52 protein-coding genes and 3 tRNA genes (1 of these 55 cut by a window edge) are annotated in these 56260 nt (G+C 68.7%); 31 read left to right on the forward strand and 24 right to left on the reverse strand.

Going from position 1 to position 56260, the window contains the following annotated elements; all coding sequences use genetic code 11:
* A partial coding sequence (locus tag CQ047_RS18860) for a glycosyl transferase (protein ID WP_105674903.1) occupies window positions 1–1751 on the forward strand: 1751 nt, incomplete at its 5' end.
* Complete coding sequence (locus tag CQ047_RS10325) at window positions 1748–2686, forward strand: tetratricopeptide repeat protein (RefSeq protein ID WP_105674905.1); 939 nt, start codon at window positions 1748–1750, stop codon at window positions 2684–2686. The genes CQ047_RS18860 and CQ047_RS10325, both read left to right, overlap by 4 nt.
* Before the next feature lie 39 nt (window positions 2687–2725).
* On the opposite strand, the gene glgB is transcribed toward CQ047_RS10325, so the two are convergent.
* From glgB to glgX, 3 genes are all read right to left on the reverse strand, one after another.
* The gene (gene glgB, locus CQ047_RS10330; RefSeq protein WP_105674907.1) at window positions 2726–4930 is read right to left on the reverse strand and encodes a 1,4-alpha-glucan branching protein GlgB; all 2205 of its coding nucleotides are present in this window, start codon (window positions 4928–4930) and stop codon (window positions 2726–2728) included.
* Entirely contained in the window at window positions 4927–6999 is a 2073-nt protein-coding gene (locus tag CQ047_RS10335) for an alpha-1,4-glucan--maltose-1-phosphate maltosyltransferase (RefSeq protein WP_105674909.1), read from the reverse strand. The genes glgB and CQ047_RS10335 overlap by 4 nt, the downstream gene beginning before the upstream one ends.
* A gap of 65 nt (window positions 7000–7064) precedes the next feature.
* Window positions 7065–9137, reverse strand: a complete 2073-nt coding sequence (gene glgX, locus CQ047_RS10340; protein ID WP_105674911.1) for a glycogen debranching protein GlgX — start codon at window positions 9135–9137, stop codon at window positions 7065–7067.
* A gap of 92 nt (window positions 9138–9229) precedes the next feature.
* Here glgX and CQ047_RS10345 point away from each other — a divergent pair, with 92 nt between their 5' ends.
* The 4 genes from CQ047_RS10345 to CQ047_RS10360 are packed head-to-tail and all read left to right on the forward strand — an operon-like array spanning window position 9230 to window position 14395.
* Entirely contained in the window at window positions 9230–10390 is a 1161-nt protein-coding gene (locus tag CQ047_RS10345; RefSeq protein ID WP_105674913.1) for a cysteine desulfurase family protein, read from the forward strand.
* A gap of 44 nt (window positions 10391–10434) precedes the next feature.
* Entirely contained in the window at window positions 10435–11532 is a 1098-nt protein-coding gene (gene mnmA / locus CQ047_RS10350; RefSeq protein ID WP_105674915.1) for a tRNA 2-thiouridine(34) synthase MnmA, read from the forward strand.
* A gap of 38 nt (window positions 11533–11570) precedes the next feature.
* Window positions 11571–13937 carry an NAD-dependent DNA ligase LigA gene (ligA, locus tag CQ047_RS10355; protein ID WP_105674917.1) on the forward strand — a complete coding sequence of 789 codons (2367 nt, stop codon included), beginning with the start codon at window positions 11571–11573 and terminating at the stop codon, window positions 13935–13937.
* The gene (locus CQ047_RS10360; protein ID WP_105674919.1) at window positions 13934–14395 is read left to right on the forward strand and encodes a hypothetical protein; all 462 of its coding nucleotides are present in this window, start codon (window positions 13934–13936) and stop codon (window positions 14393–14395) included. Before ligA ends, CQ047_RS10360 begins: the two co-directional genes overlap by 4 nt.
* Window positions 14396–14445: 50 nt before the next feature.
* On the opposite strand, the gene CQ047_RS10365 is transcribed toward CQ047_RS10360, so the two are convergent.
* On the reverse strand, window positions 14446–16275 hold the full coding sequence (locus CQ047_RS10365) for a DEAD/DEAH box helicase (RefSeq protein WP_181155903.1): 1830 nt from the start codon (window positions 16273–16275) through the stop codon (window positions 14446–14448).
* A 45-nt stretch (window positions 16276–16320) separates the two neighbouring features.
* On the reverse strand, window positions 16321–18021 hold the full coding sequence (locus CQ047_RS10370; RefSeq protein WP_105674923.1) for a long-chain-fatty-acid--CoA ligase: 1701 nt from the start codon (window positions 18019–18021) through the stop codon (window positions 16321–16323).
* A gap of 67 nt (window positions 18022–18088) precedes the next feature.
* On the opposite strand from CQ047_RS10370, the gene gatC reads away from it, so the two are divergent.
* From gatC to CQ047_RS10400, 6 genes are read left to right on the forward strand one after another with little or no spacing between them, the layout of a single operon-like run.
* Window positions 18089–18388 (forward strand): Asp-tRNA(Asn)/Glu-tRNA(Gln) amidotransferase subunit GatC, encoded by a 300-nt coding sequence (gene gatC / locus CQ047_RS10375; RefSeq protein WP_105674925.1) that lies wholly within the window; start codon window positions 18089–18091, stop codon window positions 18386–18388.
* The gene (gatA, locus tag CQ047_RS10380; RefSeq protein WP_105674927.1) at window positions 18385–19902 is read left to right on the forward strand and encodes an Asp-tRNA(Asn)/Glu-tRNA(Gln) amidotransferase subunit GatA; all 1518 of its coding nucleotides are present in this window, start codon (window positions 18385–18387) and stop codon (window positions 19900–19902) included. The genes gatC and gatA overlap by 4 nt, the downstream gene beginning before the upstream one ends.
* Complete coding sequence (gatB, locus tag CQ047_RS10385; protein WP_105674929.1) at window positions 19902–21416, forward strand: Asp-tRNA(Asn)/Glu-tRNA(Gln) amidotransferase subunit GatB; 1515 nt, start codon at window positions 19902–19904, stop codon at window positions 21414–21416. The genes gatA and gatB overlap by 1 nt, the downstream gene beginning before the upstream one ends.
* A gap of 51 nt (window positions 21417–21467) precedes the next feature.
* Window positions 21468–22724 (forward strand): DNA polymerase IV, encoded by a 1257-nt coding sequence (gene dinB / locus CQ047_RS10390; protein WP_105674931.1) that lies wholly within the window; start codon window positions 21468–21470, stop codon window positions 22722–22724.
* A 36-nt stretch (window positions 22725–22760) separates the two neighbouring features.
* Entirely contained in the window at window positions 22761–23078 is a 318-nt protein-coding gene (locus tag CQ047_RS10395) for a hypothetical protein (RefSeq protein ID WP_105674933.1), read from the forward strand.
* A complete protein-coding gene (locus CQ047_RS10400; RefSeq protein ID WP_105674935.1) occupies window positions 23062–23643 on the forward strand; it encodes a hypothetical protein in 582 nt (193 codons plus the stop codon). Before CQ047_RS10395 ends, CQ047_RS10400 begins: the two co-directional genes overlap by 17 nt.
* A gap of 4 nt (window positions 23644–23647) precedes the next feature.
* Here CQ047_RS10400 and CQ047_RS10405 read toward each other — a convergent pair whose 3' ends face one another.
* Genes CQ047_RS10405 through CQ047_RS10415 form a run of 3 tightly spaced genes read right to left on the reverse strand, consistent with a single transcriptional unit; the run spans window position 23648 to window position 24779 of the window.
* Complete coding sequence (locus CQ047_RS10405; RefSeq protein ID WP_258132587.1) at window positions 23648–24142, reverse strand: DUF2017 domain-containing protein; 495 nt, start codon at window positions 24140–24142, stop codon at window positions 23648–23650.
* Window positions 24139–24435, reverse strand: coding sequence for an ATP-dependent Clp protease adapter ClpS (gene clpS / locus CQ047_RS10410; protein WP_105675060.1), 297 nt, complete (start codon window positions 24433–24435; stop codon window positions 24139–24141). The genes CQ047_RS10405 and clpS overlap by 4 nt, the downstream gene beginning before the upstream one ends.
* Window positions 24432–24779, reverse strand: a complete 348-nt coding sequence (locus CQ047_RS10415) for a metallopeptidase family protein (protein WP_105674937.1) — start codon at window positions 24777–24779, stop codon at window positions 24432–24434. Before CQ047_RS10415 ends, clpS begins: the two co-directional genes overlap by 4 nt.
* A 99-nt stretch (window positions 24780–24878) precedes the next feature.
* Here CQ047_RS10415 and CQ047_RS10420 point away from each other — a divergent pair, with 99 nt between their 5' ends.
* The 3 genes from CQ047_RS10420 to CQ047_RS10430 are packed head-to-tail and all read left to right on the forward strand — an operon-like array spanning window position 24879 to window position 27656.
* Window positions 24879–26417, forward strand: a complete 1539-nt coding sequence (locus CQ047_RS10420) for a glycosyltransferase family 39 protein (protein ID WP_181155904.1) — start codon at window positions 24879–24881, stop codon at window positions 26415–26417.
* Window positions 26414–27172 (forward strand): polyprenol monophosphomannose synthase, encoded by a 759-nt coding sequence (locus tag CQ047_RS10425; RefSeq protein ID WP_105674941.1) that lies wholly within the window; start codon window positions 26414–26416, stop codon window positions 27170–27172. Before CQ047_RS10420 ends, CQ047_RS10425 begins: the two co-directional genes overlap by 4 nt.
* Complete coding sequence (locus CQ047_RS10430; protein ID WP_258132588.1) at window positions 27165–27656, forward strand: GtrA family protein; 492 nt, start codon at window positions 27165–27167, stop codon at window positions 27654–27656. Before CQ047_RS10425 ends, CQ047_RS10430 begins: the two co-directional genes overlap by 8 nt.
* Here CQ047_RS10430 and CQ047_RS10435 read toward each other — a convergent pair.
* The 4 genes from CQ047_RS10435 to CQ047_RS10450 are packed head-to-tail and all read right to left on the reverse strand — an operon-like array spanning window position 27605 to window position 32484.
* Window positions 27605–28963, reverse strand: coding sequence for a HAMP domain-containing sensor histidine kinase (locus CQ047_RS10435; protein ID WP_105674943.1), 1359 nt, complete (start codon window positions 28961–28963; stop codon window positions 27605–27607). The two genes, CQ047_RS10430 and CQ047_RS10435, sit on opposite strands and share 52 nt — an antisense overlap.
* A complete protein-coding gene (locus CQ047_RS10440; protein WP_105674945.1) occupies window positions 28960–29640 on the reverse strand; it encodes a response regulator transcription factor in 681 nt (226 codons plus the stop codon). The genes CQ047_RS10435 and CQ047_RS10440 overlap by 4 nt, the downstream gene beginning before the upstream one ends.
* A gap of 23 nt (window positions 29641–29663) precedes the next feature.
* A complete protein-coding gene (locus CQ047_RS10445) occupies window positions 29664–30296 on the reverse strand; it encodes a LysE family transporter (RefSeq protein WP_105674947.1) in 633 nt (210 codons plus the stop codon).
* A 37-nt stretch (window positions 30297–30333) separates the two neighbouring features.
* Window positions 30334–32484 carry a heavy metal translocating P-type ATPase gene (locus tag CQ047_RS10450; protein WP_105674949.1) on the reverse strand — a complete coding sequence of 717 codons (2151 nt, stop codon included), beginning with the start codon at window positions 32482–32484 and terminating at the stop codon, window positions 30334–30336.
* Window positions 32485–32549: 65 nt separating this feature from the next.
* Between CQ047_RS10450 and arr the strand changes: the two genes are divergently transcribed.
* Window positions 32550–32966 (forward strand): NAD(+)--rifampin ADP-ribosyltransferase, encoded by a 417-nt coding sequence (gene arr / locus CQ047_RS10455; RefSeq protein WP_105674951.1) that lies wholly within the window; start codon window positions 32550–32552, stop codon window positions 32964–32966.
* A 61-nt stretch (window positions 32967–33027) separates the two neighbouring features.
* Here the strand turns inward: arr and CQ047_RS10460 are convergent.
* Both CQ047_RS10460 and orn read right to left on the reverse strand, forming a co-directional pair.
* Window positions 33028–33103: transfer RNA gene (locus CQ047_RS10460), tRNA-His, on the reverse strand.
* Window positions 33104–33139: 36 nt separating this feature from the next.
* Window positions 33140–33766 carry an oligoribonuclease gene (orn, locus tag CQ047_RS10465; RefSeq protein WP_105674953.1) on the reverse strand — a complete coding sequence of 209 codons (627 nt, stop codon included), beginning with the start codon at window positions 33764–33766 and terminating at the stop codon, window positions 33140–33142.
* Window positions 33767–33826: 60 nt separating this feature from the next.
* Between orn and CQ047_RS10470 the strand changes: the two genes are divergently transcribed.
* Window positions 33827–33899, forward strand: a tRNA-Arg gene (locus CQ047_RS10470).
* A 9-nt stretch (window positions 33900–33908) separates the two neighbouring features.
* On the opposite strand, the gene CQ047_RS10475 is transcribed toward CQ047_RS10470, so the two are convergent.
* Window positions 33909–34178, reverse strand: a complete 270-nt coding sequence (locus CQ047_RS10475; RefSeq protein WP_105674955.1) for a hypothetical protein — start codon at window positions 34176–34178, stop codon at window positions 33909–33911.
* Between the two features lie 217 nt (window positions 34179–34395).
* Here CQ047_RS10475 and CQ047_RS10480 point away from each other — a divergent pair, with 217 nt between their 5' ends.
* The 4 genes from CQ047_RS10480 to CQ047_RS10495 all read left to right on the forward strand — a co-directional run bounded on the left by CQ047_RS10480 (window position 34396) and on the right by CQ047_RS10495 (window position 37747).
* Complete coding sequence (locus tag CQ047_RS10480; protein WP_105674957.1) at window positions 34396–34923, forward strand: single-stranded DNA-binding protein; 528 nt, start codon at window positions 34396–34398, stop codon at window positions 34921–34923.
* Between the two features lie 66 nt (window positions 34924–34989).
* Window positions 34990–35484 (forward strand): DUF6993 domain-containing protein, encoded by a 495-nt coding sequence (locus tag CQ047_RS18865; protein ID WP_181155905.1) that lies wholly within the window; start codon window positions 34990–34992, stop codon window positions 35482–35484.
* Between the two features lie 87 nt (window positions 35485–35571).
* Window positions 35572–37251, forward strand: a complete 1680-nt coding sequence (gene ettA, locus CQ047_RS10490) for an energy-dependent translational throttle protein EttA (RefSeq protein WP_105674959.1) — start codon at window positions 35572–35574, stop codon at window positions 37249–37251.
* A gap of 7 nt (window positions 37252–37258) precedes the next feature.
* Window positions 37259–37747, forward strand: a complete 489-nt coding sequence (locus tag CQ047_RS10495) for a thioesterase family protein (protein ID WP_105674961.1) — start codon at window positions 37259–37261, stop codon at window positions 37745–37747.
* Between the two features lie 397 nt (window positions 37748–38144).
* Here CQ047_RS10495 and CQ047_RS10500 read toward each other — a convergent pair whose 3' ends face one another.
* Complete coding sequence (locus tag CQ047_RS10500; RefSeq protein ID WP_105674963.1) at window positions 38145–39035, reverse strand: acyl-CoA thioesterase II; 891 nt, start codon at window positions 39033–39035, stop codon at window positions 38145–38147.
* Between the two features lie 50 nt (window positions 39036–39085).
* Here CQ047_RS10500 and CQ047_RS10505 point away from each other — a divergent pair, with 50 nt between their 5' ends.
* On the forward strand, window positions 39086–39754 hold the full coding sequence (locus CQ047_RS10505; RefSeq protein ID WP_105674965.1) for a hypothetical protein: 669 nt from the start codon (window positions 39086–39088) through the stop codon (window positions 39752–39754).
* A gap of 113 nt (window positions 39755–39867) precedes the next feature.
* Here CQ047_RS10505 and CQ047_RS10510 read toward each other — a convergent pair whose 3' ends face one another.
* The 4 genes from CQ047_RS10510 to pepN form a co-directional block, all read right to left on the reverse strand.
* On the reverse strand, window positions 39868–41526 hold the full coding sequence (locus CQ047_RS10510) for an FAD-binding dehydrogenase (RefSeq protein WP_105674967.1): 1659 nt from the start codon (window positions 41524–41526) through the stop codon (window positions 39868–39870).
* Complete coding sequence (locus CQ047_RS10515) at window positions 41523–41972, reverse strand: globin (protein WP_105674969.1); 450 nt, start codon at window positions 41970–41972, stop codon at window positions 41523–41525. The genes CQ047_RS10510 and CQ047_RS10515 overlap by 4 nt, the downstream gene beginning before the upstream one ends.
* Complete coding sequence (locus CQ047_RS10520) at window positions 41969–43081, reverse strand: mechanosensitive ion channel family protein (RefSeq protein ID WP_105674971.1); 1113 nt, start codon at window positions 43079–43081, stop codon at window positions 41969–41971. Before CQ047_RS10520 ends, CQ047_RS10515 begins: the two co-directional genes overlap by 4 nt.
* An 84-nt stretch (window positions 43082–43165) precedes the next feature.
* Window positions 43166–45718, reverse strand: coding sequence for an aminopeptidase N (gene pepN, locus CQ047_RS10525; protein ID WP_105674973.1), 2553 nt, complete (start codon window positions 45716–45718; stop codon window positions 43166–43168).
* A gap of 138 nt (window positions 45719–45856) precedes the next feature.
* On the opposite strand from pepN, the gene CQ047_RS10530 reads away from it, so the two are divergent.
* Genes CQ047_RS10530 through CQ047_RS10550 form a run of 5 tightly spaced genes read left to right on the forward strand, consistent with a single transcriptional unit; the run spans window position 45857 to window position 50722 of the window.
* Window positions 45857–47041: a ferrochelatase gene (locus tag CQ047_RS10530; protein ID WP_105674975.1), complete on the forward strand. Its 1185-nt coding sequence runs from the start codon at window positions 45857–45859 to the stop codon at window positions 47039–47041.
* Window positions 47042–47081: 40 nt separating this feature from the next.
* Window positions 47082–47567, forward strand: coding sequence for a ribose-5-phosphate isomerase (locus CQ047_RS10535; RefSeq protein ID WP_105674977.1), 486 nt, complete (start codon window positions 47082–47084; stop codon window positions 47565–47567).
* 1 nt (window position 47568) lies between these two features.
* On the forward strand, window positions 47569–48567 hold the full coding sequence (locus CQ047_RS10540; RefSeq protein WP_105674979.1) for an Fpg/Nei family DNA glycosylase: 999 nt from the start codon (window positions 47569–47571) through the stop codon (window positions 48565–48567).
* A 50-nt stretch (window positions 48568–48617) separates the two neighbouring features.
* Window positions 48618–49259 (forward strand): FMN-binding negative transcriptional regulator, encoded by a 642-nt coding sequence (locus CQ047_RS10545; protein WP_105674981.1) that lies wholly within the window; start codon window positions 48618–48620, stop codon window positions 49257–49259.
* Window positions 49256–50722, forward strand: coding sequence for an amidohydrolase (locus tag CQ047_RS10550; RefSeq protein ID WP_105674983.1), 1467 nt, complete (start codon window positions 49256–49258; stop codon window positions 50720–50722). The genes CQ047_RS10545 and CQ047_RS10550 overlap by 4 nt, the downstream gene beginning before the upstream one ends.
* Before the next feature lie 57 nt (window positions 50723–50779).
* Here the strand turns inward: CQ047_RS10550 and CQ047_RS10555 are convergent, their stop codons facing one another.
* Complete coding sequence (locus CQ047_RS10555; RefSeq protein WP_105675066.1) at window positions 50780–51265, reverse strand: Dps family protein; 486 nt, start codon at window positions 51263–51265, stop codon at window positions 50780–50782.
* Window positions 51266–51407: 142 nt separating this feature from the next.
* Between CQ047_RS10555 and CQ047_RS10560 the strand changes: the two genes are divergently transcribed.
* Window positions 51408–51944, forward strand: coding sequence for a gamma carbonic anhydrase family protein (locus CQ047_RS10560; RefSeq protein WP_105674985.1), 537 nt, complete (start codon window positions 51408–51410; stop codon window positions 51942–51944).
* Between the two features lie 30 nt (window positions 51945–51974).
* Window positions 51975–52049: transfer RNA gene (locus CQ047_RS10565), tRNA-Ile, on the forward strand.
* Here CQ047_RS10565 and CQ047_RS10570 read toward each other — a convergent pair.
* A complete protein-coding gene (locus CQ047_RS10570; protein WP_146114318.1) occupies window positions 52047–52844 on the reverse strand; it encodes a hypothetical protein in 798 nt (265 codons plus the stop codon). The two genes, CQ047_RS10565 and CQ047_RS10570, sit on opposite strands and share 3 nt — an antisense overlap.
* A 300-nt stretch (window positions 52845–53144) precedes the next feature.
* The gene (locus CQ047_RS10575) at window positions 53145–53855 is read right to left on the reverse strand and encodes a 3'-5' exonuclease (RefSeq protein WP_181155906.1); all 711 of its coding nucleotides are present in this window, start codon (window positions 53853–53855) and stop codon (window positions 53145–53147) included.
* Window positions 53856–53922: 67 nt separating this feature from the next.
* On the opposite strand from CQ047_RS10575, the gene CQ047_RS10580 reads away from it, so the two are divergent.
* The gene (locus CQ047_RS10580) at window positions 53923–54822 is read left to right on the forward strand and encodes an alpha/beta fold hydrolase (RefSeq protein ID WP_105674991.1); all 900 of its coding nucleotides are present in this window, start codon (window positions 53923–53925) and stop codon (window positions 54820–54822) included.
* Here the strand turns inward: CQ047_RS10580 and CQ047_RS10585 are convergent.
* Window positions 54794–55267, reverse strand: a complete 474-nt coding sequence (locus tag CQ047_RS10585) for an Lrp/AsnC family transcriptional regulator (protein ID WP_105674993.1) — start codon at window positions 55265–55267, stop codon at window positions 54794–54796. The two genes, CQ047_RS10580 and CQ047_RS10585, sit on opposite strands and share 29 nt — an antisense overlap.
* A 170-nt stretch (window positions 55268–55437) precedes the next feature.
* Between CQ047_RS10585 and pdhA the strand changes: the two genes are divergently transcribed.
* On the forward strand, window positions 55438–56260 hold the 5' portion of the coding sequence (gene pdhA / locus CQ047_RS10590) for a pyruvate dehydrogenase (acetyl-transferring) E1 component subunit alpha (RefSeq protein WP_105675067.1). It continues 293 nt past the right edge of the window; 823 of the gene's 1116 nt are visible here — the first part of the coding sequence; it begins with the start codon at window positions 55438–55440; its stop codon lies off the right edge, out of view.

Consider the following 56260-nt stretch of genomic DNA (forward strand, 5'->3'; position numbering starts at 1 on the left):
ACATCTTCGCCGCGTACGGTCGTACGGCCGACATGAAGGCCTGGCTCGCCGACACCTCGTACAACCACGTCACCGTCGGGAAGAGCGGCGCGTTAAACGTGAAGCTCGTCGAGGCAAAGAAGTCGGATGCTGCGGATCCCGGAACCGGCGACGGCTCGACGCCGGCACCCACCGAGACGCCGGCCGCCGATGACGGATCGACCGATGCGACGACCGGCGGGCACAACCCCGCCGGATCCGACCTCTGGCTCGACTCCTTCACCGACGCCGACACCCTGATCGCCGACAAGATGCAGCTGCCCGACGGGGTCAGCATGCTGATCGCCTACGACGGCACGAAGAACGCACCCGACGACATCAAGGTCTCCTGGCCGCTGGACACCTCCACGCCGCTCGCCGGCCCCCTCGTCGCCGCCGGTGTGCTCGTCCTACTCGTCGGCCTCGTCCTCTACATCCTCGCGATCCGTCACCAGCGCCGCGGACGCGGCCCGCGCCGCAAGGGCCCTGGCCCGCTCCCGGTGACCGAGCCCATCGACGTGGCCGCGCTGCCGGCAGCCGAACGCGCAGTGATCGAATCCTCGGCCACGCCCGCCGCCGCAGACGCCGCTGAGACGCCGGAGGCGCCGACGGAGAACGATCCGGACGCCACGCTGCCGAAGGCCGAGATGCGGAGCGCGCGACCGGCTCGCCGCCGTTGGGCGCTCGCCCTTCCCGCTCTCGCGGTCACGGCCGTCCTGACGACCGGGTGCACGGCCGACTCGTGGCCGCAGCTCGGGGCATCCTCGCCCACCCCCACTCCGACGCCGACCGTCATCGCCCCGGAGAACCAGAAGCCGCCGGCTGTCACGGAGGCGCAGGCGAAGCGGATCCTCGAGAGCATCTCGTCGACCGTGGCGGATGCCGACTCCGCGATGGACATCGAGCTCGCGAAGACCCGTCTCGACGGCGCCGCGCTGGCGACGCGCGCGACGGACTACGCACTGCGCGCCGCGATCCCCGAGACTCCCGTCCCGGCGGTCATCCCCACCGATGACGTCGAGGTCGTGCTCCCCGAGGCGACCGATCGCTGGCCGCGCACTGTGCTCCTGCTGTCGAAGAGCAAGGGCGACGAGACCGTGCCGCCCGTCATCCTCACCATGACGCAGCAGGACCCGTGGTCGAACTACAAGGTCACCAACATCGCGGAGATGTCTGCGGACTCGGTGTTCCCCGAGGTCGTCGCCCCGTGGCTCGGCACCTCGCTCGTCCCGGACGATTCCGCGTTCCTCAGTCTGGCTCCGGGCAAGCTCGCCGCAGCGTTCGCCGACGTGGTCGATGCGAACGAGCAGAGCGCGTCCTACGGCGCATTCGACGAACTGGCGCTCAAGTACGCGACCTCGATCCGCGACAGCCGGCAGGCCGTGGTGGACAACCTCGCCGCCAACAACGCCGCCGAGACCTCGCAGACCGCCTTCGACATCGTCCCGTCGGATTCGCCCCCGGTCTCGATGACGACCCTCGACAGCGGAGCGATCGTCGCGGTCTCCCTGATCGACACGCAGACGGTCACTCCGACGTCGGCGGAGGCCGTGATCCGGTTCGAGAAGAACCCCGAGGCGAAGGCCCTGACCGGAGTCACCGAGTCCGCCAAGGGCGTGGCAACGAAGTACGAGTTCCAGCTGTTCTTCGCCGTTCCGGCGCAGGGGTCGACGGAGCAGATCCGTCTCCTCGCCGTGCGGCAGGACCTTCTCTCCGTCGAGGTGATCAAGTGAGCGAGATCTCGCCCGCAGCCCTTCGCGGCGCCGTCGACCTGTCGACGCTCCGCAACCGCCCCGCTGCCCCCGCGCAGGGAGCCCCCGCGCAGGGAGCACCCGCGCCCGGCGTGACCGACGTCGTCGTCGACGCCACCGACGAGTCCTTCGGCGAGATCCTCGAGATCTCTCGCACCGTCCCCGTCGTCGTTGACCTCTGGGCGGAGTGGTGCGGTCCCTGCAAGCAGCTCAGCCCGATCATCGAGAAGGTGACCCGCGAGCTGAACGGCCGCGTGCTGCTCGCCAAGGTCGATGTCGACGCGAACCCCCAGCTTGCGCAGGGGTTCCGCGCGCAGTCGATCCCCATGGTCGTGGCGGTCATCGCCGGTCAGCCCGTGCCGATGTTCACCGGTGCGGTGCCGGAGCAGCAGGTGCGGGACGTGTTCGCCCAGCTGCTGCAGCTCGCCGCACAGAACGGCGTCACCGGCACGCTCACGGTGGGAGAGGGCGCGGAGCCCGCTGCCGAGCCCGAAGAGCCGCCGCTGCCCCCGCTGCATGCCGAGGCCTACGCCGCGATCGAGGCGGGCGACTACGCCGCCGCCATCGTGGCCTACGAGAAGGCGCTCGCGGAGAACCCTCGCGATGAGGAGGCGATCGCCGGCCTCGGCCAGGTGCGTCTTCTCGATCGCGTGCAGTCTCTCGACCTCCAGGCTGCTCGTGCGGCCGCGGCCGCAGGTCCGCTCGACGTGCAGGCGCAGTTCGATGTCGCCGATCTCGATCTCGCAGGCGGACACATCGACGACGCGTTCGGGCGACTGCTCGATCTCTTCGAGAAGCTGCCGTCCGACGAGCGCACCGCCGTGAGGGAGCGCCTCGTCGAGCTCTTCGGTCTCATCGGGGCCGCTGATCCCCGCGTCGGCGCTGCACGCAACCGGCTGACCTCGCTGCTGTTCTGATCGATGCGCCGTGGGCCCGTCACGGGCCCACGGCAGCGATCAGCCGTGGTTGATGGTCGGCACGTGCGGCTCGCCCTGATAGCGCAGCCAGATCGTCGACAGCGCGGGAAGGGTGATCGTCGCCGTCGGCGCCTCCGCCCCGTCGGGTCTTGCGACCACGACGCCGAGGTTCCCCGAACCACGGCCGCCGTACTCCGCCGCATCCGTGTTGAGGATCTCGTTCCAGACGCCCTCCCGCGGAAGGCTCAGCCGGTATCCGGTGCGCTCGACGCCGGCGAAGTTGCTCACCACGACCAGGCGTCCGCCGTGTCCGTCGCGTCGCTCGAAGGCGATCACCGTCGGGTCCCAGCTCGGCGCGCCGAGGCGTGAGAAGGACGATCCGTCGTTGTCGCGCTCCCAGAGCGGAGCCTGTGCGCGATAGGTGCGGTTCATCGTGCCGACGAAATCCTGCAGCTGCGCGTGCGACGGCTGCTCGAGCAGCCACCAGTCGAGTTCACGCGACTCGGACCACTCGGCCAGCTGACCGAACTCCTGCCCCATGAAGAGCAGCTTCTTTCCGGGATGCCCCCACATGTAGGCGAGGTAGGCGCGCATGTTCGCGAGCTTGTGCCAGTGGTCGCCGGGCATCTTTGCCAGCAGGCTGCCCTTGCCGTGGACGACCTCGTCGTGGCTGATGGGCAGCAGATAGTTCTCCCCGAAGGCGTAGACGAAGGAGAACGTCATCTCGCCCTCGTGGTGGGCGCGGTACATGGGATCGCGCTCGATGTACTGGAGCGAATCGTTCATCCAGCCCATGTTCCACTTGAATCCGAACCCGAGGCCGGCGTGGTCGGTGGGCGCGGTCACGCCGGGGAAGGCCGTCGACTCCTCGGCGATCATCAGGATGCCGGGGTGCAGACGGTACGCGGTCGCGTTGACCTCCTGGAGGAAGCGGATGGCCTCGAGGTTCTCCCGCCCGCCGTGGACGTTCGGTTCCCACTCGCCGTCCTTGCGCGAGTAGTCGAGGTACAGCATCGAGGCCACGGCATCCACCCGCAGTCCGTCGACGTGGAACTCGCTCAGCCAGAACAGGGCGTTCGCCACGAGGAAACCGCGGACCTCCGGGCGACCGTAGTCGAAGATCAGGGTGCCCCAGTCCTGGTGCTCGCCACGACGAGGGTCCGGATGCTCGTAGAGCGCCTGGCCGTCGAACTTCGCGAGAGCGAAGGCGTCCTTCGGGAAGTGCCCGGGCACCCAGTCCATGATCACGCCGATGCCGGCCTGGTGGAGGCGGTCGATCAGATACCGCAGGTCGTCCGGCGACCCGAAACGGCTGGTCGCCGCGTAGTAGCCGGAGACCTGATAGCCCCAGGAGCCGCCGAACGGATGCTCGGCGAGCGGCATGAACTCGACGTGCGTGAAGCCGGCGTTCGTGACGTGCTCGATGAGGGGCTCCGCCGCGTCCCGGTAGCCGAGGCCGCCGCGCCACGACCCGAGGTGCACCTCGTACACGGAGAGCGGCTGCGCCACAGCGTGCGTGGCGGCTCTGCGCGTCATCCAGGCGCCGTCGGACCAGGTGTGCGAGGACTCCGTGACGACAGACGCCGTCTCCGGGGGCACCTGTGCGGCCTGGGCCATCGGGTCCGCCTTGAGGATCCAGTCGCCCGACCGCGTGCGGATCTCGTACTTGTACCTGGCGCCGAGATCGAGGTCGGGGATGAAGAGTTCCCAGACGCCGCTGACGCCCATCGAGCGCATCGCATGCGCCTCGCCGTTCCAGCCGTTGTGGTCGCCGACCACCCGCACGGCGGTGGCGTTGGGGGCCCACACCGCGAACGCGACGCCGGTGTCGCCGTCGAGGGTGCGGGGATGCGCGCCGAGCACCTTCCAGAGCCGCTCGTGACGTCCTTCGGCGATGAGGTGCAGGTCGATGTCGCCGAGTGTGGGAACGTGGCGGTAGGGGTCGCCCACGATGGTCTCCGGATCGTCGTTGTACGCGGTCGCGACGCGATAGGCCACCGGAGCGCCGTCGTGCTGGCCCTCCCAGATCCCGTGGGCGATGTGGGTGAGGTCGAGGCGGGTGCCGTCGGAGAAGACGGCCGCGACCGATGAGGCGAGCGGTCGACGGACGCGGATGAGCGTCATCGTGCGATCCGCCGCATCCTTGAACGGATGAGCGCCGAGCACGGAGTGCGGATCGTGATGAGACGCTCCAGCGACGGTGGCCCAGTCTGCGGATGCCGTCACGTCTTCGACGTAGCTCATGCTCGTTCCCTCACCTTCAGGATGTGCACCGGCTCGCTGAACGAGTCGAGGCGCACGTAGTTGTGGTCTGCCCAGGTCCAGACAGCCCCCGTGACGAGGTCTTCGACCTCGAAGCTCTCACCGAGCGGCACGCCCCACACGGTCGTGTCGAGGTGCACCGTGGTCTCTCGTACCGAGTGCGGGTCGACGTTGGCGACGACGATGATCGTGTCGGACGCCCCCGTGCCGGTGAACTCGGCGTCGAGATGCTTGCTGTAGACGAGCACGGCGTCATCGTCGCTCCAGTGGACCGACAGGTTGCGGAGCTGACGGAGTGCAGGGTGCTCTCGACGGATGCCGTTGAGGCGGCGGAGGAGCGGAGCCAGGGAGTCCCCGGCGGCCTCGGCTCCCTCCCAGTCCCGCAGCTTGAACTCGTACTTCTCGTTGTCGATGTTCTCTTCCGACCCGGGGCGGGCCACGTTCTCGAACAGCTCGTAGCCCGCGTACACGCCGTAGACGGGGGCGGCGGTCGCCGCGATGCACGCGCGGATCCGGTACGCGGCGCGTCCGCCGAACTGCAGGTACTCGGTGAGGATGTCGTGCGTGTTCACGAACAGGTTCGGACGCATGTAGTCGCTCGTCTCGTGGGAGACGGAGGTCAGGAACTCCTCGAGCTCCGCCTTGGTGTTGCGCCAGGTGAAGTAGCTGTAGCTCTGCTGGAATCCGACAGCGGCGAGTGCCCGCATCACCGCAGGGCGGGTGAACGCCTCGGCGAGGAAGATCACGTCGGGGTCTGCCGCGTTCACGGTGGAGATCAGCCACTCCCAGAACTGCAGAGGCTTGGTGTGGGGGTTGTCGACGCGGAAGATCTTCACGCCCTGCGAGACCCAGTGCTGCACGACGCGCAGCATCTCCTGGTAGATGCCCTCAGGATCGTTGTCGAAGTTCAGGGGATAGATGTCCTGGTACTTCTTCGGAGGGTTCTCCGCGTACGCGATCGTGCCGTCGGGGAGGGTCGTGAACCACTCGGGGTGCTCGACCACCCACGGGTGGTCGGGGGATGCCTGGAGCGCCAGGTCGAGGGCGACCTCGAGCCCTTCGGCCTGCGCCGCCCGGACGAACGCTCGGAAGTCGGCGGGCTTGCCGAGGTCGGGGTGGATCGCATTGTGACCGCCCTCTGCCGCTCCGATGGCATAGGGGGAGCCAGGGTCTCCCGGCTCGGTGGTGAGGGTGTTGTTGCGGCCCTTGCGGTTGGTGGTGCCGATCGGGTGGATCGGCACCAGGTAGATCACGTCGAACCCCATGGCGGCGACCGCGGGGAGCCGCTTGGCGGCCGTGCGGAACGTGCCGCTCTTGATGGTGCCGTCCTTCAGGCGCTTCGCACCCTCCGACCGCGGGAAGAACTCGTACCAGGCGCCGACGCCCGCGGCCGTGCGCTCCACGAGGAGCGTCTGCGGGGCGGTCGCGGAGCGAAGGGTGGTCAGCGGGCGATCGTGGAAGATCTGCGCCAGCTCGGCATCCGTCGACGCGGCGAGAGCGAGGTCGGCATCCCCGTCGGCGAGGGATGCGGCGACGGCGGCGAGGTGCTTGCGCTGCGGAGCGGGGCGGTCCTTCTCCGCCGCGGCGCGGAGGAGGAGGTCCGCGCCGAGCGCGGCCATCACCGGCACGTCGACGCCGGCCGCGATCTTCAGCTCCGCGGCGTGCGCCCAGGTCGCGAAGTCGTCGGAGAAGGCCTCGAACACGAAGGTCCATGCCCCCTGGACGTCGACGGCGAGCTCGGCGGCCCAGGCGTCGGTGCCGTCCTTCCGAGGGCGGAGACGGTGGAGTGACTCCTCGCCCTCGGGGGAGACCAGCCGCAGCTGGACGCCGATGATGTCGTGCCCCTCTCGGAACGCGACGACGCTGAACGGCACCACTTCTCCGACGAAGGCCTTGGGGGCGAACCCGCCGGGCACCCGGGGGGCGCCGTTCAGCAGCGGGATGCGCGTCGTGCGCAGATCCTCGCCGTCCGAATGGGCGCCGAGGGGGCGCAGGGGGATCTGAGAGGGGCTTCGAAGAGCCGTGGTCCGGGTACTCGCGCGTGCTGCCACACCCTGAATGTACCGCTACCCGAGCAACGCGGGTAGCGAGGTGACAGGGCGGGTCGCGCTACGATTCACTCGACCCGGAAGAGGCGCATAGACGTGCCCGGAATGGGCAGCACGTCGCCGGGTGCGAACACCTCCGCGGCATCCGACGGACGCTCATCGGCGCTCGACCAGAGCTCGACGAAGCGCGTCGCTCCCTCGATCTCTTCGGGCAGCCGCACGTCGATCGGCGCCTCGGTGCCGTGCACGATCAGGAGGATCCTGTTGGCGGCCTCTGTGTCGGGGGTCGAGGCGGCGACGTACTGGATCGTCCGGTTCCCCGGGTCCGTCCACTGCTCGCTCTCCATCGTCTCGCCGTTCTGGTCGAACCAGTCCATGACGCTCGCGTTGGGGATGTGCTCGCCGAGCCGCGCGTACTTGCTCGGGCGCAAGGCGGGGTTCTCGGAGCGGAGCGAGATGAGACGAGCCACGTGCGCGCGGAGGTCCTCCTGCCACGGCTCCTCATCCCAGCCGAGCCACGTCATCGCCGAGTCCTGCGCGTAGGCGTTGTTGTTGCCGCGCTGCGTGCGTCCCACCTCGTCGCCGGCGGTGAGCATGGGGATGCCGGCCGAGAGCAGCAGAGTGCCCAGCAGGTTGCGCATCGCCTTGCGCCGTGCGGCGAGGATGGCCGGGTCGTCTGTGGGGCCCTCGATGCCGTGGTTGAACGAGCGGTTCATGTCGGCGCCGTCGCGGTTCTGCTCGCCGTTGGCCTCGTTGTGCTTCACGTCGTAGGAGACGAGATCGTGCAGGGTGAAGCCGTCGTGCGCGGTGACGAAGTTGATGCTGGCCAGGGGGCCGCGCTCATCGGCGAAGGTGTTGGACGATCCGGCGAGCCTGGTCGCGAACCCGCCGATGCCGACGGGGGCCGACGCGCGTCGTGCGTAGTCGATGTCGCTGAGCCAGAAGTTGCGGACGCGATCGCGGTAGCGGTCGTTCCACTCGTGCCAGCCCGCCGGGAAGTTCCCGGTCTGCCAGCCGCCGAGGCCCACGTCCCAGGGCTCGGCGATGAGCTTCGTGTCCTTGAGGACCGGGTCGTTCGAGATCGCGGTGAGCAGCGGGTGCTCGGGGGTGTAGGTGTGCGCGGCGTCCCGGGCGATCGCGGTCGCGAGATCGAAGCGGAACCCGTCGATCTGCATCTCCTCGGCCCAGTAGCGCAGCGAATCGAGGACGAGTCGGGCGCCGGCATCCGTCGATGTGTTGACGGTGTTGCCGCATCCGGTCGTGTCGATGTACGCGCCGTTCGCGTCCTGTCGGTAGTAGCTGGCGTTGTCGATGCCGCGCATGCTCCACCGGGGACCGCCGAGACCTTCCTCGGCGGTGTGGTTGTAGACGACGTCGAGGATGACCTCGAGACCTGCCTCGTGGAGGAGCCGGACCATGCCCTTGAACTCGGCGAGGACGGCTTCGGGGCCGCCCTTGCGGGACTCCTCCGTCGCGTAGGCGGTGTGCGGAGTGAAGAAGTTCAGGGTGTTGTAGCCCCAGTAGTTCGTCAGTCCGCGTTCGAGCAGCCGAGGCTCCGGCACGAACGCGTGCACGGGCAGCAGCTCGATGGACGTGATGCCCAGAGAGCGGAAGTACTCGATCATCGCGGGGTGGGCGAGGCCCGCGTAGGTGCCGTGGAGCGCCGGAGGCACATCGGGCTGGCGCTTGGTGAGCCCCTTCAGGTGTCCTTCGTAGATCACGGTGCGGTCGAGCGGCACTCGGGGCTTCTGCGACTGGCCCCAGTCGAAGCCGTCGACGATGACGACGGAGCGCCATTCCTCGTAGCCGTCGCCCTGGGCGAGTCCGCGGGCGTAGGGGTCGAGGAGAAGGGTCTCCGGGTTGAACGTGTTGCCCGGGCCGTGCGGTCCACCGACGCGCAGGGCGTAGCGGACTCCGGGCTGGAGGAGCGGGGTCGTGACCTCCCAGACGCCTCCCGGGAGACGCTCGAGGTCGGCCTGGTCGGTCACCCAGTCCAGGTCGGTGGCGTCGAAGACGACGAGCTCGACGGAGGAGGCGTTCTGAGACCAGACGCGCAGGGTGCCGACGCCGTCGTGCAGACGGACGCCGAGGTTGTCGAGTGCTGGACCGCCGGGCACGGTGAAGTCTCGGTTCGCGGGCATAGGTACACATTAGGGGGCGGGGCTCGGGTCTCACGACAGGGCGTACTCAGTTCCGTGTGCCAAGGTGCTGGAAATAGGGGAGAGTTGTAGGGATGCGCCACTACCTCGACCATGCAGCGACCACGCCCCTCCGTGCGGAGGCGCGCGAGGCCTGGTTGGCGGCGACCGACGTGGTGGGAAACGCGTCGTCCACGCACGGAGCGGGGCAGGACGCCCGCCGTCTGCTCGAGGAATCGCGCGAGCGTGCGGCCGCAGTGCTCGGATGCGAGCCCATCGAGGTCGTGTTCACCTCGGGCGGGACGGAGTCGATCAACCTCGCCCTGCAGGGCCTGTGGAGCGCGAGGGCGGAGGGCGCCGACGCGATCGTCATACCGGATGCCGAGCACCACGCGACGATGGACACCGTCGCCTCGTTGGTCGCCGGGGGCGCCGTGCTGCGTCCTGTCGCGGTCACCGCGGAGGCGCGCATCCCTGTCTTCGGCTTCGCCCAGGCTCTGCCCGGTGCTGCGCTCGCGACCGCGCTGGTCGCGAACAACGAGGTCGGAACCGTCAACGACGCGCGTGCACTGAGCGCGGCCGCTGCAGATGCCGGAGTGCCGCTGCACCTCGACGCCGTGTCCGCCCTCGGTCATCTCCCGCTCTCGTTCCGTGCTCTCCGCGGCGATGCGTCAGGCGGGAGCGGTCTCGTCGCCCTGAGCGTCGCCGGGCACAAGATCGGGGCCCCCGTCGGAGTAGGGGCGCTCGTCGTCGCCCGCACGGCGCGGATCGCCGCTCTCCTGCACGGCGGAGCGCAGCAGCGCGGTCTTCGGGCGGGTACGCAGGACGTGCCGGGCGCCGCCGCGTTCGCTGCCGCCCTCGAACTGGCTTCCACCGAGCTCGACGCGGAGGCGGAGCGGCTGATCCTGCTCCGCGACCGGCTGGTCGACGGCATCCGTTCGCTCGTCCCCGCGGCGGTGCTGCTGGGCGACCCGGTGGACCGCCTGCCGGGCAACGCGCACCTGCTGTTCCCCGGAGCCGTCGGTGAGAGCCTGCTGTTCCTTCTGGACATGGCAGGGGTCGCAGCATCCACGGGGTCGGCCTGCCAGGCGGGCGTCGCCGAACCGTCGCACGTCGTCATGGCGATGGGGCGCAGCGAGCAGGACGCGCGCAGCGTGTTGAGGTTCTCGCTCGGGCGCACCTCGACCGACGCCGACGTCGACGCGGTGCTCTCCGTCATCGCGGATGCGTACGCGAGGGCGTCCGCGGCGCGTTGAACGCACTCGGAGCCCGTCCAGCCGTGCCCTCGTAGACTGGACGGATGCGAATTCTTGCGGCGATGAGCGGGGGAGTGGACTCCGCGGTCGCTGCGGCGCGCGCTGTCGACGCCGGGCACGAGGTCGTCGGCGTCCACCTGGCGCTGTCTCGCGCCGGCGGCACGCTGCGCACAGGCAGTCGCGGCTGCTGCACGATCGAGGACGCCCTCGACGCTCGCAGAGCAGCGGACCTGCTCGGAATCCCGTTCTACGTGTGGGACTTCTCGGAGCGCTTCCGCGACGACGTGATCGACGACTTCATCGCCGAGTACCAGGCTGGTCGCACGCCCAACCCGTGCATGCGCTGCAACGAGAAGATCAAGTTCGCCGCTCTTCTCGAAAGAGCGCTGGAGCTGGGCTTCGACGCGGTCTGCACCGGGCACTACGCCAACCTCGTCCCCACCGACTCGGGGCTCGAGCTGCATCGTGCCGCCGATGACGCGAAGGATCAGTCCTACGTGCTCGGCGTGCTCACCGCAGAGCAGCTCGCCCACACGTACTTCCCGCTCGGAGAGACGCCGTCGAAGGCGCTCGTCCGCGCGGAGGCGGAGGAGCGGGGCCTGAGCGTGGCGCAGAAGCCCGACAGCCACGACATCTGCTTCATCCCCGATGGGGACACGCGCGGCTGGCTCGCCGAGAAGGTCGGCACGGCCACCGGTGACATCGTCGATCGCGCGGGAGCCGTCGTCGGCTCGCACGAGGGAGCGCACGCGTACACGGTCGGCCAGCGTCGGGGGCTCAAGCTCGGGGTGCCGGCGGCCGACGGCAAGCCACGGTTCGTCCTGGAGGTGCGGCCCGTCTCGAACACCGTGGTCGTCGGCCCCAAGGAGGCTCTCGCGACGGCGGAGATCTCGGGTCGGCGCTTCAGCTGGGCCGGTGCGGGGCCCGATGAGCGATCCTTCGCCTGCGAGGTGCAGATCCGCGCCCACGCCGAGCCGGTGCCCGCGCAGGCCTTCGTGGAGCCGGACGGACTGCGGGTGGTGCCCGAGGTACCGCTCGACGGCGTTGCGCCGGGGCAGACGGCCGTGCTGTACGTCGGAACCAGGGTCCTCGGGCAGTTCACGATCGACCGCACCGTGTCGGCGGTGCCCGCCGGGGTCTAGAGCCGTGCGATGTCGGCCCCCGATCGTAGACTGACGGGGTGCCGGAGAACATCTCGCTGGAAGACGCCCGTACCGAGGCCGAACAGCTGACCACGCTCATACTCGAGGCGAAAGACGCGTACTACGGACGCGACACCTCGGTGGTCGACGACTTCACCTACGACGGCTGGATGCACCGCCTCGAAGAGCTGGAGCGGCTGCATCCGGAGCTGCAGGGGCAGGACTCGCCCACGCAGATGGTCGGCGCCGCCGAGTCGACGGGACTCGACACGATCGAGCACGCCGAACGGATGCTGAGCCTCGACAACGTCTTCTCCATCGAGGAGCTCCGCGAATGGGCCGCGAAGACGCGGGCCGCCGCGGGGCGCGATGTGAACTGGCTCACGGAGCTCAAGATCGACGGACTCGCGATCAACCTGCGATACGAGGACGGCGTGCTCACGTCCGCGGCGACACGCGGAGACGGCCGTGTCGGCGAGATCGTCACCGAGAACGCCCTGCGCCTGCCTGAGATCCCCGAACGGCTGAGCGGCACGGGGCATCCGTCGATCGTGGAGGTACGCGGCGAGGTGTTCATCCCCGTGGCCGCCTTCGAGCGCCTCAACGCCGCGCAGGCATCCTTCCGCGAGCGCGCCTACGCCGATGCCCTCGCGCGCTGGGAGTCCCGCAGCGGAGCGAAGAAGCCCTTCGACGAGGAGAAGGCGAGCGCGGCCGCCGCCCGTCGTTTCCCGGCGTTCGCCAATCCCCGCAACGCCGCGAGCGGAGGCCTCCGCCAGCAGATCGACAAGAAGGACGGGCTCGAACTCGAGGCCGGCCTGCTGCGGATCGAGTCGCTCGCGATGTACGTGCACGGCATCGGCGCGTGGGAGAACCCTCCGGTCTCCGCGCAGAGCGAGGTCTACGAACTGCTCGCGGGCTGGGGCCTGCCGACGAGCCCTCATGCGAAGGTCTGCACGAGCATCGACGAGGTCATCGGGTTCGTCGAGCACTTCGGCGAGCACCGTCATGACATCGAGCACGAGCTCGACGGCATCGTCGTGAAGGTCGATGAACTCGCGCTGCACGACGAGCTCGGCATGACCAGTCGCGCCCCGCGCTGGGCGATCGCCTACAAGTACCCGCCGGAGGAGGTCCAGACGACGCTCCTCGACATCGTGGTGTCCGTCGGACGCACCGGCAGGGCGACGCCGTTCGCCGTGATGGCCCCTGCGCACGTCGCCGGTTCCGTGGTGCGCCAGGCGACCCTCCACAATAAGGACGTCGTGAAGGCCAAGGGCGTGCTGATCGGCGACACGGTCGTCCTGCGCAAGGCGGGTGACGTGATCCCCGAGGTGCTCGGACCCGTGGTGGAGAAGCGCGACGGCACCGAACGGGAGTTCGTCATGCCGGCGGACTGCCCGGAGTGCGGAACCCCGCTTCGTCCGATGAAGGAGGGCGACATCGACCTCCGCTGCCCGAACGCGCGCTCCTGTCCTGCACAGGTCCGCGGTCGCGTCGAGCACATCGGCTCTCGCGGCGCGCTCGACGTCGAGGTGCTCGGCGAGGTCACCGCCGCCGCCCTCACGCAGGCGGAGCCGCCGGCGGTCGCGCCTCTCGACACGGAGGCGGGGCTGTTCTCCCTCGCGCTCGGCGATCTGGTGCCGATCTCCGTGGTCGTGCGCGACTCCGAGACGGGCGAGCCCAAGGTCGACGAGGAGACCGGTGAGCTCGTGCGTCGGGCGCCGTTCCAGAAGCTCGGCCCTGCGCAGTACCCGCCGGGCACGGAGGCGATGGATGCCGCGGAGCGCCGCCGCCTCGGAGTCAGGAAGGACTATCGCGAGGTGCTGCCGTCAGAGGCCGCCACGAAGCTCCTCGCCGAGCTCGAGAAGGCGAAGACGAAGGAGCTCTGGCGCCTCCTCGTGTCGCTCAACATCCGCCACGTCGGACCGGTCGCGGCACGCGCCCTGGCGCAGTGGTTCGGGTCCCTCGATGCGATCCGTGCGGCATCGCGTGAAGATCTGGCGGCTGTCGAGGGCGTGGGGGGCATCATCGCCGACTCCCTCCTCGCCTGGTTCGAGGTCGATTGGCATCAGGACATCGTCCGGAGCTGGGCGGACGCGGGCGTGCAGTGGTCGACTCCGGGGCATCCGGGTCCTGGAGCCGCAGTCGTCGAAGGAGGCGTGCTCGACGGTCTCACGGTCGTCGCCACCGGCTCTCTCGACGGGTACACGCGTGACGGCGCGCAGGAGGCGATCCTCAAGGCGGGAGGCAAGGCCGCCTCGAGCGTCTCGAAGAAGACCGACTTCGTCGCCGCAGGCCCCGGCGCCGGATCCAAGCTCGCGAAGGCGGAGGAGCTCGGCATCCGCATCCTGGACGCGGCGCAGTTCCACCTGCTGGTGACCGAGGGCCCGTCGGCACTCGAGTGAAGCGCTACGGTCCACTGATCGCTGTCACCGATGCTCTCGCCGTCGGAGACCCGGGTCGTCATCATCTGCGGCTGACGCCCGATGCGGTGCTTCTCCGCGAGGGGATGGAGAACCGCGGCATCCTCACCTGGGATGCGGTGGAGCGCATAGAGATTGCCGTTCCGACGACGAGGTTCCGACTGCCAGGACTCGCGAGCACGCTCCTGCTCGGCGCTCTCGCAGCACTGATGCTGTCGGATCCCGGTGTGGATCCCGACGACGGCCAGGTCGAGGTGATCGTCGACGGCGAAGCGATCGAGATGCCCCTCAGCCGCCACCATGTCGGCGGCTACTGGAGCCCGACCGTCGTCGGGGCGCACCGACTGCTGCAGCATCTCATCGACAACCCGCAGCAGCGACGGCTGCTCGCCCACCCCGAGGCGCTCATCGATCTCGCCGCCCGGCTCGCACGAGGCTGATGCAGCGCGACCGGGCGCTCAGGACTCCCTGAGCGCCCTGTCGGCGCCGATCAGGCCTTGTGGCGCGGCTTGCGGAAAGGCTTGTCCTCGCGGGCTGGGCGATCGTCACGGAACGAGCGCTCTCCGCGGTCCTGTCGCGGACCGCGGTCGCCGTAGGACGGGCGGTCGCCGTCTCGGCGTGCACCGCCGCGCGGACCGCGGTCGGGCTTGATCTCGATGAGACGGCCGGAGATGCGCGTGTCGCGGAGCTTCTCCAGCACGGAGGCGTCCATGTTCGCCGGAAGCTCGACGATCGAGAAGTCGGGACGGATGTTGATGACACCGAAGTCGTCGCGGCCGAGACCGCCCTCGTTGGCCAGCGCGCCCACGATCTGGCGCGGCTCGACGCGGTGACGGCGGCCCACCTCGATGCGGTAGGCAGCGTAGTCGCCGCGTCCTCGACGCTCTGTGCGGGGCTCGCGCGCGTCACGCGCTCCGCGCTCGCGGGGAGGACGGTTGTCGGCCTCGACGGCCTTGGAGAGCGGGTCGTTCGACGGGTCGAGCAGCAGCGGCGTCTCGCCCTGTGCGACGATCGCGAGAGCGGCGGCGACATCGGACTCCGGCACGTCGTTGTTGCGCACGTAATGGGCGATGATGTCGCGGAACTTCTCGATGCGTGCCGTCTCACTCAGCGCCGCGGTGATCGCGTCGTCGAAGCGTGCGAGACGCGTGGTGTTCACGTCATCGGTGCTCGGCAGCTGCATCTGCGTCGGCTCCTGGCGCGTCGCGCGCTCGATCGACTTGAGTAGGTAGCGCTCACGAGGCGTGATGAAGCTGATCGCGTCGCCCTTGCGCCCGGCGCGTCCGGTGCGGCCGATGCGGTGCACGTACGACTCGGTGTCGGTGGGGATGTCGAAGTTGACGACGTGGCTGATGCGCTCGACGTCGAGACCGCGCGCCGCGACGTCGGTCGCGACGAGGATGTCGAGCTTGCCGTCCTTGAGCTGGTTGACGCTGCGCTCGCGCTGCACCTGCGCCACGTCGCCGTTGATGGCGGCGGCGGAGTAGCCGCGGGCGCGGAGCTTCTCGGCGAGGGTCTCGGTCTCGTTCTTCGTGCGGACGAAGACGATCATTCCGTCGAAGTTCTCGACCTCGAGGATGCGGGTGAGTGCATCGACCTTCTGCGCGTACGAGACCACGAGGTAGCGCTGGGTGATGTTCGTGCCCGTCGCGGTCTTCGACTTGATGCTGATCTCTTCGGGGTCGCGCAGGTACTGCTGCGCGAGCCGGCGGATCTGCGGAGGCATCGTCGCGGAGAACAGGGCGACCTGCTTCTCCTCGGGCGTCTGCGCGAGGATCTGCTCGACGTCCTCGGCGAAGCCCATCTTGAGCATCTCGTCGGCCTCGTCGAGCACGAGGTACTGCAGCTCCGACAGGTCGAGCGTGCCCTTGGCGAGATGGTCCATGATGCGACCGGGGGTGCCGACGACCACGTGCACGCCGCGACGCAGCGCAGACAGCTGGACGCCGTAGCCCTGACCGCCGTAGACGGGCAGCACGTGCACGCCCTTCATCTTCGACGCGTAGGACTCGAACGCCTCGCACACCTGGAGCGCGAGCTCGCGGGTGGGAGCGAGCACGAGCGCCTGCGGGGTCTTCTGCGAGATGTCGAGGCGCTCCAGCACGGGCAGGGCGAACGCGGCGGTCTTGCCGGTTCCGGTCTGCGCCATGCCGACGACGTCGCGGCCGGCCAGCAGGGTGGGGATCGTCGCCGCCTGGATGGGCGAGGGGGTCTCGTAGCCGAGGTCCTTGATGGCTTTGAGGACGGGCCCGGTGATGCCGAGCTCCTCGAATCCGGGGGTCGAGGGGGCGTCGGTGGGCACAGCGTCTTCTTCAGTCACTGACCAAGGGTAGCGTCTCCGACCCCATCGCGCCTGGGCGCGCGGTCAGGAACCGCTGGTCAGCGCCAGCAGCTTCTCCTTGACCTGGCGGCGGAGGACCTTGCCGATCAGTGATTTCGGCAGCTCGTCGACGACGAAGATGCGGCGCGGCACCTTGTACGGGGTCAGGATGCCGCGGGCGAACTCGCGGATGGCCTCGACATCCACGTCCTTCGCTCCGTCGACGACGATCGCGGCGACAACCTCCTCGCCGGAGTGATCGCTCGGAAGGCCGACGACGGCGGCATCCGACACATCGGGATGCTGGCGCAGGGCGTTCTCGACCTCGGTCGGCGCGACGTTGAAGCCGCCGGTGATGATGAGCTCCTTGATGCGGTCGACGATGCGGATGAAGCCGGCGTCGTCCACGGTGACGATGTCGCCGGTGCGGAACCAGCCGTCGACGAACACGGCCTCGGTCTCCTCCGGCTTGCCGTAGTAGCCGGAGAACACCTGCGGTCCGCGCACGATCAGCTCGCCGGGCGAGCCCTCAGGCACGTCCTGCGTCGGGTTCTCGGGATCGACGACGCGGCACTCCGTGCCGGGGAGCGGCAGTCCGACGGTTCCGGGGACCCGGTTCTCGGCGACCGGGTTCGCCATCAGCACGGGGGAGCACTCGCTCAGTCCGTAGCCCTCCACCAGATACCCGCGCGTCGCCTTCTCGAAAGGAACGACGAGCTCGTGCGGCAGCGCCATCGCGCCGGAGATCGCGACCTCGATGCCCTCCAGGGAGACGCCCTGAGCGTTCGCGGCAGAGAGCAGCCGGTCCGCGATCGGCGGGACGAGCGGGAGGAACGTCGCCGGATGCTTCTTCATGACGTCCAGCACGAGGTCGGGATCGAACTTCGGGAACAGCACGAGGCGCGCGCCCATCGACATCGCGAAGGTGAGGCACAGGGTCAGACCGTAGGCGTGGAACATCGGGAGCACGGCGTAGACGACGCAGCCCTTGCCGCGCTGGATCGACGGCACCCAGGCCTGGGCCTGCGCCGCGTTCGACAGCAGGTTCCGGTGCGTGAGTGCAGCCCCCTTCGGGGTGCCCGTGGTGCCGGACGTGTACTGGATGATCGCGAGGTCGTCGGTCTGCGGCCTGGCGTGCGACGCCGGGATCGGGGATGAGCCGACCAGTGTGTCCCACGTGATCGTGCCGCGCACGCTCTCCGTGAGGGCCGCGCGGGACTCGCGCGCCTTCGCGACGGGCAGACGCAGGGCGACGCGCGTGAGGAACGGCATGGCCCGCGTGACGTCGACGGAGATCAGGTTGGCTACGGCCAGATCGGCCGGGAACTCCTGCACGGTCGAGACGACCTTGTTCCAGACGATGGCGTGCTTCGCGCCGTGGTCCTCGAACTGCTTGCGCAGCTCCCGCGGCGTGTACAGCGGGTTGTGCTCGACGACCACCGCGCCCAGCCGGAGCACGGCGTAGAACGCCACGATGTGCTGGGGGCAGTTGGGAAGCACGATCGCCACGGGGTCGCCGGCCTTGACGCCGAGGTCGCGCAGCCCCGCGGCGGCGCGGTCGATCGCATCCTGCAGCTGCGCGTAGCTCGTCTCCCTGCCGAAGAACTGCAGCGCCGGGGCATCCGGGTAGTCCCTGGCGGATGCCGCGACGATGTCGATCAGCGAACCCTCGACGGGAGCGAGGTCTTCAGGGACGCCGGCTGCGTAGCTGGCGACCCACGGGCGAGGAGGCTGGAACGTGCTCACGTGCTCAGCATATGCCGGGGCCGCAGACAGGCGCGGGAGCGGCGAGTGCGCTGACTAGACTTGAGGCGTGTCTGAAATCACCCCTGATCTTGTGCGCCATCTCGGCGTGCTCGCGCGCATCCAGCTGAACGACGACGAGGTGACGCGGCTCACGGGCCAGCTCGACGCCATCGTCGACAACATCGCGAAGGTGTCGGAGGTCGCCACCGCCGACGTCGTGGCGACGAGCCACCCGATCCCGCTGAGCAATGTCTTCCGCCCCGACGTCGTCGGGCAGACCCTCACGCACGAGCAGGTGCTCCAGAACGCACCCGACGAGGCCGACGGCCGTTTCCGTGTGACCGCGATCCTGGGAGAAGAGCAGTGAGCGACATCATCCGCCTGACCGCGGCGGAGCTCGCCGACAAGCTCGCCGCCCGCGAGGTGTCCAGCGTCGAGGCGACGCAGGCGCACCTGGACCGCATCGCGGCCGTGGACGGCGACGTGCACGCGTTCCTGCATGTGAACGAGGGCGCTCTCGCCGCCGCCGCCGAGCTCGACGCCCGCCGCGCCGCGGGGGAGGACCTCGGCCCCCTCGCTGGAGTGCCGCTCGCGATCAAGGACGTGCTGGTCACCACCGACCAGCCGACCACGAGCGGCTCGCGCATCCTCGAGGGCTACCGGTCCCCGTACGACGCGACCGTCGTCGCGCGTTCTCGCGCAGCGGGCCTCATCCCGCTCGGCAAGACGAACATGGACGAGTTCGCCATGGGCTCGTCGACCGAGCACTCGGCGTACGGCCCGACGCGCAACCCGTGGGATCTCGACCGCATCCCCGGCGGCTCCGGCGGAGGCTCCGCCGCTGCGGTGGCCGCCTTCGAGGCCCCGCTGGCGCTGGGCTCGGACACCGGCGGCTCGATCCGACAGCCGGCGCACGTCACCGGCACGGTCGGAGTGAAGCCCACATACGGCGGCGTGAGCCGCTACGGTGCGATCGCACTCGCGTCGAGCCTCGACCAGGTCGGACCCGTGTCCCGCACGGTGCTCGACTCCGGTCTGCTCCACGATGCGATCGGCGGACACGACCCCAAGGACTCCACCTCGCTGCGTGACCAGTGGCCGTCCTTCGCGGCAGCCGCTCGTGAGGGAGCCAGGGGCGACGTGCTCAAGGGTCTCAAGGTGGGTGTCATCCGCGAGCTGCCGGACAGCGGCTTCCAGACGGGTGTCGCCGAGTCCTTCCGTGCGTCGCTGGCGCTCATGGAGGCGCAGGGAGCCGAGATCGTCGAGATCGGAGCCCCGCACTTCGAGTACGGCGTCGCCGCGTACTACCTGATCCTTCCCGCGGAGGCGTCGAGCAACCTCGCGAAGTTCGACTCGGTGCGCTTCGGTCTGCGGGTCACCCCCGAGGGCAACCCGACGGTCGAGGACGTGATGTCCGCGACCCGTGATGCCGGTTTCGGCGACGAGGTCAAGCGCCGCATCATCCTCGGCACCTACGCGCTGTCGGCGGGCTACTACGACGCCTACTACGGCAGCGCGCAGAAGGTCCGCACCCTCATCCAGCAGGACTTCGCGAACGCCTTCGCGGAGGTCGACGTGATCGCCACGCCGTCGGCGCCGACCACGGCGTTCAAGCTCGGCGAGAAGATCGACGACCCGCTGCAGATGTACCTCAACGACATCACGACGATCCCGGTGAACCTCGCCGGGGTCCCCGGGATCTCGATCCCCAGCGGCCTCGCCGCCGAGGACGGCCTGCCCGTCGGCATCCAGTTCATCGCTCCGGCGCGTGAGGACGCCCGTCTGTACAAGGTCGGTGCGGCTCTCGAGGCCGTGCTGCTCGACTCGTGGGGTGCCCCGCTGCTCAGCCGTGCACCGCAGCTCGTGGGAGGGACCCGCTGATGGCCGCCGCCAAGCTCATGGACTTCGACAAGGCGCTGGAACTGTTCGAGCCGGTACTGGGCTTCGAGGTGCATGTCGAGCTCAACACCAACACGAAGATGTTCTCGGACGCGCCGAACCCGGCGAACGAGGCCTATCACGCGGCCGAGCCGAACACGCTCATCGCGCCGGTGGACCTCGGCCTGCCCGGATCCCTCCCGGTGGTGAACGAGACGGCCATCCGCTCGTCGATCAGCCTCGGTCTCGCGCTCGGCTGCTCGATCGCCGAGTCCAGCCGGTTCGCGCGGAAGAACTACTTCTACCCCGACCTCGGCAAGAACTACCAGATCTCGCAGTACGACGAGCCGATCGCGTACGAGGGGTCCGTCGAGGTGGAGCTCGAGGACGGGACCATCGTCCAGATCCCGATCGAGCGCGCGCACATGGAGGAGGACGCAGGCAAGCTGACCCACATGGGCGGCGCGACCGGACGCATCCAGGGCGCGGAGTACTCGCTCGTCGACTACAACCGTGCGGGCGTGCCGCTGGTCGAGATCGTCACCAAGACGATCTTCGGCGCCGAGCACCGTGCACCGGAGGTCGCCAAGGCGTACGTCCAGACCATCCGCGACATCGTCCGCAGCCTCGGCATCTCGGAGGCTCGGCTCGAGCGGGGCAACCTCCGCTGCGACGCGAACGTCTCGCTGCGCCCCCGTGGCCAGGAGAAGCTCGGCACGCGCACCGAGACCAAGAACGTCAACTCGATGCGCTCGGTCGAGCGCGCGGTCCGCTACGAGATCCAGCGCCAGGCGCAGATCCTCGCCGACGGCGGGACGATCACGCAGGAGACGCGTCACTGGCACGAGGACACCGGCACGACCTCGCCCGGCCGTCCCAAGTCGGACGCCGACGACTACCGCTACTTCCCGGAGCCCGATCTGCTGCCCGTCGAGCCCGCCGCCGAACTGATCGAGGAGCTGCGCGCCGCGCTCCCCGAGCAGCCGGTGGCACGTCGTCGTCGTCTGATGGCGGAGTGGGGCTTCACGGACCTGGAGTTCCAGGACGTCCGCAACGGCGGCCTGCTCGAGGTCGTCGAGGCGACGATCGCCGCGGGCGCGACGCCCGCCACCGCGCGCAAGTGGTGGACAGGCGAGATCACCCGCCTCGCGAATGCGCAGGAGAAGGATGCGTCCGACCTGATCAGCCCGGAGAACGTCGCCGCGCTCCAGAAGCTGGTCGACGCGGGCACGCTCACCGACAAGCTGGCCCGTCAGGTGCTCGAGGGCGTCATCGCCGGCGAAGGCACCCCGCAGGAGGTCGTGGACGGACGCGGACTCGCCGTGGTGTCGGACGACGGCGCGCTGATCGCCGCGATCGACGAGGCACTGGCCGCACAGCCCGACGTCCTCGCCAAGATCAAGGACGGCAAGGTCCAGGCCGCCGGGGCCGTGATCGGCGCGGTCATGAAGGCCATGAAGGGCCAGGCCGACGCCGCCCGCGTGCGCGAACTGGTCCTGGAGCGCGCGGCGCAGTAGTCGTCATCGTCTCCCGGGCCCGATGTCAGAGGCCCGGGAGACAATGGACTCATGGGACACGGCGACGGCAGAGGGCGCATCGTCTCGCCCGACGGCGCCGACGATACGGGCACGCGGATCCTCCACGTCGACATGGACGCGTTCTACGCCGGCGTCGAGGTTCTCGACGACCCGAGTCTTCGCGGTCTGCCGCTGATCATCGGGGCGCCGGACGGACGTTCGGTCGTCTCCAGCGCCTCCTACGAAGCCCGCAGGTACGGCGTCCGCGCCGCGATGCCCGTGTCGCAGGCGATCAGGCTCTGCCCGTCCGCACGCATCGTCCTGCCGCACTTCCACCGGTATCAGGAGGTGTCGAAGCAGGTGATGGCGATCTTCGAATCGTTCACACCGCTGGTCGAACCGCTGTCGGTGGACGAGGCCTTCCTCGACGTGCACGGCGTCAGAAGGCTCTGGGGGAGTCCCGCTCGCATCGCGCAGCTCGTGCGCGAACGCGTGCAGGACGAGGTGGGGATCACCTGCAGCGTCGGGGTCGCCGCGACCAAGCACGTCGCGAAGATGGCGTCGACGATGGCGAAGCCCGACGGACTGCTCGTGGTCGCCGCGGCCGACACCATCGACTTCCTCGCGCCGCGGCCGGTCCGGGCGATGTGGGGCGTGGGGCCGAAAGCGGCCGAGGCGCTGGAGGGGCGCGGCATCCGGACCATCCGCGACATCCGCGAGAGCTCTCAGGACATGCTGGACCGTGCTGTGGGGCCGGCGCTCGGCATCCGTCTCGCGCAGCTCGCTCGGGGCGAAGACGCGCGCATGGTCGAGACCGAGCGCATCGAGAAGAGCATCGGGCATGAAGAGACCTTCGAGACGGACGTGACCGATCGCGTGTTCCTGCGCGCGGAGCTGCTCCGACTCGCCGACCGCGTCGCCGCTCGCCTGCGACGCGCGGAGTGGGAGACCGGGACGGTGGCGATCAAGGTGCGCTTCGACGACTTCCGCACCCTGAGCAGATCGCAGACCCTCGCGGAGCCGACAGCGGTCGGTCAGCGCATCGGCGAGGCAGCGCAGACGCTGTTCGAGCAGATCGAGAGCCGGGATCCGGTCCGTCTCGTGGGGGTCCGCGCCGAGAAGCTGCGCCCCGCGGGCGGCGGAGGCATCGGCCTCTGGGACGACGACGAGGATTGGCGCAGGGTCGAGGGCGCCATGGACGACGCCGTCGCGAGGTTCGGCACGGCGACCATCACCCGCGCGCGCCACATCGGACGGGGAGAGGGTCGAGGAGCCGCGCGGCATCCGAAGGATCACGGCCTGGATTGAGGCCCATCTGTCCGGTGCGTCGGCTAGCGTGGACACATGCCCCACATTGCACTGGAACTCGGTAAGCAGGCCGCCTCGTTCGGCGTGAAGAGCGCGTACGGCGAGCCCCAGGATGTCGACGGCGCGAGCATCACGCCCGTCGCCCTGGCCATCACCGGGTTCGCCGGCGGCAGTGCCGAGGCGGGAGAGGGCGGGACGGGCGGCGGCATCGCGGTGCCCGTCGGCGTCTACATCCGCCGCGAAGAGGGCCTCCGGTTCGAGCCGAACATCATCACCCTCCTCGTCGTCGCCGGTCCGTTCGTCTGGATCGCCGGTCGTGCGATCACCCGCATCATCCGTGCCCTCAAGAAGTGACGATCCGGTAGCCGCTGCGCTCGACCGTGCCGCCGGGCTCATCGAGGCCGACATCCGCGCCCTCGCGGCAGCGAACCCCGTCGTCCTGATCGACGGCCGCAGTGGCGCGGGCAAGACCTCGCTTGCGCGTCGCGTCGCGTCGCGCTGGCCCGTCGCGGGGCCGGTGCAGCTGATCGCCCTGGACTCGATCTACCCGGGGTGGGATGGCCTCGACGCGGGCGCGGAACGCGCACTCGAACGGATCCTGCGGCCGCACGGGCGGGGATACCACAGCACCTGGAACCGCTGGGACTGGGAGCGGGGCGCAGAGGCCGAGAGCTACGCGGTCAACCCGGCACTCGGGCTGATCATCGAGGGAAGTGGCATCCTCACCGCGGCGAGCGCGGCGATCGCCGATGTGCGCGTGTGGGTGGAGTCCGCCGAGACCGGTCGCAAGGCCAGGGCGCTCGCGCGTGATGGTGAGACCTACCGTCCGCACTGGGAGAGATGGGCGGCTCAGGAGTCGCGGCACATCGAGAGGGATGCTCCACGCGAGCTGGCCACGCGGATCATCGACGTTCCCTAGTCGTTCAGTCGAGAGACTCGTCCGCGGCCTCGATGAGCAGCTCGAGTCGATAGCCCAGCCAGTCGTAGACGTGGAACCGTCGGTCCTCCGGGTCGTGATGCTCATCGTCCACGATGCCGAGTCGGGTGGCGACGACGAGCCTCACCGCCGTGAGCGTCCGCAGCCACGCGTCGACGTCGCTCGCCTCGATGGCGAGATCGTGTTCGGCGAACGCCTGTTCCTCTGTGAGATCGGCGAACTCGGAGCGCAGCGGCTCCAGCGCGGCGCGGACGGTCGCGGTGTCCGCCGAGCGCCTGTCGAGCAGCTCGTCTCGTGTCGCCGCCGCGAACTCGTCAGCGGCATCTGCGTCGTCAGGGTAGGCGCTCGGGGTCAACCGTGCGACGGCGGGGTCGCTGAGGTCGCGCTGACCGCCGACCAGATCGGCGAACTCGCCCAGGATCTCCGCGAGCTGGACCGCCTCGATCGGCGCCATGCTGATCCGCACCGTCCCCGAGTTCATGCGGGCGTCTTCCGGACCGTGGCCCAGAGCCCGAAGTCGTGCATCGCCTGCGCGTGCACCTCCATGGTCTCGCGAGGCCCGGTCGCGACGATCGCGTGCCCGTCGTGGTGCACGGCGAGCATGAGCTGGGTGGCGCGGTCGAGGGAGTAGCCGAAGTACGTGCGGAAGACGCGCACGACGTAGCTCATCAGGTTCACGGGGTCGTTCCAGACGACGACCTGCCAGGGCTCCAGCGGAGCCGCGGACAGATCGAGCTGCTCATCGAGCTCGGGGGAGGCTGCAGGAGCGCTCATGCCCACCCCAGCTCGTGCAGCTGCTCGTCATCGATGCCGTAGAAATGCGCGATCTCGTGGACGAGGGTCGTGTGCACCTCGTCGCGGAGCTCATCCAGGTCATCGCACTCGGCGAGATGCGGCTCACGGTACACGACGATGCGATCCGGCAGCTCTCCCATGCCGTACTGGCCGCGCTCGGTGATCGCGAGTCCGTCGTACAACCCGAGAAGGTCGAGGGTGCCGTCCTCAGGGCGGTCCTCGACGACGAACACGACGTTGTCGAGCCCGTCGACCATGTCGTCGGGCAGGCGATCGAGCTCGTCGATCACGAGCTCCTCGAAGGCGTCCGCATCCATCTCCATCCCGTCCAGCCTATTCGGCCGGAGGCGGATGTGAGTTCTCTCACGAACGGCGGCCTCTTTTCGGAGCGGATGGAGAAGCGCGGGGCGGAAGCTCGGTGCATGGTCGTTCTGGAGCGCGCAGCAGATGAGGTCCCGCGGATCGGCGATGCCGTCCGCGGTCCCCGTGCGCGGTGGCGCACGCCACTGGTGATCGGCGTCGGCGTCACGCTCGTCACGTATCTGGGCGCCGGGGTGCCGTCCTACTGGGGAGACGAGGCCGCCAGCGTGCTGTCGGCCGAGCGCTCATGGCCGAGCCTCTTCGCCGAGCTGAGCACGGTGGATGCCGTGCACGGTCTCTACTACTCGCTGCTCCACCTGTGGATCGGCGTGTTCGGCAGCACCGAATGGTCGACGCGGGCGCTCAGCGCGCTCGGCATCGGTGTCCTCGCGGCCGGAGTCGTCGTCCTGGGCGAGCGCTGGTTCGATCGCCGTATCGGCGTGCTCGCGGGCATCCTGATCGCGGTGATCCCCCGGGCGGGGGTTCTCGCCATCGAGACGCGAGGGTACGCGATCGCCGCGGCCGCCGCCGTGTGGGTCACGATCCTCTTCGTCCGGCTCGTGGATCGAGACGGACGACGGCGCGGCTGGATCCTCTACGGCGTCGCCGTCGCCGTGAGCGCCACGTTCTTCCTCTATCTGCTCCTCATGCCCCTGGTGCACCTCACCGTCCTCCTCGTCGACCGCGCGTGGACGCGCCATCCTCGGGTCCTCCGCCGCTGGCTGGTGTCGATGGTGCTCGCCGCCGTCCTCGCGCTGCCGATCATGATGAGTGCCCAGCAGCAGAAGGGGCAGGTGGAGTTCCTCGCCCGCCGCGGGTACATGACGCCGACGGGCTGGTTCGTGACGCCGTGGTTCGGCCACGTCGGAGCAGCGGCGCTGCTGATCCCCGTGCTCCTGATCGGCATCATCGCCGTCGTGCTGCGGAGGCCGCGGAGGGAGGGCGCCGCCCCCGTCATCGTCTGGCTTCTCGCCCCCGGCATCGTGCTGGTGCTCATCGACGTCCTGTTCTCTCCGACCTTCAACCCCCGCTATCTCTCCTTCAGCCTCGGAGCCGTCGCGATGCTCCTCGCCTCAGGGGTCTGGGCGATCCTCGATCTGGCGCGTGGGGTGGCAGGCAGACGGGGCCTCCTGGGCTCGTCCGCAGTGTTGATCATCCTCGGAGCGCTCCTGCTCGCGCCCGAGTTCGTGCACGAGCGCGGTGTGTATGCGAAGGACGGCGGCGCCGACGGCAGGGCCGCCGCCGCGCAGGTCGCATCGATCGGGCGACCGGGTGACACGGTCCTGTTCGGCACGGGCACCAGGCCCTCGCGTGCACCACGGCTCGTCTACCGCCTGTATCCGGAGGCGTTCCAGGGCATGAGCGACCCGCAGCTGATCACCGCCGCAGAGGACACGGACGGGCTCTGGGATCGCCTGGCCACCGTCGAGTCCGTCGCTCCTGAACTCTCCGCCGGGACCGTGTGGCTCCTGGAGACCGGATCGACCGGGTCCGCCGACGCGGACGTCGCAGCTCTCCAGCGGGCGGGATTCACCGAGGTCTCGCGTACGGACATCAATCGCACCGTCGTCTACGAGTTCCGGAAGGGAACACAATCATGAGCCAGCGCACCGTGGTCGTCCTGCCCACGTACAACGAGATCGAATCCCTTCCCGAGGTCGTCGGGCGGCTGCGTGCGGAAGCGCCCGACGTCGACGTGCTCATCGTCGATGACGCCTCTCCCGACGGCACCGGGGAACTGGCCGACCTGCTCGCGTCTCGCATGCCGCAGGTGAGGGTGCTGCATCGAGCGGAGAAGCAGGGCCTCGGCCCGGCATACATCGCCGGTTTCGCCGAGGCGGCCGCGCTCGGGTACGAGGTGATCGTCCAGTCGGATGCCGACGGCTCCCATCGCCCGGAGGACCTCCCTGCGATGCTCTCCGCGCTGGACTCGGCGGATGTGGTCATCGGATCGCGCTGGGCCGCCGGCGGCGCGGTGGAGCGCTGGTCCGCAGGACGGTATCTCCTCTCTCGAGCGGGGAGCCTCTACGCCGGCCTCCTCCTCCGCATTCCGAACAAGGACATCACGGGCGGCTATCGCGCATTCCGCACCGAGGCTCTCCGCCGCATCGCACCGGAACAGGTGACGAGCCGGGGCTACTGCTTCCAGATCGAGATGCTCGACCGTGCCGTGCGCACCGGATGCCGCATCGCCGAGGTTCCCATCACCTTCGACGACCGCCTGCACGGCGAGTCGAAGATGTCGGGTCGCATCGTGTTCGAAGCGCTGCGCCAGGTCACCCGCTGGGGCATCGAGAGGAGGTTCGGCAAGGGTGACCGCGCCGACGCGACGCATGCGGAGGTGGCCCGTGTCTGAACTCCGTCGGCCACGTCTCGGGGGACTGGCCGAGCAGATCGTGAAGTTCGCTGCCGTCGGCGGAGTCGGACTGATCGTCGACGTCGCCGTGTTCAACCTGCTCCTGCTGCATCCGTTACCGGTCGCGGCCTGGCCGATGGTCGCGAAGGTCGTGTCCACGGCCCTCGCGATCGTCGTGAACTGGGTCGGCAACAGGCTCTGGACCTTCCGGGATCGCCGCAGAGCGGATGCCGCGCGCGAAGCGGTCGAGTTCTTGATCGCCAGCCTCATCGGAAGCGGGGTCTCGCTGCTGTGCCTCGGTGTGTCGCACTACCTCCTGAACCTCACGACGACCGTCGATGACAACGTGTCTGCGAACGTGATCGGACTGCTCGCCGGCTCGGCCGTCCGCTTCGCGGCCTATCGTTGGTGGGTCTTCGCGGAGCGCGGGGATCAGACCCGGGAGGCGGTGAAGGTCACGACGACGGTCGCGCCGACTCCCTGACGGTTCTCGACGCGAGCACCCCCTCCCGCCTTCTGGGCGAGTCGGGCGACGATCGCGAGGCCCAGGCCGCTTCCGGGGTAGGTCGGTGCGCTACCGCGAACGAACCGCTCGAAAGCGCGCTGTGCGACCTCGGGGTCGAATCCTCCCGCGTCATCGCCCACGGAGAGCTCGATCGCGGCGGGAGACTGCGTGAGGGTGACGGTGACGCTCACCGGGCCGTCCGCCGCGCCGATCGAGTTGTCGACGAGGTTCTCCACGATCCTCCCGAAGTCGTCTGCAGAGATCGGGACGACGGCGGACTCCGCATCGACCACGACGTGGAAGTCGAGATCGAGCTCATGCCCAGGGCCGAGCTCCGAGGAGCGCAGACGCAGTCGGTCGATGCTGTCGGTCAGGGTCGAGGAGAGTTGCGACACGGTGGCCGAACCGGTGCCGTCGATGGAGTCGATCCGTGACAGCTGCAGAAGCGCATCGGCGGTTCTCGTCAGACGAGTGAGAGTCGCGCGGGCGTCGTCGAGGACGGCGGCGTCGGCATCGGCATCGAACCCGTCGACGAGCTGGAGCTGCGCCTGCAGGACGGCGAGCGGGTTGCGGAGCTCATGGCTCGCGTCGGACACCATCTGGCGCTCCCGGTCGCTGGCCGCACGCATGCGTTCGAGGAGGTCGTTCAGAGTGCGGGCGAGATCGGCGAGCTCGTCGCGCGATGCTCCGACAGGAAGCAGCTCGCCGCGACGCGACACGGCGAGGGACTCCGCACTGCGCCGCATCCTCTCCACCGGGCGGAGCGCGGCGCCCGTGACGAACCACGAGCCGAGAGCGAACACGAGCGCTCCGACGAGCAGGATGCCGGTCAGCAGGAGGATGACCTCGGAGAGCACGTCGTCGGCGATGTCCGCGTCCCGCGTCGCGAGCACGTACCAGGTGCCGCCTGCCGTCTCCACGGGGTCTACGTAGACGTAGAAGCCCTCCTGTGGCGTGCTGACGCTGTGCAGGCGGGGACCGTCGGCGATGAACTCGGCGACGCGGTCCGCGACGCCCTCGGGGAGCGTGTTCATCCGCTCGACGCCGTCCGGGGCGACGATCGCAACGTGCTGGTTCGCACCGGGCTTTTCGAAACGCGCATCCGGATTGTCCTGGATCACCCCGCGGTAGACCTCGGTGATGCCGTGGAGCACCGCCTTCTCCTTCTGCTCGACGATGCCCGTCAACTGCGCGAACACGATGGCCGAGGCGATGGCGAGCACGAGCACCGCGGCGACGGTCGAGCCGATCGTGACCCTGGCGCGCAGGGAGAGACGGCGTCTCATCGATCGTCCTCTGCGAGCAGACGGAAACCGACTCCGCGCTCGGTCACGATCTGCGCACCGGACCCCGCGGCTTCCAGCTTCCGGCGCACGTAGCCCACGTACTGATCGACCACGTTCGATTGGAAGTGCTCTGAGCCCCAGACCTCCGCGAGCAGCTCCGATCGAGCCACCGTCGACCCGAGCCGCTGGACCAGCGTCTTCAGCAGGTCGAACTCGCGCCTGCTCAGGAGCACCTCCTCGCCACCCACGGCGACCGTCCCCCGGTCGACGGCGAGCGTGAGATCGCCGGCCGTGAGGCGGAGCCGGAGGGAAGCGTCGCGGCGGGTCAGCACGCGGAGTCTCGCGAACAGCTCGGCGAAGTCGAACGGCTTGATCAGGTAGTCGTCGGCGCCGGAATCGAGGCCGTGCACGCGGTCGTCGATCGCGTTGCGCGCCGTCAGCATGAGGACCTTGATCTGCTCGTCATGCTGCTTCAGACGTCGGCACAACTCGAATCCGGTCATTCCCGGCATATTCACGTCGACGATCGCGAGATCGAAGCTCCGGGTCGAGGCGGCAGAGAGGGCGGCGATGCCGTCGGCAGCCGTCTCCGTCTCGTACCCTTCACGCTGGAGATGCCGTGCCACGAGGCCGGCCAGCAGCGGTTCGTCATCGACGACGAGCACCCGGGTAGACACAGCGCGAGTCTATGTCAGCGACCTCAGTGCAACAGCACCAGAAGCGCAGCGACCGCGATGAAGAGCACGCCGAAGACGGTGTTGAGAACGCGCTGACCTCTCGCGGACCGCGTGAGCCGCCGGAACGGACGGGCCGCCGCGGCGAAGAAGCCCCACATGACGACGACGTCGACGGCGATCGACGTCGTGATAATCGTCAGGTACTGGGGGAGCTGGGGCTGGTCGAGACGGACGAACTGCGGGATGAAGGCGAGGAAGAAGACGATGGCCTTCGGGTTCAGCAGATTGACCCATAGTCCGCGACGGATCATCGACCAGCGACCTTCGCGGGGGACCTCGGCGAGCGCGTCCTCATCCTCGGAGGCGATCGTCGGCTTCGTCAGGATGAGCCGGATGCCGAGATACACGAGGTAGGCGGCGCCCGCGTAGCGGATGACGTTGAAGAGGGTCTCCGAGCGGGAGACGATGAGGCCGACGCCCGCTGCGACGATCACCACATGGATGATGAGGGCGATCTGCTGCCCGATGATGCCCCAGATCGATCGCCGCCAGCCCTGACTGAGCGAGTTCGACATCGTGTTGATGGCACCGGCGCCGGGGGTGAAGCTGATCACGATGCACGCGGTGAGCAGCGAGACCCAGAGCGCGACAGACACGTCGTCATTCTAGGGCTCGCAGCCCACCGCGTTCCGCTCACCGCGACGGCTGCAGGTCTATGCGCCGGAGGAGTTGGGCGTTCAGAGCGACCACGATGGTCGAGAGCGACATCAGCACCGCGCCCACCGACATCGGCAGGACGAATCCCACCGGGGCGAGGACGCCCGCGGCCAAGGGTACCGAGATCAGGTTGTATCCGGCGGCCCACCACAGGTTCTGCGTCATCTTGCGGTAGCTCGCCGCGGACAGGTCGATGACGGACTTCACGGCGCGCGGGTCGCTGCCCGCCAGGATCACGCCCGCCGAGGCGATGGCGACGTCGGTGCCTGCGCCGATGGCCAGACCGACGTCGGCCTGGGTGAGTGCGGGAGCATCGTTCACGCCGTCGCCGACCATCGCCACGCGTCGCCCTTCCTGCTGCAGTGCCCGAACGATCTTCGCCTTGTCCTCCGGACGGACGCCCGCATAGACCCGGCCGATGCCGAGCTCGGCCGCGACGTGGTCGGCGACCGCCTGTGCATCGCCCGTGATCATCACGACCTGCACACCGCGAGCATGCAGATCGCCCACGGCCTGGTGGGACTCGGGGCGGACCTCGTCGGCGAGACGCAGCGCGCCGACGACCCGGTGGTCGACGAGGACGTGGAGGATGATCGCTCCTTCCGTACGCCAGTCGTCGGCGACCGGAAGCTCGGACAGGCCGTGCTCCTCCAGCAGGTGGGGACCGCCCACCTGGACCACTCGTCCGTCGACTCTGGCGCTCACGCCGATCGCGGGAGACGAGGAGAAGTCGGTGGATGCGGGTACATCCAGCTCGCGATCCTCAGCGGCACGGACCAGGGCCTTGGCGAGGGGATGCTCCGAGTCGCGCTCGGCGGCCGCGGCGAGAGCCAGCACCTCCTCGGAGGACAGGCCGCCAGACGGCACGACCGCGGTCACGGCGGGAGTGCCCTTCGTGAGGGTTCCGGTCTTGTCGAACAGGACCGTGTCGATCGTGCGCATCGTCTCGAGTGCCAGCCGGTCCTTCACGAGGACCCCCGCCTTCGCTGCCCGCTCCGTGGCGATCGACACCACGAGGGGGATGGCGAGTCCCAGAGCGTGGGGGCAGGCGATCACGAGGACGGTGATGGTTCGCACGACGGCCTCGTCGGGCATGCCGAACGCCGTCCAGACCACAGCGGTGATCAGCGCGGCTCCGAGCGCGAACCAGAACAGCCAGGCCGCGGCGCGATCGGCGATGCGCTGCGCACGCGACGACGACGCCTGGGCATCGGCGACGAGCCTGCGGATGCCGGCGAGGGCGGTGTCATCGCCCACGGCGTCGATTCGCACCCGCAGCCCGGAGTCGGTCGCGACGGTGCCCGCCACGACACGGTCGCCCGTCTCACGGCGCACGGGCTTGGACTCTCCCGTGATCATCGACTCATCGATGCTGGCCGAACCCTGCACGATGATTCCGTCGGCCGGGAGGCGTCCGCCAGGACGGACGACCACGATGTCGTCGAGGCGCAGGTCTGCGGGGGAGACCTTCACGATGCGGTCGCCGTCGGCACGCTCCGCTTCGTCGGGGAGGAGAGCCGCGAGCGAGTCGAGCGCCGACGTCGTCTGAGCGAGAGACCGCATCTCGAGCCAGTGGCCGAGCAGCATGATGACGATAAGGAGGGCGAGCTCCCACCAGAATTCGAGTTCGTGGTGCAGGAGGCCGAGGCTCGCGCCCCAGGACGCGAGGAAGGCGACGCTGATCGCGAGCGCGATGAGCAGCATCATGCCGGGCTTCCGCGCCTTCAGCTCGGAGACTGCGCCGGTGAGGAAGGGGGCGCCACCCCATACGAACATCACCGTGCCGAGGAGCGGGGCGATCCAGCGTGCCCAGCCGTCGATCTCGTAGCCGAGGATCATCGCGAACATCGGGGAGGTCGCGACGACCGGCGCCGCGACGACGAGCATCACCCAGAACAGGCGCCGGAAGCGCTCCGTGTGACCGGCGTGGGAGTCGTGGCCTCCGTGAGCGTGCTGGTCGCCGTGAGCTTGTTGGGCGGGGTGAGCCTGCTGGTCGGCGTGCGGGTGCTGGTCGTCGTCGGGCTTGTGGCTCTGCTCGTGGCGATGCGTGGGGGAACCGTGATCTCCCGAGGACTGCGGAGTCGAGTGATGCGTATGTCCCTGCGCGACATGCTCGTGACTGTTCATGCTTACTTCAACCGGCATACCCCAGGTGGGTATTCCGGAACAGGGGGAATCGGTAGGCTGACCCGATGAGCGAGAACCTGGACGACGGTCCCTTCTTCCATGGCACGACCGCGGATCTGCGGGTCGGAGACCTGCTCATCGCAGGCTTCCGGTCGAACTATCGACCGGAGATCGTGATGAACCACATCTACTTCACAGCCCTGCGCGACGGAGCAGGACTGGCCTCAGAGATCGCGGGGGAACTGGGCGACGGCAGGCCGCGGGTGTACGAGGTCGAGCCGACGGGGGAGTTCGAGAACGACCCGAACGTCACCGACAAGAAGTTCCCGGGCAACCCGACGCGCTCTTTCCGCAGCACGTCTCCGTTGCGTGTCGTGCGTGAGGTGACCGAGTGGACGCGACTGACCCCGGATGCGCTGCAGATGTGGCGCGAGCGTCTGGCGGCCATCCGCGCCGACGACCAAGCCGAGATCATCAACTGAGCGTCGAACAGGGAGCGGGAATGACGAAGGCCCCGGCTCAATGAACCGGGGCCTTCGCGCGTGGGGTGAGTAACGGGACTCGAACCCGCGACATCCGGCACCACAAGCCAGCGCTCTACCAGCTGAGCTATACCCACCATGTGCCCGCCGAAGCAGGCAACCACTCGAGTGTATTACATGTTGGGAGCGAACTTTGACACGACGTCGCTCGCGATGTCGCGAGCTTCGTCGCTGGTGGGGCCTGGTTCGTCGATGAACACCGCTTCGCGGTAGTACTGGAGCTCGCGGATCGACTCGAGGATGTCGGCCAGAGCCCGGTGCCCGCCGTCCTTGGACGGAGCGTGGAAGAACACCCGCGGGTACCAACGGCGGGAGAGCTCTTTGATGCTCGAGACGTCGACGTTGCGGTAGTGCAGCCACTGGTCGATCTGCGGCATGTACTTCGCGAGGAACATCCGGTCGGTGCCGATGGTGTTGCCGGCGAGCGGCGCCTTCCGCTCCTGCGGGACGAACCGGCGGATGTACGCGAGCGTCTGTGCCTCGGCCTCGGCGAGGGGAACGCCCAGAGGGATCTCGTTGATCAGACCTGAGGTCTCATGCATCTTCGTGACGAAATCGTTCATGTTCGCCAGTGCTGCCTCGCTCGGCTGGATCACGATCTGGAAGCCGGGGTCCACCGGCTGAAGCTCGAAATCCGTGATGACGACGGCGATCTCGACGAGTTCGTCCACCGAGAGATCGAGTCCCGTCATCTCGCAATCGATCCAGACGAGTCGGTCGTTCTCGGAAGCAGATACCATGACGTCATCCTATCGACGGCACCGACATCGCCCGTCCGGCGCGGTACGGTAGGTGCATACGCCTCCGTAGCTCAGGGGATAGAGCAGGAGCCTTCTAATCTCTTGGTCGCAGGTTCGAATCCTGCCGGGGGCGCAACGATCCTCATCCGTTCCGGAGAGCGGCGACCGCATCGTCGGCACGCCAGAAGTCGCCGACGAGTCGGAACGACCCGGTCGCGAGGTGCAGCCGCTCGGCGCGATAGCGCATACCGAGAGGGTCGGGCATGACCCTCAGGTGGCCGAGCACGCGCCCCGCGCGATCCTGCACGCGCCACAGATGCGCGGAGGCTCGCACGAGATGCTCCCTGGGGGACGCGAGTGCAGGGGTGGCGAACGGCACCTCGGGCAATGATGTGATCAGGCTGTGCGACATCGTCGACTCCTTTCTGAATCGAACATATGACCGACCTCGGACATTCGGTCCGGCGGCACCGGTCTGTGCGGCCCGCGCACGAGTCGAGTTCTCCTGCACATGAATGTGCGCTGCTCGGGTTCTCCACGGTTACTGGGTTTCCGGTGTCCATCAGGGCGGAGGAGAGCGCACTCTGGAGCGATCCGGGCAATCGACCCGGCGTACAGAGGAGACGACGATGACCGACACGCTGACCGTCATGGGAAAGGTCGCGACAGACCCGACTCACAGCCGGACCACGACGGGGATCCCCGTGACGAACTTCCGCCTCGCGACGACGCACAGGAGATTCGATCAGGCGACGCAGACCTGGGTGGACGCCGGTACCAACTGGTACTCCATCGCGGCGTTCCGCCAGCTGGGCGAGCACGTCAAAGCCTCGCTGAGGACCGGGGACAGCGTGATCGTGACGGGCAGGTTGAAGATCCGCGCCTGGGAGGCCAACGGCAAGCAGGGAACGAGCGTCGACATCGATGCGGAGTCGATCGGTCACGATCTGCGGTGGGGGACCAGCGCCTTCCTCTCCGCGTCTCGGGCGGCCTCGGCCGAGCGCGCACGCGATCTCCCCGCCGGCGCAGCAACGCGCGGCGCGCTCGCACCGCCGACGGAGTCGGCACCGGACGGCGACTCCGTCACCGATGACGAGGAGTGGGCCGCTCAGGACGGCGCTGACACGATGACTGTCGGGGCGTCGGTGCCGTTCTGAGCGGTGCGCGACGGATCTCTCGGCCGATGCTCAAGATCGGTGGGGTCGGCCCGTAGACTCGGAGTCGTGCTACGACGACCGGCCTCATCCGTTCCGAGAGCGGCGGTCGCGGGTCTCGCCGCGGCTCTGATCCTCCTGCTCGCCGCTTGCGGCCCGACACCCTCGCCGTCTCCCTCAGCGTCGGATGCCGGCCCGTCGCCGACGCCGTCGGCCACTGCTGAGGGGCCGGCCTACGTGCCCGACGGCACTGCAGAGGACAACCTCCCCGTGTTCACCGCGATCACTGAGCAGATCTGGGCGACGGATCAGCGGGGTTCGGGTCGCGCATACATCGACGCCCTGATCGCCGCCGGATTCGACCGTGCCGCGATGCAGGTGACCCAGGACCAGTCCACTGTGGGGAACGCCGCGGAGAGTCTGCAGTTCTCCGTGCGCTGGGGTGATGCCGAGTGCCTGATCGGGCAGGTCGGGCCGTCTACGGGTGCACCCGTGACCGCGGTGATGCCGCAGCTCGCCGAAGGGCGCTGCCTGATCGGGAACACTCGCCCGATCGATTGGTGAGGGCCCCTCGATCATCGACGGGGCACTCTGCCGGGGCCGGTAGGCTGGAGTGTCGATCTTTCGACGCCGACAGAAGGAGTCTTTTCGGTGGCTGAGTACATCTACTCGATGGTCCGTGCGCGCAAGGCGGTGGGTGAGAAGCTCATCCTCGATGACGTCACGATGGCGTTCCTCCCGGGCGCGAAGATCGGCATGGTCGGTCCCAACGGCGCCGGAAAGTCGACGATCCTCAAGATCATGGCGGGGCTCGACACTCCGTCGAACGGTGAGGCCAAGCTGTCGCCCGGCTTCTCCGTCGGCATCCTGATGCAGGAGCCGGAGCTCGACGAGTCCAAGACGGTGCTCGAGAACATCCAGGACGGAATCGCCATCAAGGCGAAGCTCGACCGCTTCAACGAGATCTCCGCACTCATGGCGGACCCCGATGCCGACTTCGACGCGCTCCTCGCCGAGATGGGCTCGCTGCAGGAGGAGATCGACGCGGCGGACGGCTGGGATCTCGATTCCCAGCTCGACCAGGCCATGGATGCTCTGCGCACGCCGCCGGGAGACGCGGCGATCGCGCCTCTGTCCGGTGGTGAGAAGCGCCGTGTGGCGCTGGCGAAGCTCCTCCTCCAGAAGCCCGACCTCCTGCTCCTCGACGAGCCCACCAACCACCTCGACGCCGAGAGCGTGCTCTGGCTCGAGCAGCACCTGCAGGCGTACAAGGGCGCGGTGATCGCGATCACCCACGACCGGTACTTCCTCGACCACGTCGCCGAGTGGATCGCCGAGGTCGACCGCGGGCGCCTGATCGGCTACGAAGGCAACTACTCGACCTACCTGGAGAAGAAGGGCGAGCGCCTCGAGATCCAGGGCAAGAAGGACGCGAAGCTCGCCAAGCGCCTCAAGGAGGAGCTGGAGTGGGTGCGATCGAGCGCCAAGGGCCGCCAGACCAAGTCCAAGGCGCGTCTGGCCCGGTACGAGGAGATGGCGACCGAGGCCGAGCGGACGAGGAAGCTGGACTTCGAGGAGATCCAGATCCCCGCAGGTCCGCGCCTCGGCAGCATCGTGATCGACGCGAAGAAGCTCAAGAAGGGCTTCGACGGGCGCTCGCTCATCGACGGCCTCAGCTTCAGCCTTCCGCCGAACGGCATCGTCGGCGTGATCGGCCCGAACGGCGTGGGAAAGACGACGCTCTTCAAGACGATCGTCGGCCTCGAGCCCCTCGACGGCGGCGACCTGAAGATCGGCGAGACCGTCAAGATCAGCTACGTCGACCAGTCGCGCTCCAACATCGACCCGAACAAGACCCTGTGGGAGGTCGTGTCCGACGGGCTCGACTTCATCACGGTCGGCAAGACGGAGATCCCCTCTCGCGCGTACGTGTCGAAGTTCGGGTTCAAGGGACCCGACCAGCAGAAGAAGGCCGGCGTCCTCTCCGGCGGTGAGCGCAACCGTCTGAACCTGGCGCTGACGCTCAAGGAGGGTGGCAACCTGCTGCTCCTCGACGAGCCGACCAACGACCTCGACGTCGAGACCCTGAGCTCGCTCGAGAACGCGCTGCTCGAGTTCCCCGGCTGCGCCGTGGTCATCACCCACGACCGGTGGTTCCTCGACCGCATCGCGACGCACATCCTCGCCTACGAGGGCACCGACGAGAACCCCGACCAGTGGTACTGGTTCGAGGGCAACTTCGATGCGTACGAGCAGAACAAGATCCAGCGTCTCGGGGCCGACGCCGCGAAGCCGCACCGTTCGACGCACCGCAAGCTCACCCGCGACTGAGAACACGATGACCGCGCCAACGCCGGGACCCCGCCTGCACATTCCGATCCAGCTCCGCTGGGGCGATCTGGATGCGTTCAACCACGTCAACAACACCTCGATGCTGAAACTGCTCGAGGAGGCGCGCGTGCGCGCGTTCTGGCGTGCGGGTCCCGGCGAGCAGGCGCCGTCGACGGCGGTGCTCGACTCCGGCCTGGACGAGGGCATCCTGACCCTCATCGCCCGGCAGGAGATCGAGTACCTGGCGCCGGTTCCGTATCAGCGTCGGCCGCTCGAGGTCCAGATGTGGTTCGGGAAGCTGGGCGGTTCCAGCGTCGAGGTCTGCTACGAGGTGCACAACGACCCCACGGCCGAACCTCGGACGATCTACGCGCGTTCCACCGCCGTGATCGTTCTCGTCGACGCCGCGTCCGGGCGACCGACGCGACTCACTCAGGAGATGCGCGACGCCTGGGAGCCGTACCTCGGACCGTCGATCGAGTACGCGCACCGCTGATCGCGCTTGTGCACCGCTGAGCACGCTCGTGGACTGCTGATCACGTTCGTGGACTGCTGATCACGCGTGCATCGCGGATCACGTTCGTGGACCGCTGAGCCAGCACACGCATCGCTGATCGAGGATTCGCACAACTGAGCGAGCGGACATCACTGAGCGCGGAGCACAAGCCGGATACGATGCCCCGACTCAACGCGGCGCCTTGATTCAACGCGGGGCGGCGCGGTGCCTCGATTCGACGTTGCTTCCCGACTCAACGTGGCACTTGGACTCAAGGCGGCTTCTCAAGCCAACGTGGCTCTTCAACTCACCGACGCGCCTCGAGCCGGCGCGGATTCTCGACTCAACGGGGCTTCTCGACTCACCGAGGCACCTCAAGTCACCGCGCTACCTGGACTCAGCGCTGCCGCTCAGGTACGCGGATCATGATCTCCTGCGCGACGCTCGCCACCAGCTCGCCCGCGCGGGTGTAGATGCGTCCCTGCGCGAGACCCCGACCTCCTCGCGCGTTCGGGGACTCCTGGACGTACAGCAGCCACTCGTCCACGCGCGCCGGTCGGTGCCACCACATCGCGTGATCGAGGCTCGCGACCTTGAGTCCCGGCAGGCCCCAGAACACTCCGTGGGCGCGCAGGATGGACTCCTGGATCGTCATGTCGCTGAGGTAGGCGAGAGCCGCCCGGTGCAGGCGCTGGTCGTCGGGGAGCGGGGCGCGCAGGCGCATCCAGACCGCTTGACGCGGACGATTCGCATCGTCGCTCGGCAGGAAGAGCGGGGACTCCACGTGACGGACGTCTGCTGCACGATCGCTCAGCATCCGAGCCGTACCCGCGGGGAGGCCGTCGACGCGCGCTTCGTCGGGGAGCAGTGACTCCGGATCGGGCACGTCCGCGGGCATCGGGACCGCGTGATCGAGCCCCGGATCCTGATCCTGGAACGACGCGATCATCGAGAAGATCGGCACGCCGTTCTGATACGCCTGCGAGCGGCGGGTGGAGAAGGACCTGCCGTCATGGATGCGATCCACGGCGATCGTGATGCCCTGGCTCGCGTCGCCGGGTCGGAGGAAGTAGCCGTGCATCGAGTGCACCGCGCGGTCCTCCGGCATGGTCCGCTCTGCGGCGATCAGGCTCTGCGCGAGGACCTGACCTCCGTAGATGCGCCCGCTCGGCATCGGATGCGAGGAGCCCGTGAAGATGTCCTCCGTGGTCCGCGCCCTGGTCTCGTCCAGATCGAGAACCGCGAGAAGCTGTTCGACGGTGCGGATCGCGTGCGTGTCGACGGTCATGTGTTCCTTCCCGCGCCGGGGCGGCCGCTGGCGTTGCTAGTTTAGAGGGCGTGCCGCATCCCCTTCTCCTCGCCGATGCCGAAACGTCCAAGGACGTCCTGACCTTCGCTGGACGCTCCGCCAGAATCTCCGACGAAGGCGTTCGCCTGCAGGCGTCGAACGGGGTTCTCGCCCTCACCGCGGCGGCGCTCTCACCTCACGGGCTCTTCGATCAGACGCCCACGATCCTGGCTATGCGCATCGTGCACGCCGACCCCGAGCTCGAGTGCGACATCGTCGTCGACTCGCTCACCCAGAACACGGAGGATGCACGCGTGCTGGACCTCCCCGACACGGGACTCTCCCCGGCATGGGCGGGCATCGCTCCGCCCCGTGGCGCGTGGCAGCCGAGTGCGGAGCTGCCGGCATCGCTGATCGCTCAGCGCGCGCAGTGGGGGATCAGCGCGGTGGCGCACGGAGCGACACCGGGCGCAGGGGAGGAGGCCGTACGGGCCCTGCGCGCCGCGATCTGGGGCGAGCCCGACGAGGACCTCGGCGGCATCCCCCGGGGGGCCGCCTTCGCCGCCGACGCCTTCGGATTCATCTCGGGCGAAGAGCAGGTCAAGGTGATGACCTCGGGGCGCTGGACGAGACTCGCGTTCCGTCGAGGTCACGTGCTGCTGAGGGGGCCGGTGGCCATGGGCCTCACCGCAGTCCGGGGCACCGGCGCCGCGGACTGAGGCCGCGACCCGCCGAACAGACCAGCGCCCTCACGCGGACCGCTGAGGGCGCCATGTCGAGGGGCGAACGGACGGATGTCGCGCACGACGGCTGCTCCGCCGCAACCCCGGACTCAGCCGGCGGCCGCACGTCCCGCCTGGCGGCCCGAGAACAGGCAGCCGCCCAGGAAGGTCCCCTCGAGCGCGCGGTAGCCGTGCACGCCGCCCCCGCCGAATCCGCTCGCCTCTCCCGCGGCGAACAGACCGTCGATCGGCGAGCCGTCCTCCCGTAGCGCACGACCGTCGAGATCGGTGTTGATGCCGCCGAGGGACTTCCTCGTGAGCACGTGCAGCTTGACAGCCACCAGAGGCCCGGCCGCCGGGTCCTGCAGGCGGTGGGGAGCCGCAGTCCGGATCAGCCTGTCGCCGCGGTAGCCCCGCATGGATCGCAGCATCCCGATCTGGGAGTCCTTCGTGAACTCGTTCTCCATCTCGAGATCGCGGGCGATCACCTCGCGGCGGACACGATCGATGTCGAGAGCCTCGCCGCCGGGGTGGTTCCTCATCTGCTCCAGCAGCGACTCGAGGTCGTTCTCCACGATGAAATCCTCGCCCTCGTCGAGGAACGCCTGCACGGGACCGGTGGGTCCCTTGGCGAGCCGCGACTTCAGCAGCAGGCCCACGTCCTTGCCGGTGAGATCGGGGTTCTGCTCGCTCCCCGACAGGGCGAACTCCTTCTCGACGATCTGCCGCGAGGTGACGAACCAGGAGTGATCGTGACCCGTCGTGCGCAGGTGGGCGAGCGTACCCAGGGTGTCGAAGCCGGGGAACAGCGGAACGGGGAGTCGGGCGCCGGTCGCGTCGAGCCACAGCGACGACGGACCGGGGAGGATGCGGATTCCGTGCGACGGCCAGATCGGGTCCCAGTTCGTGATGCCCTCGACGTAGTGCCACATCCGGTCGCCGTTGACGAGCCGCGCGCCGGCGGCCTCCGCGACCGGGTGCATCGAGCCGTCGACGTACGCAGGAACGCCGGTGAGCATGTGCGCAGGGGGCGTGCCGAGCCGTTCGGGCCAGGCGGCGCGCACCATGTCGTGGTTTCCGCCGATGCCGCCCGAGCACACGATCGTCGCCGACGCGCTGATCTCGAAGTCGCCGATCTCCTCGCGAGATGAGACCTCTCCTCGCTCCGAACCGCTGCTGACGAGCATCGCGCCACGTGCGCCGGTGACGGCGCCGTCGGTCACGACGAGATCAGTGACGCGATGCCGCGGGAGGATCGTGATGCGGCCCTCCCGCTCTCCCTGCTCCACGCGGGCGGCGAACGGCGCAACGATCCCCGGACCGGTTCCCCACGTGATGTGGAACCTCGGCACCGAGTTGCCCGGACCGAGAGCGCCGTAACCGCCGCGCTCCGCCCACCCCACCACGGGGAAGAATCCGACGCCGCGCTCTCGCAGCCAGGAGCGCTTCTCACCGGCGGCGAACTGGAGATAGGCCTCGGCCCAGCGCCGTGGCCACTCGTCCTCTGGACGGTCGAATCCGGCGGTGCCGAGCCAGTCCTGCGTGGCGAGCTCCAGCGAGTCCCTGATCCCCATCCGGCGCTGCTCAGGGGAGTCGATGAAGAACAGTCCACCGAACGACCACCAGGCCTGACCGCCGAGGTTGGTGCGGGGCTCCTGATCGATCAGGATCACCTGCTTGCCGGCATCCAGAGCCTCGGAGGCCGCGACGAGACCGGCGAGCCCCCACCCGATCACCAGGACATCTGCGGACAGGGGCGTGTTCGTCATGAGTTCTCCGTTGATTCCTGACGTGAGCTGGTTTCGAGCGTCGGCCTGCCCGAGGCCGCGGGGCCGATTCCGGACGGTTCGAACGTGTTCACCATGGCATAGGCGGCGCGTTCGAGGTAGTCCCAGAGCGTCGCTTCGTGCAGAGGCGACAACTGCGCCTCCGTGACGCCGGTGCGCATGTGAGTCAGCCAACGATCGCGCGCATCGGGGTCGACGTGGAAGGGCATGTGGCGCATGCGGAGTCGCGGGTGTCCGCGAGTCTCGCCGTAGGTGGCGGGGCCGCCCCAGTACTGGACGAGGAAGAGCGTGAGCCGTTCTGCGGCCGGACCGAGATCCTCCTCGGGGTACATGGGCTTGAGGACCGGATCGAGGGCGACCTCGCGGTAGAACACCCCGACGATCCTCTCGAAGGTCTCGTAGCCGCCGACCTCGTCGTAGAACGTCATCGCTGCGGGGTCCCTTCGTCGCCGGTCTTCTTGTCGTCGTCAGCCTTCTTGCGCCGCCAGATCCCGCGCTCGGGAACAGCGGGGACGCCGGTGACGGCGTTCGGTCGGGTCTTCGGCGGGTTCGCACCGCGCACGCGCTGTGCGCCTTCCAGCCCCGTCGGGATCACGCCGACCATGCTGGGGATCGTGACGTCCTTCTCGAGGAGCGCCGCGCGCAGGCGCTTGCGCAGCTCCTGGGAGACGTCGTCCTTGGCATTGGCGCGCGCCTTGATGACGATGCGGACGACGAGAGCATCGCCCCCGATGGACTCCAGTCCCCACAGCTCCGGCTTCTCGACGATGCGGGTGCGCCACTTCGGATCCTTCGCGAGCCCCTGGGCCGTCTCCAGCATGGTGTGCTCGACGGCCTCCAGATCCGAGTCGGCCGCGACGCCGAGATCGATGATGACGCGGGCCCACCCCTGGGACATGTTGCCGATGCGGGTGACTTCGCCGTTGCGGACGTACCAGAGCGTGCCGTTGACATCGCGAACCTGGGTGATGCGCACGCTGACGTACTCGACCACGCCGCTGGCGAGGCCGAGGTCGACGACGTCGCCGATGCCGATCTGATCCTCGGCGACGATGAACATGCCGTTCAGGACGTCCTTGACGATGTTCTGGGCGCCGAAGCCGAGACCGGCGCCCACCGCAGCGGTGAGGAGCGTCAGGGAGCCGAGCAGCCTGTTGTCGATCGCGTTGACGATCAGCACGATCGCGATGATGACGAGCATCACGTTCACGATGTTCTGCAGGATGCTGCCGAGAGTCCGCGTCCGCTGCACGAGACGCATGTCAGCCAGCGGAGAGCGTTCGAGAGCCTGCGTGTCGTCGACCGCGGCCTTGCTCTTCGCGCTGTCGACGATGCGGTGCACCACGCGGCGGATGAGGACCCGCAGCACGAGCGCGATGAGCACGCAGCTCACGATGATGATGGCGATCGACAGGATGACTCCGCCGACGGGGAGCAGGACCGTCAGGACGCTCCGCAGCCACTCGGGCAGCGTCTGCACCCACTCGGGAAGCGGTGACTCGGCGGGGGGAGCGGTGACTTGGAAGGGGAACATCATCACTTCCAGATCCTAGCGATCAGGCCTCTGTGCGGGCTGGATGCACCGCGCAGAGGCCTGATCGAGAAGGGGAACAGCTCGGATTCAGTCGTCGGCGTCGCGCGCCTGCGCCGCGAGGGCGCGCTCGACGTCGGCGAGGTTCTCCAGCACCAGGCGGCGCAGGGCAGGGGCGGCGTCCTGGTGTGCGGACAGCCAGGCGCGCGTCGCGTTCCGCAGCTCGGTGTTCGCCAGCGCGGTCGGGAACAGTCCGACGACGAGGTACTGGGCGATCTGGTAGCTGCGGGACTCCCAGATCGGCAGCAGCATGTCGAAGTACGCCGGGACGAACTCGGCGAGGACCTCAACGCCCGCGGGGTGCACGAAGCCCAGAGCAGCAGAGCGCACGATCGTGTTCGGTGCGTCGTCGCGCTCGATGAGGGAGGCCCACGCGGCCTTCTTGGAGGCGAGGTCGGGAAGGGCGGCACGCGCCTGCGCCGCGAACTCGCCGCCCTTGGCGGTGTTGTCCGCTGCGAGAGCGGCGTCGATCGTCGCGGCGTCGGTCGCGCCGATCGTCGCGAGTCCGACCAACAGCTGCCAGTTCAGGTCGGCGTCGATCTCCAGCCCCGGCAGCGTCTCCTCGCCCGAGCGGAGGCGGCCGATGACGCCGGCGTGCTCAGGAGTGACGAGGGCGCCGGCGAACGCCGTGACGAACTGGAGCTGGCTGTCGCTGCCGGCCTCCGCGCCCTCGGCGAGAGCCCACAGCCCGTCGGCGATCTTCTGACGGGCGGCCACGCGCTCGGCCGGCGTCACGTAGAGCGTCGCCGCCGTGCGCAGCTGCGCCAGAGTGGTGCGGACCGTCGTCGACTCGGTCTCGCGACCGATGTTGCCCAGCACGAGATCGATGTAGTCGGATGCCGCGCTCTCCGCGTCGCGCGTCTGATCCCAGGCCGCGCCCCAGACGAGCGAGCGGGCCAGCGGATCGCTGATGTCGGCGAGGTGCGCGATCGCGGTGGCGAGCGAACGGTCGTCGAGACGGATCTTCGCGTAGGCCAGGTCCTCGTCGTTCAGCAGGACGAGGTCGGGACGGGCGATGCCCTTGAGCTCGGGGACCTCGGTGCGGTCGCCGTCGATGTCGACCTCGGCGTAGTGGGTGCGCACGAGCGCCCCGTCCCGCAGCGTGTAGAAGCCGATGCCGAGACGGTGCGGACGGATGGTCGGGTAGTCGGCCGGCGCGGTCTGCGTCACGGCGAAGCGGGAGATGGTGCCGTCGGAGTCTTCGGCGATGACCGGCTCGAGCGTGTTGACGCCGGCGGTCTCCAGCCACTTCTTCGACCAGGTGCTGAGGTCGCGGCCGCTCGTCGCCTCCAGCTCGGTGAGCAGGTCGCTGAGCTCGGTGTTGCCCCAGGAGTGCTTCTGGAAGTACTGCGAGACGCCGGCGAAGAACGCCTCGATCCCGACCCATGCGGCGAGCTGCTTGAGGACGGACCCGCCCTTGGCGTAGGTGATGCCGTCGAAGTTGACCTGGACGTCTTCGAGGTCATTGATCTCGGCGACGATCGGGTGCGTCGAGGGGAGCTGGTCCTGGCGGTACGCCCAGGTCTTCTCCATCGCGTTGAACGTCGTCCACGCCTCGGTCCACTCGGTGGCCTCGGCCGTGGCGATCGTCGACGCCCACTCGGCGAACGACTCGTTCAGCCACAGGTCGTTCCACCACTTCATGGTGACGAGGTCGCCGAACCACATGTGCGCCAGCTCGTGCAGGATCGTGACGACGCGGCGCTCCTTGACGGCATCCGTCACCTTGCTGCGGAAGACGTACGTCTCGGTGAACGTCACGGCGCCCGCGTTCTCCATCGCGCCGGCGTTGAACTCCGGGACGAAGAGCTGGTCGTACTTGGCGAACGGGTAGGGGACGCCGAACTTCGACTCGAAGTACGCGAAGCCCTCGCGGGTCTTGTCGAAGATGTAGTCGGCGTCGAGGTGCTGCCAGAGGCTCTTGCGGCCGTAGACGCCGAGCGGGATGACATCGCCGGAGGAGCTGGTGAGCTCGGAGAAGGTCGACTCGTAGGGGCCGGCGACGAGCGCCGTGATGTACGAGGAGATGCGCGGGGTCGGCTCGAAGCCCCAGGTGGACACGGCGCTGTCGTCGTGCACGATGGGCTCGGGGGTGGGGGAGTTGGACACGACCTTCCACGCGGAGGGCGCGGTGACCGTGAACTGGAACGTCGCCTTGAGGTCGGGCTGCTCGAAGACCGCGAACACGCGGCGCGAGTCGGGCACCTCGAACTGCGAGTAGAGGTAGACCTCGCCGTCCACGGGGTCGACGAAGCGGTGCAGTCCCTCGCCGGTGTTGGTGTACAGGCAGTCGGCGTCGACGACGAGGACGTTCTCGGCCTGCAGGCCGGTCAGCGCGATGCGCGAGTCGGCGAAGACCTCGCTGGGGTCGAGCTGCTCTCCGTTGAGCGAGATCTCGCGCACTTCGCGGGCGATGAGGTCGATGAAGGTGAAGCTCTCGGGGGTCGCGGTGAAGCGCACGACGCTGCGAGAGCCGAAGACCTCGGCGCCCTTCGTCAGATCGAGGGCGACCTCATACGACTGCGTGTCGATGACGTCGCGGCGCTCCTGCGCTTCGATGCGGGTGAGGTTCTCTCCAGGCACAGCTGTACTCCCAGGGGTGAGGGGATGCTGCCGCGGTCCAGGCGCAGTTGGCGCCCACGGCAACCATGACAGCCTACGCCAGTCGTCGAGGGATGCCGCCAGGGCGACGCACCCGCGAGGAGATGGAAGGATGGAGGGGTGACTGCGACCGAGCCCACCATCGTTCCCTTTGCCTCTCCGGCCGCTGCAGGCGGCGCCCCCTACGTGACGACGCCGGTCGCCTACGACGGGATCCTGCTCGCGGGATTCGGCGGACCCGAGGGGCAGGACGACGTGATCCCGTTCCTCCGCAACGTCACCAGAGGGCGCGGCATCCCCGACGAGCGTCTGGAGGAGGTCGCGCACCACTATCGCCACTTCGGCGGCGTGAGCCCGATCAACGGGCAGAACCGCGTGCTCAAGGAGGCGCTCGAAGCCGAGCTGCAGCGGCGAGGCATCGACCTCCCCGTCTACTGGGGCAACCGCAACTGGAGCCCCTATCTCGAGGAGGTCGTGACCGAGGCCTCCGCGAAGGGGCACAACACGCTTCTCGCCTTCGCCACGAGCGCGTACAGCTCGTTCTCCAGCTGCCGCCAGTATCGCGAGGACTTCGCGAGGATCCTCGAGGACACCGGACTCGGCGAGACCGTGACGATCGACAAGATCCGTCCGTTCTACGACCACCCCGGCTTCGTCGAGGCGTTCGAGACCGGCGTCCGTGACGCGGTCGAGGCCTTCCTCGCCGACGGCATCGCCGCCGCCGACATCCAGATCCTCTTCTCGACGCACAGCATCCCCACCGCAGACGCGGAGCGCTCGGGCGCGCGCGACATCGAGTGGGGCGAGGGCGGAGCGTACGCGGCACAGCACGTCGCGGTCGCGGCCTGGGTCATGGACAGGGTGCGGGGGAGCATCCCTGCGGCCGCCGATGTCTCCTGGGAACTGGTGTACCAGTCGCGCTCCGGACCTGCCTCGCAGCCGTGGCTCGAGCCCGACGTGTGCGACGTGATCGGAGAGCTGCCCGAACGGGGGCGCAAGGCCGTCGCCGTCGTGCCCGTCGGATTCATGAGCGACCACATGGAGGTCCTCTGGGATCTCGATACGGAGGCTGCTGAGGCCGCGGAAGAGGCGGGGCTCGCCTTCACCAGGACGCCGACGCCCGGTGTGTCTCCGACGTTCGTCGCCGGCATCGTCGATCTGATCGAGGAGCGTCTGGAGGGGCGTCCCAACGAGCAGCGCCCGCACGTCACGTCGCTGCCCGGCGGGTTCGACGTCTGCCGCCCCGGCTGCTGCGAGAACATCCGCGCCGGCTTCAAGCCCGCCGCCGCCGGCATCGCGCCGTGAGACGGATTCGACGTCGGCTGCCCTGAATAGGATGGGAGCCATGCGCATCCACATCGCCACCGATCACGCCGGCCTCGACTTCTCCACGCAGCTGCAGGAGCATCTGCGTGCCGCGGGCCATGAAGTGGTCGATCACGGGCCGATCGAGTACGACGCGGTGGACGACTACCCCGCGTTCTGCATCAGGGCCGCGCAGGCCGTCGTCGCCGATCAGACGGCCGGTGTCGAGGCTCTCGGCGTCGTCTTCGGCGGATCGGGCAACGGCGAGCAGATCGCGGCGAACAAGGTGCAGGGCATCCGCGCCGCGCTGGTGTGGAACGTCTCGACGGCCGAGCTGGCCCGCGAGCACAACGACGCGAACGTGATCTCCATCGGCGCCCGTCAGCACACGTTCGACGAGGTCACCACCTTCATCGACACGTTCATCTCCACGCCCTTCTCGAACGAGGAGCGGCACGTGCGCCGCATCGGCCAGATCGCCGACTTCGAGCGCGACGGCTCGCTGCTGCCGGACCCCCGGGCCTGACATGCCCGAGGGGCATTCCGTCCATCGAATCGCGCGGCAGTTCGATCGCAACTTCGTCGGCAAGTCGATGCGGGCGTCGAGTCCGCAGGGGCGATTCGCAGAGGGCGCCGCGGTGCTCGACGGTCGTGAGGCCGTCAGTGTGCAGGCCGTGGGCAAGCAGATGTTCCTCGAGGTGGAGGGCGACCTCTGGCTGAGGGTGCACCTCGGGCTCTACGGCGCCTGGGACTTCGCAGGGGAGATCCTCATCGATCCGACGATCGCCTCGGCGAACGGGCGCATGGGGCAGACCAACCAGCGCGGCACCGATCTGGGCGAGGCCATCCTCGACGATGCGGGAGAGAACTCGCTCGCATCGATCGGCGCGCCGAGGCGCACGCGAGTGCACGTCCGGATGTCGGAGCAGACCAAGGGTCTCGCCGACGAGGACGGGGAGTGGCCGCCGCCGATCGTCGGGCAGGTTCGTCTGCGATTGATGACGGACATCACCGCTGCTGATCTCCGGGGCCCGACCGCCTGCGTGATCCAGACACCCGAGGAGATGCTCGCCACCGTTGCGAAGCTCGGTCCGGATCCCCTCGTCGGTGACCCCGCGGAGAACGAGGAGCGCTTCGTCCGTGCGGTGCGCAAGAAGCAGACCGTCATCGCGCTGCTCCTGATGGACCAGGCCGTGGTCAGCGGCATCGGCAACGTCTATCGCGCCGAGATGCTCTTCCGACACCGGTTGAATCCGCACACGCCAGGACGCGACGTCCCCGAGGAGATCGTGCGCGAACTGTGGCGCGACTGGGTGCGGCTGCTCGCGGTCGGCGTCGAGACCGGGCAGATGATGACGATGGACGACCTGTCTCCCGAGCAGTATCGTGCCGCGATGGCGAGTCGCGATGACCGTCACTGGGTGTACCACCGCGCCGGGCTTCCATGCCGCATCTGCGGGACGGAGATCGCCCTGGAGGAGATCGGCGCGCGCAAGCTCTACTGGTGCCCGCGGTGTCAGGCCTGAAGCGGTCCTCTCGCCGCCGTCGCCCCGACCTCCCGGTCTAGGCTCGAACCATGCGTCAGAACCCGAGCTTCACCCTTGCGGATGTGACCGAGATGCGTCGGGTGATCGACGCCAACCCGTGGGCGACCATCATGAGCGCCGGCTCCGAAGGCCTGGTCGCATCGCACTATGCCGTGCTCCTCGACGAGTCGCGCGACGACCTCACGATCGTCGCGCATGTGGGACGCCCGGACGATCTGATCCACGGTCTCGGTGACCGCGAGCTCCTCGTTGTGTTCCAGGGGCCGCACGGCTACATCTCCCCGGGCTGGTACGGAGACGTGCAGGCTGTGCCGACATGGAACTACGTCGCCGTGCACCTCTCGGGGATCCCCGAGATCCTGAGCCCGGAGGAGAACCTCGAGGTGCTCGACCGTCTCGTCGACCGGTTCGAGGGGCGGATGCCGGAGCCGCGGCGCATGTGGGAGCGTCCCAACGATGAGAGCTTCGTGCAGCGTCTCGCCGCGGGGACGGTGGGGTTCCGGCTCACGCCCACGCGCGTGGTCGCGAAGCGCAAGCTCAGCCAGAACAAGTCCGCGGACACCGTGGAGACCGTGATCGCGGAACTGGAGGGCTCGGGCCCGTATGCGCAGCCCGACCTCGCCCGCGAGATGAGGAGAGCCCATGAGGCTCTCGCGGAAGGACGGCGATGATCGGCACCGATGTCAGCATGGTGAAGGGGGTTCGCATCGCCGGTCCCGGTCGCGAGTTCCTGATCGACGACGAGCCCGTCGACATCGTGATCGACGGCGGAGCGATCACCGACATCGCCCCCCCAGGTGCCCTGCGGCCCACCGGGGAGGTCCTGGACGCCGGTGGCGCGTGGGTCGTCCCTGGGCTCTGGGACAACCATGTCCACACGGTGCAGTGGGCGCTGGCTGCGGAACGCGTGCCGCTGCTCACGGCGGGATCGGCTGCTGAGGCCGCGCGGCTCATGACCGACGCGGAGCCGCTCCCCGACGGGCGACGGGTCGGGGCGGGCTTCCGCGACGCGCTGTGGTCGGATCAGCCGTCGCTCGCGCTGCTCGATGACGCGACGGGGGAGGTGCCGACCTATCTCATCAATGCCGACGTGCACAGCACGTGGCTCAACTCCGCGGCCCTGCGTCGCGAAGGGTTCAGTGCGCCGGACGGAGTCCTCCGCGAAGAGGACGCCTTCGAGATCTCGCGACGTCTGAATGCGGTCGACCCCGCCAGAGCTGATGACGCTGTGCTGCGGGCGGGGGAGCGCGCGGCGTCGAGGGGCGTCACCGGCCTCGTGGACTTCGACATGGCCTGGAACGCTGATGCCTGGCCTCGGCGCGTGGCCGCCGGATTCTCCGCGCATCGGGTGGAGTTCTCGGTGTACCCCTTCGACTTCGACCGCGCGGTGGAGAGCGGACTGCGCACCGGCGAGAGCCACGGGAGCCCGCTGATCAGGGTCGGCGCGCTCAAGATCATCACCGACGGATCCCTCGGCACGAGGACCGCCGCCTGCTCCCATCACTACCCGGGTGACCCCGCGAACTTCGGCGTGCTCACGGTGCCGCCGGAGGAGCTGACGGATCTGCTCGTCGCCGCGACGGGGGCAGGCCTCGCCGTCGCCGTCCACGCCATCGGCGACCGCGCGGTCACCGCAGCGCTCGACGCGTTCACCGTGTCGGGCGCCGTGGGCACGATCGAGCATGCGCAACTCGTCCGGCACGCCGATCTCTCACGCTTCGCTCGCCTGGGCGTCGTGGCGAGCGTGCAGCCGCAGCATGCCCTCGATGATCGCGACCTGGTCGAGACGCACTGGGCGGGGCAGACATCCATCGGCTATCCGCTCGCCGCACTGCGCCGAGCGGGGGTGCAGCTCCGCTTCGGGTCGGACGCGCCCGTCGCCGAGCTGGACCCGTGGCAGGGGATCGGAGCAGCCGTGGATCGCACCGACGATGAGCGGGAGCCGTGGCATCCCGAGGAGCGGCTCACGATCGACGAGGCGCTCGAGGCGAGCGTGCGGTCCTCGGTGCGACCAGGAGAGCCGGCCGATCTCGTGCTGTGCGGCGAGGATCCGCGAGCCGCGCACGGCGATGGACTGAGACGGATGCCGGTGGAGGCGACGCTGCTCGCCGGACGCGTCACCCACCGCTCCTGAACACGACGAAGGGCACCGGAACGGATTCCGGTGCCCTTCGTCGTGTGGTGTCAGTCGTCAGGCTGCGATGTGCGAGACGAGGAACCAGCGGTCCTTGTCGAGTCCGCGCTTGATCTCGATCGCGACGTCCTGGCTGGTCAGGTCGACCTCGTCGAGTCCGTCGATCGCCGCCTGGACGTCGACGAGGATCGCGTCGATGTCGGCCACGACCGCGCGGATGAGGTCATCCGACTGCGTGAAGCCGGCGGGAACCGAGGTGGCGCCCGCCTTCTCTGCGACGGTGGAGATGCGGGCGTCGATCGGAAGGCCGAGGGCGACGATGCGCTCCGCGGCGGTGTCGGCGAAGTCGCCGGCGTGGGCGACGATCGTGTCGAGCAGTTCGTGGACGCCGACGAAGTTCGCTCCGCGGACGTGCCAGTGGGCCTGCTTGCCGTTGACCGTCAGGGCTTCGAGGCCGAGGACGAGCGGGGAGAGGAACTGTGCGGCCGCAGCGGCGACCGTCGGGTCGCTGGCGGTGGTGGAAACGGTCTGTGCCTTGCTCATCTTGTGCTCCTCCGAGATCATCTGTTTCTGTCGTGCTGGAGTCAACGCTACTCATCCTGAATCATTCCGCAAGCAAGCGAAGGCTGGGCTTAGTGGGGCAGAAATCCGCGGAAACACGCGGTAATGAGGGTAGTCTCGCCTTATGAGCATCGCGCAGGGAGCATCCGTCCTCGCCCTCCAGGACCGCGTGCCGTCGATCGCCGACGGCGCCTTCGTGGCGGAGGGCGCGCGCATCGTCGGAGCGGTCTCTCTGGCGGCCGGATCGAGTGTCTGGTACAACGCGGTGTTACGAGGCGATTCGGCGCCGATCGTGATCGGCCCCGGCAGCAACGTGCAGGACAACGTCTCGGTGCACGTGGATGCCGGACACCCCGTCGTCGTTGGATCGAAGGTGTCGATCGGCCACAACGCGGTCGTGCACGGCTGCACGATCGGCGATGGTTCGCTCATCGGGATGGGTGCGGTGATCCTCAGCGGCGCGGTGATCGGCGCGGGCTGCCTGATCGCCGGGGGAGCTGTGGTGCTGGGCGGGACGGAGGTGCCGGAGGGATCGCTCGTCGCCGGTGTCCCTGCGAAGGTCCGCCGAGCGCTGAGCGATGACGAGCGCGCCGGCCTGATCGCGAACGCGGACACCTACCTCGGCCACCTGCTGACGCACTCGTCCGCGACCTCCGTCTGAGTCTGCGCGCCCGCTAGGCTGGGTGCGTACGGGGCGGTGGCCAAGCTGGTTAAGGCAGTGGGCTCATAACCCAACGATTCGCGGGTTCAAGTCCCGCCCGCCCTACTCCTTTCGTCGCTGGAAGTCTCCGGTGGCGAGAGTCTCGCCACCGGAGACTTCCGTTGTCCCTGAGCTCGGGTAGTCGGCAGGTGCATCCTGGATGTAGCTCGGACGCTTCTGATACCTGGCGAGGGCGAAGAGGTCATCGCAGGCGAGATAGTCGACGATGTACCCGATCCGGACGGGAATCTCACGGATCTCCTCCAGAGTGTAGGAGTCGGACCCGACATCGAACCTCAACTCGACCTGGACCTCGTTGGTCGCTTCCTCGGGGAAGTCCAGAATGGGGTGTCCTACGTCGAATGAGCCCACGATCACGCGTCGAACCCCTCGGGGGATCGTGTTCGATTGGGGGATGAGCGTCGGGGAGAGGTGATGCTCTTCGATCAGTCCTCTCAAGGAGAAGTTCGAACTCGCCACCATGCCGATCATCCCGAGTTCGAGATCACGCACCCACTCGTGCTTGTCCTTGTTGTTGAACCATTGCAGGCCTTCCAAAGCCCGGTACGGTCCGTACTGCGGCTGGACGTTCTTCAACCGTTCCACCAGCCACTGCGGGTGGAACCGATGTCCCTGCTTCCAACTCTTCCAGTCCTTGCCCGTGGCGGTGATGGGAAACTGGATACGAGATGAGTCGTACTCCCGTTCAGCGAAGCTGCGCGCGAGCAGGTCGTGGAGGTTGTCCAACGCGACGCGGGCCTGGTAGGCGAACTCACCGGCCTTCGTCGACCACAGGTCGTGAGGGAACGCCCGCGAGGCCTCCACCGACACTTCAAGCACGGTCGGCGTGCTCTCCGACACGCGGACGGAGGAGGTGAAGACTGTATTGGCCCGCCACACCTGCACCGCCTCGTCGAGTTCGCGTGCGTGCTTCGACGCGCGGGCCAGCCGCGCGCGGATGGGCGCCAGCTCCGTCTCCGGGAGCGAGCGACTGGGACGGATGCCGAACGACTCGCCGGACTGTGCCGCTTTCACAGGAGAACTGTAGCGGGCTCCGACCTGCGGAGTCCCATGACGAGCGCGCATTCGGATGCTGCGCGCGCCTCCGTGACGGAGGAGTCCGATCTCGTGCAGGCGAGGGACGACTCACATCACCGTGCCTCAGCTGTTGCGCACCGGCCAGGTGCCGTCGAGCGCATCCTCAGGATCGAGTCGTCCGACGCTGATGAAGTACTCCGTCAGGCTCTCGGCCTGAGAGCGCGCCCATCCGATCTGTCGCGTGTGCAGCTCGCTCAGCGTCTCCGGAAGGCGGAACTGCCGTGCGAGCGCCTGAGCGACACGGCCTGCGGCCACCGCGTCAGCCGAGGCGTCGTGCGCTCCCTCCAAGGGCACCGCGTAGTGCGCGGCGACGACCTCCAGTGTGCGCTTGCCGCGACGGTACCTGTCGTACGCCTTGTCGATGACGAGCGGGTCGATGATCGGCGACGGAGAGACGAGCGGAGGGATGCCGTGGCGCACGCACTCGTGGGCGAGCAGCGAGAAGTCGTAGGAGGCGTTGTAGGCGACGATCGGGACGCCCTGGTCGAGCAGCGAGCGCAGGGCCGCGGTGACCTCGGCGACCACCTCGCGCACCGGTCTGCCGGCGCGACGGGCCTGTTCCGTGGTGATCCCGTGCACGGCGGTGGCTCCGTCGGGGATGGGGATGCCGGGGTCGGCGAGCCAGTCCCGCGCGGCGATCTCTCGTCCGTTCGCGTCGAGGACGCCGACGTGCGCGGTCACGACGCGGTCGCTCTCCACGTCGACGCCCGTGGTCTCGAGATCGAACACTCCGACGCGGGTGAGCCACGTCGGGAGTGCGGGATCTGCGGGCATGCCCTCACGGTAGGCGCGGCCTCGGACATTGCCAGGAAGGCGCACGGCGACTCCGTAGACTCGGATCATGACCGCATCCTCGCCCTACGCCGAACGACTCCGCCGCCTTCCGGTGGAGCGTCACGAGGTCGAGGTCCGCGACGGCGTCACCGCGTACTGGGAGTACGGAGCGGCCGACGCCGAGACGACCGTCATCGCCGTGCACGGCTTCCGCGGAGATCACCACGGCCTGGAGCCGGTGCTCGCCTTCCTCCCGGAGGCGCGGATCATCGCCCCCGACCTCCCCGGCTTCGGCGAGAGCGCACCGGTGCCCGGGCGCACGTACGACCTCGACGAGTACGCGTCCTGGCTCGTCGAGTTCGCTGCCGCGGTCGCGCCGGGTGCCGTCATCCTCGGGCACTCGTTCGGATCGATCGTGGTGTCGGCCGCGATCGCGTCCGGCCTCGAGACGCCCCGGCTGATCCTGATCAATCCGATCGGCGCCCCCGCCCTCGAGGGGCCCAAGGGGCTGATGACCCGGCTCGCCGTCTTCTACTACGCGATGGGTGCGCGCTTGCCGGAGACGCTGGGCACGGCTCTGTTGCGGAACCGTGCGATCGTCCGCATCATGAGCGTCACGATGGCGAAGACGCAGGATCCGGAGCTCCGCAGGTTCATCCACGACCAGCACGACACGTACTTCTCACGGTTCGCAGATCGTGACGTGCTGCGCGACGCGTTCGTCGCGAGCGTCTCGCATGACGTACGGGAGTTCGCCCCGAAGATCCACGTGCCGACGCTGCTGATCGCGGCCGACCGCGACGACATCACGCCGATCGAGGCGGAGCGCGTGCTCGCGACGCTGTTCGACGATGCGGAACTGGTTGAGATCGCCCATGTCGGGCATCTCATCCACTACGAGACGCCGGCCGAGGCGGCCGGCGCGATCCGTCGCTTCCTCAGGATTCCCGTCGCGCGAGGCCGATGAGCCCTGCCACCCGGAAGGGGATGACCTCGCCCATGGCGAGTGACGTCTCCGTCCGCTCGACGCCGTCGATCGAGAGGATGCGCGCGTCCGTGTCGAACAGGTGACGCGCGTCGCGGCAGGCCACCCTGGCCAGCAGATCGATCGAGCCGCTCAGGCCGTGGGCCTGCACGACCTCGGGGATGCGCGCGAGCTCGTTGATGATGCGCGGCAGCTCGGTCTGTCTGACGCCGATGCTCACGAACGCCTGCAGGGGGAAGCCGAGGACATCGGGGGAGAAGGACCGCTCGTACGAGAGGAACACCCCGGTCTGCTCCAGCCGCGCCATGCGCGCCTGGATGGTGTTGCGCGAGAGGCCGAGATTCTCGGCGAGCGCGACGATCGTGATGCGCGGGTCGTCGGCGAGGGCGGCGAGGAGTTCCAGATCGATGCGGTCAAGTCCAGGCATAGTGCCAAAGAGTAGCAGTCTCGTATCGACCCGGATTTAGCAACATGCTCAACAGCCTCGCAATTGCTTGAGCGTCGTGTTGAACAGACGTACGCTCAGGTCATCGGCGGAGCTGCCGATGACCGACGTGCAGAGCCCCACGAGGGCAGCCACGACAGAGGAGGACGATGATGTCACCGCAACTCACGCCCATCGCGGACGCAGCGCAGGATCTCGAGCTCTCCGAGCGCATCCTCGGCCCCGACGGCACGCGCATCACGAACGCCCAGCTCGACCCCTATGTGGCCGATGTGGATGCCGAGCAGCTGCGCGCCCTGCACCGCGACATGGTCGTCCTCCGTCGCATCGACGCCGAGGGCGTCGCGCTGCAGCGCCAGGGCCAGCTCGGTCTCTGGGCGCCCTGCAACGGGCAGGAGGCGACCCAGATCGGCACGGCTCGCGCGCTCGCGCCGCAGGATTACGTGTTCCCGAGCTACCGCGAGACCGGCGTGATCTACGCGCGAGGAGCCCAGCCGGGAGACTACGTCCGCATGTGGCGCGGCGAAGAGGGAGCCGGTCACGACCCGGCGGCGCTGCGGGTGGCGCCGCTGCAGATCATCATCGGCGCGCAGACCCTGCACGCCGTCGGCTATGCGCTCGGGATCCAGCACGACGAGGCGGACGAGGTCGCCGTGACCTACTTCGGCGACGGTGCGACCAGTCAGGGGGATGTGAACGAGGCGATGATCTTCGCCGCTTCGTACCGCGCTCCCGTGGTCTTCGTCTGCCAGAACAACCACTGGGCCATCTCGGAGCCTGTCGCCGTGCAGTCGCAGTTCCCGATCGCCGGTCGCGCACCGGGCTTCGGCATCCCGAGCCTCCGCGTCGACGGCAACGACGTCCTCGCCTGCATGGCCGCCATGCGCTGGGCGCTGGAGCACGCGCGCTCGGGCAAGGGGCCGGCCTACATCGAGGCGGTCACGTATCGGATGGGCCCGCACACCACGGCCGACG

The organism is Microbacterium sp. MYb72, assembly GCF_002979415.1.
GTDB classification, from domain to species: Bacteria; Actinomycetota; Actinomycetes; order Actinomycetales; family Microbacteriaceae; genus Microbacterium; species Microbacterium natoriense.

Bases quoted from the DNA above. Each gene is read 5' to 3' on its own strand.
- glgB (WP_105674907.1), bottom strand. From the start codon at position 4,930: ATGAGCTACGTCGAAGACGTGACGGCATCCGCAGACTGGGCCACCGTC.
- glgX (WP_105674911.1), bottom strand. From the start codon at position 9,137: ATGCCCGCGAACCGAGACTTCACCGTGCCCGGCGGTCCAGCACTCGAC.
- CQ047_RS10345 (WP_105674913.1), top strand. From the start codon at position 9,230: ATGCGCCACTACCTCGACCATGCAGCGACCACGCCCCTCCGTGCGGAG.
- mnmA (WP_105674915.1), top strand. From the start codon at position 10,435: ATGCGAATTCTTGCGGCGATGAGCGGGGGAGTGGACTCCGCGGTCGCT.
- gatB (WP_105674929.1), top strand. From the start codon at position 19,902: ATGGCCGCCGCCAAGCTCATGGACTTCGACAAGGCGCTGGAACTGTTC.
- dinB (WP_105674931.1), top strand. From the start codon at position 21,468: ATGGGACACGGCGACGGCAGAGGGCGCATCGTCTCGCCCGACGGCGCC.
- CQ047_RS10395 (WP_105674933.1), top strand. From the start codon at position 22,761: ATGCCCCACATTGCACTGGAACTCGGTAAGCAGGCCGCCTCGTTCGGC.
- CQ047_RS10405 (WP_258132587.1), bottom strand. From the start codon at position 24,142: ATGAACTCGGGGACGGTGCGGATCAGCATGGCGCCGATCGAGGCGGTC.
- clpS (WP_105675060.1), bottom strand. From the start codon at position 24,435: ATGAGCGCTCCTGCAGCCTCCCCCGAGCTCGATGAGCAGCTCGATCTG.
- CQ047_RS10415 (WP_105674937.1), bottom strand. From the start codon at position 24,779: ATGGAGATGGATGCGGACGCCTTCGAGGAGCTCGTGATCGACGAGCTC.
- CQ047_RS10420 (WP_181155904.1), top strand. From the start codon at position 24,879: ATGGTCGTTCTGGAGCGCGCAGCAGATGAGGTCCCGCGGATCGGCGAT.
- CQ047_RS10425 (WP_105674941.1), top strand. From the start codon at position 26,414: ATGAGCCAGCGCACCGTGGTCGTCCTGCCCACGTACAACGAGATCGAA.
- CQ047_RS10435 (WP_105674943.1), bottom strand. From the start codon at position 28,963: ATGAGACGCCGTCTCTCCCTGCGCGCCAGGGTCACGATCGGCTCGACC.
- CQ047_RS10450 (WP_105674949.1), bottom strand. From the start codon at position 32,484: ATGAACAGTCACGAGCATGTCGCGCAGGGACATACGCATCACTCGACT.
- arr (WP_105674951.1), top strand. From the start codon at position 32,550: ATGAGCGAGAACCTGGACGACGGTCCCTTCTTCCATGGCACGACCGCG.
- orn (WP_105674953.1), bottom strand. From the start codon at position 33,766: ATGGTATCTGCTTCCGAGAACGACCGACTCGTCTGGATCGATTGCGAG.
- CQ047_RS10475 (WP_105674955.1), bottom strand. From the start codon at position 34,178: ATGTCGCACAGCCTGATCACATCATTGCCCGAGGTGCCGTTCGCCACC.
- CQ047_RS10480 (WP_105674957.1), top strand. From the start codon at position 34,396: ATGACCGACACGCTGACCGTCATGGGAAAGGTCGCGACAGACCCGACT.
- CQ047_RS10495 (WP_105674961.1), top strand. From the start codon at position 37,259: ATGACCGCGCCAACGCCGGGACCCCGCCTGCACATTCCGATCCAGCTC.
- CQ047_RS10500 (WP_105674963.1), bottom strand. From the start codon at position 39,035: ATGACCGTCGACACGCACGCGATCCGCACCGTCGAACAGCTTCTCGCG.
- CQ047_RS10510 (WP_105674967.1), bottom strand. From the start codon at position 41,526: ATGACGAACACGCCCCTGTCCGCAGATGTCCTGGTGATCGGGTGGGGG.
- CQ047_RS10515 (WP_105674969.1), bottom strand. From the start codon at position 41,972: ATGACGTTCTACGACGAGGTCGGCGGCTACGAGACCTTCGAGAGGATC.
- CQ047_RS10520 (WP_105674971.1), bottom strand. From the start codon at position 43,081: ATGATGTTCCCCTTCCAAGTCACCGCTCCCCCCGCCGAGTCACCGCTT.
- CQ047_RS10535 (WP_105674977.1), top strand. From the start codon at position 47,082: ATGCGCATCCACATCGCCACCGATCACGCCGGCCTCGACTTCTCCACG.
- CQ047_RS10540 (WP_105674979.1), top strand. From the start codon at position 47,569: ATGCCCGAGGGGCATTCCGTCCATCGAATCGCGCGGCAGTTCGATCGC.
- CQ047_RS10545 (WP_105674981.1), top strand. From the start codon at position 48,618: ATGCGTCAGAACCCGAGCTTCACCCTTGCGGATGTGACCGAGATGCGT.
- CQ047_RS10550 (WP_105674983.1), top strand. From the start codon at position 49,256: ATGATCGGCACCGATGTCAGCATGGTGAAGGGGGTTCGCATCGCCGGT.
- CQ047_RS10555 (WP_105675066.1), bottom strand. From the start codon at position 51,265: ATGAGCAAGGCACAGACCGTTTCCACCACCGCCAGCGACCCGACGGTC.
- CQ047_RS10560 (WP_105674985.1), top strand. From the start codon at position 51,408: ATGAGCATCGCGCAGGGAGCATCCGTCCTCGCCCTCCAGGACCGCGTG.
- CQ047_RS10575 (WP_181155906.1), bottom strand. From the start codon at position 53,855: ATGCCCGCAGATCCCGCACTCCCGACGTGGCTCACCCGCGTCGGAGTG.
- CQ047_RS10580 (WP_105674991.1), top strand. From the start codon at position 53,923: ATGACCGCATCCTCGCCCTACGCCGAACGACTCCGCCGCCTTCCGGTG.
- CQ047_RS10585 (WP_105674993.1), bottom strand. From the start codon at position 55,267: ATGCCTGGACTTGACCGCATCGATCTGGAACTCCTCGCCGCCCTCGCC.